This window comes from Planosporangium mesophilum, from assembly GCF_016863255.1.
GTDB classification, from domain to species: domain Bacteria; phylum Actinomycetota; class Actinomycetes; order Mycobacteriales; family Micromonosporaceae; genus Planosporangium; species Planosporangium mesophilum.
Window position 1 is genome coordinate 1 of record NZ_BOON01000034.1, and the last position, 57,671, is coordinate 57,671.

General features: G+C 72.1%; 53 protein-coding genes and 1 tRNA gene (1 of these 54 running past the window's edge). 19 read left to right on the top strand and 35 right to left on the bottom strand.

Going from position 1 to position 57,671, the window contains the following annotated elements; translation table 11 throughout:
• Positions 1-35: 35 nt before the first annotated feature.
• The 3 genes from Pme01_RS18415 to Pme01_RS18425 form a co-directional block, all read right to left on the bottom strand.
• The gene (locus Pme01_RS18415) at positions 36-362 is read right to left on the bottom strand and encodes a hypothetical protein (protein WP_168116300.1); all 327 of its coding nucleotides are present in this window, start codon (positions 360-362) and stop codon (positions 36-38) included.
• Positions 359-1,111 carry a Bax inhibitor-1/YccA family protein gene (locus Pme01_RS18420; RefSeq protein WP_168116299.1) on the bottom strand — a complete coding sequence of 251 codons (753 nt, stop codon included), beginning with the start codon at positions 1,109-1,111 and terminating at the stop codon, positions 359-361. Before Pme01_RS18420 ends, Pme01_RS18415 begins: the two co-directional genes overlap by 4 nt.
• Before the next feature lie 75 nt (positions 1,112-1,186).
• A tRNA-Leu gene (locus Pme01_RS18425) sits at positions 1,187-1,270 on the bottom strand.
• A 286-nt stretch (positions 1,271-1,556) separates the two neighbouring features.
• Between Pme01_RS18425 and Pme01_RS18430 the strand changes: the two genes are divergently transcribed.
• Positions 1,557-3,194 (top strand): hypothetical protein, encoded by a 1,638-nt coding sequence (locus tag Pme01_RS18430; protein ID WP_168116298.1) that lies wholly within the window; start codon positions 1,557-1,559, stop codon positions 3,192-3,194.
• A 10-nt stretch (positions 3,195-3,204) separates the two neighbouring features.
• On the opposite strand, the gene Pme01_RS18435 is transcribed toward Pme01_RS18430, so the two are convergent.
• The 15 genes from Pme01_RS18435 to eno all read right to left on the bottom strand — a co-directional run bounded on the left by Pme01_RS18435 (position 3,205) and on the right by eno (position 16,325).
• Entirely contained in the window at positions 3,205-4,557 is a 1,353-nt protein-coding gene (locus Pme01_RS18435; protein ID WP_168116297.1) for an NAD(P)/FAD-dependent oxidoreductase, read from the bottom strand.
• Between the two features lie 97 nt (positions 4,558-4,654).
• Positions 4,655-5,569 carry a polysaccharide deacetylase family protein gene (locus tag Pme01_RS18440; RefSeq protein ID WP_239088312.1) on the bottom strand — a complete coding sequence of 305 codons (915 nt, stop codon included), beginning with the start codon at positions 5,567-5,569 and terminating at the stop codon, positions 4,655-4,657.
• A 106-nt stretch (positions 5,570-5,675) separates the two neighbouring features.
• Positions 5,676-6,245, bottom strand: coding sequence for a hypothetical protein (locus Pme01_RS18445; RefSeq protein WP_168116296.1), 570 nt, complete (start codon positions 6,243-6,245; stop codon positions 5,676-5,678).
• Positions 6,242-7,543 carry a DUF58 domain-containing protein gene (locus Pme01_RS18450; RefSeq protein ID WP_168116295.1) on the bottom strand — a complete coding sequence of 434 codons (1,302 nt, stop codon included), beginning with the start codon at positions 7,541-7,543 and terminating at the stop codon, positions 6,242-6,244. Before Pme01_RS18450 ends, Pme01_RS18445 begins: the two co-directional genes overlap by 4 nt.
• Before the next feature lie 3 nt (positions 7,544-7,546).
• Positions 7,547-8,581: an AAA family ATPase gene (locus Pme01_RS18455; RefSeq protein WP_239088313.1), complete on the bottom strand. Its 1,035-nt coding sequence runs from the start codon at positions 8,579-8,581 to the stop codon at positions 7,547-7,549.
• Positions 8,582-8,616: 35 nt separating this feature from the next.
• Positions 8,617-9,219: a hypothetical protein gene (locus Pme01_RS18460; protein WP_168116293.1), complete on the bottom strand. Its 603-nt coding sequence runs from the start codon at positions 9,217-9,219 to the stop codon at positions 8,617-8,619.
• On the bottom strand, positions 9,219-9,965 hold the full coding sequence (locus Pme01_RS18465; protein ID WP_168116292.1) for a DUF4129 domain-containing protein: 747 nt from the start codon (positions 9,963-9,965) through the stop codon (positions 9,219-9,221). Before Pme01_RS18465 ends, Pme01_RS18460 begins: the two co-directional genes overlap by 1 nt.
• Before the next feature lie 15 nt (positions 9,966-9,980).
• Entirely contained in the window at positions 9,981-10,718 is a 738-nt protein-coding gene (locus Pme01_RS18470; RefSeq protein WP_168116291.1) for a uracil-DNA glycosylase, read from the bottom strand.
• Positions 10,711-11,394 (bottom strand): dienelactone hydrolase family protein, encoded by a 684-nt coding sequence (locus Pme01_RS18475; RefSeq protein WP_168116290.1) that lies wholly within the window; start codon positions 11,392-11,394, stop codon positions 10,711-10,713. The genes Pme01_RS18470 and Pme01_RS18475 overlap by 8 nt, the downstream gene beginning before the upstream one ends.
• Before the next feature lie 134 nt (positions 11,395-11,528).
• Positions 11,529-12,026: an LppU/SCO3897 family protein gene (locus Pme01_RS18480; protein ID WP_168116289.1), complete on the bottom strand. Its 498-nt coding sequence runs from the start codon at positions 12,024-12,026 to the stop codon at positions 11,529-11,531.
• A 195-nt stretch (positions 12,027-12,221) separates the two neighbouring features.
• Positions 12,222-13,142, bottom strand: a complete 921-nt coding sequence (locus Pme01_RS18485; RefSeq protein ID WP_168116288.1) for a Ppx/GppA phosphatase family protein — start codon at positions 13,140-13,142, stop codon at positions 12,222-12,224.
• 146 nt (positions 13,143-13,288) lie between these two features.
• Complete coding sequence (locus tag Pme01_RS18490) at positions 13,289-13,795, bottom strand: amino-acid N-acetyltransferase (RefSeq protein ID WP_168116287.1); 507 nt, start codon at positions 13,793-13,795, stop codon at positions 13,289-13,291.
• Between the two features lie 10 nt (positions 13,796-13,805).
• Complete coding sequence (locus Pme01_RS18495; RefSeq protein ID WP_168116286.1) at positions 13,806-14,330, bottom strand: DUF501 domain-containing protein; 525 nt, start codon at positions 14,328-14,330, stop codon at positions 13,806-13,808.
• A complete protein-coding gene (locus Pme01_RS18500) occupies positions 14,330-14,971 on the bottom strand; it encodes a septum formation initiator family protein (RefSeq protein ID WP_168116285.1) in 642 nt (213 codons plus the stop codon). Before Pme01_RS18500 ends, Pme01_RS18495 begins: the two co-directional genes overlap by 1 nt.
• Before the next feature lie 70 nt (positions 14,972-15,041).
• On the bottom strand, positions 15,042-16,325 hold the full coding sequence (gene eno / locus Pme01_RS18505; RefSeq protein ID WP_168116284.1) for a phosphopyruvate hydratase: 1,284 nt from the start codon (positions 16,323-16,325) through the stop codon (positions 15,042-15,044).
• Positions 16,326-16,556: 231 nt separating this feature from the next.
• On the opposite strand from eno, the gene Pme01_RS18510 reads away from it, so the two are divergent.
• The gene (locus Pme01_RS18510; RefSeq protein ID WP_168116283.1) at positions 16,557-17,279 is read left to right on the top strand and encodes a hypothetical protein; all 723 of its coding nucleotides are present in this window, start codon (positions 16,557-16,559) and stop codon (positions 17,277-17,279) included.
• A gap of 3 nt (positions 17,280-17,282) precedes the next feature.
• Here the strand turns inward: Pme01_RS18510 and Pme01_RS18515 are convergent, their stop codons facing one another.
• The 6 genes from Pme01_RS18515 to Pme01_RS18540 form a co-directional block, all read right to left on the bottom strand.
• Positions 17,283-18,893, bottom strand: a complete 1,611-nt coding sequence (locus tag Pme01_RS18515) for a DUF885 domain-containing protein (protein WP_168116282.1) — start codon at positions 18,891-18,893, stop codon at positions 17,283-17,285.
• Positions 18,894-18,960: 67 nt separating this feature from the next.
• Positions 18,961-19,923 (bottom strand): nucleoside triphosphate pyrophosphohydrolase, encoded by a 963-nt coding sequence (locus tag Pme01_RS18520; protein ID WP_168116281.1) that lies wholly within the window; start codon positions 19,921-19,923, stop codon positions 18,961-18,963.
• An 11-nt stretch (positions 19,924-19,934) separates the two neighbouring features.
• Positions 19,935-20,696 carry a hypothetical protein gene (locus Pme01_RS18525; protein ID WP_168116280.1) on the bottom strand — a complete coding sequence of 254 codons (762 nt, stop codon included), beginning with the start codon at positions 20,694-20,696 and terminating at the stop codon, positions 19,935-19,937.
• 132 nt (positions 20,697-20,828) lie between these two features.
• On the bottom strand, positions 20,829-24,482 hold the full coding sequence (gene mfd / locus Pme01_RS18530; protein WP_168116279.1) for a transcription-repair coupling factor: 3,654 nt from the start codon (positions 24,480-24,482) through the stop codon (positions 20,829-20,831).
• Between the two features lie 157 nt (positions 24,483-24,639).
• On the bottom strand, positions 24,640-24,786 hold the full coding sequence (locus tag Pme01_RS18535) for a hypothetical protein (RefSeq protein ID WP_168116278.1): 147 nt from the start codon (positions 24,784-24,786) through the stop codon (positions 24,640-24,642).
• A 136-nt stretch (positions 24,787-24,922) separates the two neighbouring features.
• Positions 24,923-25,801, bottom strand: coding sequence for a helix-turn-helix domain-containing protein (locus Pme01_RS18540; RefSeq protein ID WP_168116277.1), 879 nt, complete (start codon positions 25,799-25,801; stop codon positions 24,923-24,925).
• A gap of 456 nt (positions 25,802-26,257) precedes the next feature.
• Here Pme01_RS18540 and ppc point away from each other — a divergent pair, with 456 nt between their 5' ends.
• From ppc to Pme01_RS18585, 9 genes are all read left to right on the top strand, one after another.
• The gene (gene ppc, locus Pme01_RS18545) at positions 26,258-29,041 is read left to right on the top strand and encodes a phosphoenolpyruvate carboxylase (RefSeq protein ID WP_168116336.1); all 2,784 of its coding nucleotides are present in this window, start codon (positions 26,258-26,260) and stop codon (positions 29,039-29,041) included.
• Positions 29,042-29,160: 119 nt separating this feature from the next.
• Entirely contained in the window at positions 29,161-30,687 is a 1,527-nt protein-coding gene (gene cysC / locus Pme01_RS18550) for an adenylyl-sulfate kinase (RefSeq protein WP_168116276.1), read from the top strand.
• A gap of 153 nt (positions 30,688-30,840) precedes the next feature.
• The gene (locus Pme01_RS18555) at positions 30,841-32,658 is read left to right on the top strand and encodes a tyrosine-protein kinase domain-containing protein (RefSeq protein ID WP_168116275.1); all 1,818 of its coding nucleotides are present in this window, start codon (positions 30,841-30,843) and stop codon (positions 32,656-32,658) included.
• On the top strand, positions 32,655-34,064 hold the full coding sequence (locus Pme01_RS18560) for an O-antigen ligase family protein (RefSeq protein WP_205864168.1): 1,410 nt from the start codon (positions 32,655-32,657) through the stop codon (positions 34,062-34,064). Before Pme01_RS18555 ends, Pme01_RS18560 begins: the two co-directional genes overlap by 4 nt.
• Positions 34,061-35,269, top strand: coding sequence for a phosphotransferase (locus Pme01_RS18565; RefSeq protein ID WP_168116274.1), 1,209 nt, complete (start codon positions 34,061-34,063; stop codon positions 35,267-35,269). The genes Pme01_RS18560 and Pme01_RS18565 overlap by 4 nt, the downstream gene beginning before the upstream one ends.
• The gene (locus Pme01_RS18570) at positions 35,266-36,189 is read left to right on the top strand and encodes a sulfotransferase family protein (RefSeq protein ID WP_168116273.1); all 924 of its coding nucleotides are present in this window, start codon (positions 35,266-35,268) and stop codon (positions 36,187-36,189) included. Before Pme01_RS18565 ends, Pme01_RS18570 begins: the two co-directional genes overlap by 4 nt.
• Positions 36,180-37,697, top strand: a complete 1,518-nt coding sequence (locus Pme01_RS18575; RefSeq protein WP_239088314.1) for a lipopolysaccharide biosynthesis protein — start codon at positions 36,180-36,182, stop codon at positions 37,695-37,697. The genes Pme01_RS18570 and Pme01_RS18575 overlap by 10 nt, the downstream gene beginning before the upstream one ends.
• Positions 37,694-38,497: a methyltransferase domain-containing protein gene (locus tag Pme01_RS18580; RefSeq protein ID WP_168116272.1), complete on the top strand. Its 804-nt coding sequence runs from the start codon at positions 37,694-37,696 to the stop codon at positions 38,495-38,497. Before Pme01_RS18575 ends, Pme01_RS18580 begins: the two co-directional genes overlap by 4 nt.
• A complete protein-coding gene (locus Pme01_RS18585) occupies positions 38,494-39,543 on the top strand; it encodes a glycoside hydrolase family 26 protein (protein ID WP_239088315.1) in 1,050 nt (349 codons plus the stop codon). The genes Pme01_RS18580 and Pme01_RS18585 overlap by 4 nt, the downstream gene beginning before the upstream one ends.
• Before the next feature lie 6 nt (positions 39,544-39,549).
• On the opposite strand, the gene Pme01_RS18590 is transcribed toward Pme01_RS18585, so the two are convergent.
• The 3 genes from Pme01_RS18590 to Pme01_RS18600 form a co-directional block, all read right to left on the bottom strand.
• Complete coding sequence (locus Pme01_RS18590) at positions 39,550-40,326, bottom strand: DUF4232 domain-containing protein (protein WP_168116271.1); 777 nt, start codon at positions 40,324-40,326, stop codon at positions 39,550-39,552.
• Positions 40,323-40,799, bottom strand: a complete 477-nt coding sequence (locus tag Pme01_RS18595; protein ID WP_168116270.1) for a SigE family RNA polymerase sigma factor — start codon at positions 40,797-40,799, stop codon at positions 40,323-40,325. Before Pme01_RS18595 ends, Pme01_RS18590 begins: the two co-directional genes overlap by 4 nt.
• A gap of 144 nt (positions 40,800-40,943) precedes the next feature.
• Positions 40,944-41,717: a WecB/TagA/CpsF family glycosyltransferase gene (locus Pme01_RS18600; protein ID WP_168116269.1), complete on the bottom strand. Its 774-nt coding sequence runs from the start codon at positions 41,715-41,717 to the stop codon at positions 40,944-40,946.
• A 57-nt stretch (positions 41,718-41,774) separates the two neighbouring features.
• Here Pme01_RS18600 and Pme01_RS18605 point away from each other — a divergent pair, with 57 nt between their 5' ends.
• A complete protein-coding gene (locus Pme01_RS18605) occupies positions 41,775-42,701 on the top strand; it encodes a sulfotransferase (RefSeq protein WP_168116268.1) in 927 nt (308 codons plus the stop codon).
• Positions 42,698-43,609: a glycosyltransferase family 2 protein gene (locus Pme01_RS18610; RefSeq protein WP_168116267.1), complete on the top strand. Its 912-nt coding sequence runs from the start codon at positions 42,698-42,700 to the stop codon at positions 43,607-43,609. Before Pme01_RS18605 ends, Pme01_RS18610 begins: the two co-directional genes overlap by 4 nt.
• A gap of 396 nt (positions 43,610-44,005) precedes the next feature.
• Here the strand turns inward: Pme01_RS18610 and Pme01_RS18615 are convergent, their stop codons facing one another.
• Positions 44,006-45,223 (bottom strand): NADP-dependent isocitrate dehydrogenase, encoded by a 1,218-nt coding sequence (locus Pme01_RS18615; protein WP_168116266.1) that lies wholly within the window; start codon positions 45,221-45,223, stop codon positions 44,006-44,008.
• A 251-nt stretch (positions 45,224-45,474) separates the two neighbouring features.
• On the opposite strand from Pme01_RS18615, the gene Pme01_RS18620 reads away from it, so the two are divergent.
• Complete coding sequence (locus Pme01_RS18620; protein WP_168116265.1) at positions 45,475-46,428, top strand: serine hydrolase; 954 nt, start codon at positions 45,475-45,477, stop codon at positions 46,426-46,428.
• A gap of 64 nt (positions 46,429-46,492) precedes the next feature.
• Here the strand turns inward: Pme01_RS18620 and purH are convergent, their stop codons facing one another.
• The gene (gene purH / locus Pme01_RS18625) at positions 46,493-48,055 is read right to left on the bottom strand and encodes a bifunctional phosphoribosylaminoimidazolecarboxamide formyltransferase/IMP cyclohydrolase (protein ID WP_239088316.1); all 1,563 of its coding nucleotides are present in this window, start codon (positions 48,053-48,055) and stop codon (positions 46,493-46,495) included.
• Positions 48,052-48,675 (bottom strand): phosphoribosylglycinamide formyltransferase, encoded by a 624-nt coding sequence (purN, locus tag Pme01_RS18630; RefSeq protein WP_239088317.1) that lies wholly within the window; start codon positions 48,673-48,675, stop codon positions 48,052-48,054. Before purN ends, purH begins: the two co-directional genes overlap by 4 nt.
• Before the next feature lie 294 nt (positions 48,676-48,969).
• Between purN and Pme01_RS18635 the strand changes: the two genes are divergently transcribed.
• The 3 genes from Pme01_RS18635 (at position 48,970) to Pme01_RS18645 (ending at position 50,268) form a co-directional block, all read left to right on the top strand.
• Positions 48,970-49,275 (top strand): CD225/dispanin family protein, encoded by a 306-nt coding sequence (locus Pme01_RS18635; protein ID WP_168116262.1) that lies wholly within the window; start codon positions 48,970-48,972, stop codon positions 49,273-49,275.
• Between the two features lie 81 nt (positions 49,276-49,356).
• The gene (locus Pme01_RS18640; RefSeq protein WP_168116261.1) at positions 49,357-49,893 is read left to right on the top strand and encodes a DUF4190 domain-containing protein; all 537 of its coding nucleotides are present in this window, start codon (positions 49,357-49,359) and stop codon (positions 49,891-49,893) included.
• Positions 49,894-50,013: 120 nt separating this feature from the next.
• Positions 50,014-50,268 carry a hypothetical protein gene (locus Pme01_RS18645; protein ID WP_168116260.1) on the top strand — a complete coding sequence of 85 codons (255 nt, stop codon included), beginning with the start codon at positions 50,014-50,016 and terminating at the stop codon, positions 50,266-50,268.
• A gap of 51 nt (positions 50,269-50,319) precedes the next feature.
• Here Pme01_RS18645 and Pme01_RS18650 read toward each other — a convergent pair whose 3' ends face one another.
• From Pme01_RS18650 to icmB, 4 genes are all read right to left on the bottom strand, one after another.
• Entirely contained in the window at positions 50,320-51,690 is a 1,371-nt protein-coding gene (locus tag Pme01_RS18650) for a cell division protein PerM (protein ID WP_168116259.1), read from the bottom strand.
• Positions 51,691-51,771: 81 nt separating this feature from the next.
• Entirely contained in the window at positions 51,772-52,659 is an 888-nt protein-coding gene (gene sucD / locus Pme01_RS18655; protein ID WP_168116258.1) for a succinate--CoA ligase subunit alpha, read from the bottom strand.
• A 7-nt stretch (positions 52,660-52,666) separates the two neighbouring features.
• Entirely contained in the window at positions 52,667-53,845 is a 1,179-nt protein-coding gene (gene sucC / locus Pme01_RS18660; protein WP_168116257.1) for an ADP-forming succinate--CoA ligase subunit beta, read from the bottom strand.
• 432 nt (positions 53,846-54,277) lie between these two features.
• Positions 54,278-54,682, bottom strand: coding sequence for a coenzyme B12-dependent isobutyryl CoA mutase small subunit (gene icmB, locus Pme01_RS18665; protein WP_168116256.1), 405 nt, complete (start codon positions 54,680-54,682; stop codon positions 54,278-54,280).
• 321 nt (positions 54,683-55,003) lie between these two features.
• Between icmB and Pme01_RS18670 the strand changes: the two genes are divergently transcribed.
• Positions 55,004-55,741, top strand: coding sequence for a M23 family metallopeptidase (locus tag Pme01_RS18670; RefSeq protein WP_239088318.1), 738 nt, complete (start codon positions 55,004-55,006; stop codon positions 55,739-55,741).
• 164 nt (positions 55,742-55,905) lie between these two features.
• Positions 55,906-57,138: an RNA-guided endonuclease InsQ/TnpB family protein gene (locus Pme01_RS18675; RefSeq protein ID WP_168116254.1), complete on the top strand. Its 1,233-nt coding sequence runs from the start codon at positions 55,906-55,908 to the stop codon at positions 57,136-57,138.
• A gap of 13 nt (positions 57,139-57,151) precedes the next feature.
• Here Pme01_RS18675 and pcrA read toward each other — a convergent pair whose 3' ends face one another.
• Positions 57,152-57,671, bottom strand: partial view of a DNA helicase PcrA gene (gene pcrA, locus Pme01_RS18680; RefSeq protein WP_168116253.1) — the final stretch only. 1,883 nt of this gene lie beyond the right edge of the window; only the last 520 of its 2,403 coding nucleotides appear in the window; the start codon falls outside the window, past its right edge — the gene reads right to left on this strand; it ends in the stop codon at positions 57,152-57,154.

Here is a 57,671-nt window from a genome sequence, read left to right on the forward strand (position 1 = left end):
GGAGGGAATCCCCGTCCTTTAGGGCGGGGAGAACGTCAATGCTGGTCGATGCTCGTGTTGGTCGTGTTGACGAGTTCCGCCGCGGTCGCGAACGTCTCGTCGTCGGGGTTCGCCACGCGCAGGTCGGCCGCGATCACCCGCAACTGGTCAGGCAGCCCCAGCAGATTCTCCAGGCGCGGTACGGTCCGGCGCGGCAACCGCTCGGCGTCGGCCGCGAGATCGGCGAGGCGCTGGACCAACTCGTGCATCATGTCCGCCCGCGAGCCGGCCCCCGGCGCACCGGGCGCCGCCCAGCGGGGCGGCGTCCAGTGCGACACGTGGTTGAGCAGCCTGTCGACCGCCCGGTCGAACTCAGCGGTCACCGGCGCAGGTAGCCCAGGAGCCGCAGGATCTGCCAGTACAGGAAGATCAGGCCGACGAGCAGGCCGAAGGCGCAGTACCACGAGTACTTCACCGGCAGCCCGTAGCGGACGCTCTGCTCGATCTGGTCGAAGTCGAGGATGAACGTCAGCGCGCCGACGCCGATGCAGACCAGGCTGAAGACGATCGGCAGCCAGCCGACCTTGCCGTCCACGCCGTACTCGATCAGGCCGAGGTTGCCGCCGAACATCGCCACGATCCAGTTGACCAGGCTGAGCACGACCACGCCGATCATGGCGCCGATGACGAACCGGGTGAACTTGGGCGTGGCGCGCAGCACCCGCATCTTGTACAGGACGGCCATGCCGGCGAACACGCCGAGCGTGCCGACGACGGCCTGGACCACGATGCCGCCGTACCTGATCTCGAAGGCCCTGCTGACCATGCCGAGCAGCACGCCCTCGACCACCGCGTAGGCGCCGATGACGAACGGGTTGGTGATGCGGGCGAACGAGATGACCAGCCCCAGCACCAGGCCGGCCAGCATCGAGCCGAAGGCGGCCAGCATCGCGGTCGGGCCGGTGAACAAGTTCCAGCTCACGGCGGCGCTGGCGGCCGTGAGGAGGACCAACCCGACGGTACGGACGACGACGTCGTCGAGGGACATGAAGCGGTCGGTGGCGTAGCCGGAGACGCGCTCCCGCGACGCCGCCTCACCGAGCCGGGTCAGAACCGGATTGGAACTCTCCACTGACGGCCTCCCAGGGCACGAACGATGACGTGTCAAGATTACCGTCGCCGCGCAAGAGCGGCTCGACGAAAAATATGGTGCCCGGGGCGGGGGTCGAACCCGCACGCCTTGCGGCAGCCGCTTTTAAGGCGGCCGTGTCTGCCGTTCCACCACCCGGGCCGGTAGGCGAATGGCTTCACGGTAACGGGTGCGGGACCGAGTGCACATTGGCTTACCGGTCCGGGTTACCGTCGTCCGGGTGACCACCCTGTCGCCACAGGCGGAGGATGCCGGGGGCGCTGACCAGGCGAGCGAAGCCACCGGTCGAGCGGAACCGGCCCAGGCCGTCCCCTCCGTACCGGCCCGCCGCCGAGGCCTTCTGGCCGATCTCGGGATCTGCGCAGCGTTCGTGCTCGCTGCGGTGTCTCTCACCTATGGCCTTCTCGCGCACCCAGAGAAGCGGGCATTGGCCCTCAATCCGGGCGACCAGGCGCTGGTCGAGTGGCTGCTGGCGCTCGGCGCCCGCTTCTGGACCGGCGACCTGCACCTGGTCACCCACCTGCTCAACGCACCGGACGGGATCAACCTGCTCAGCAACGCGTCGATGACCGTACTCGGCGCGCTGCTCGCGCCGATCACGTACGCGTTCGGCGCCCCGGTCAGCTTCGCCGTCGGGCTGGCCGGCAACCTCGCGGCCACCGGGATCGCCTGGTACCTGCTGCTCAGCCGCACCCTGCGACTGCACCGGGGGGCCGCCGCACTGGGCGGGGCGTTCTGCGCGTACACCCCGGGCATGATCTCCCAGGCCAACGCCCACCTGCACATGACCTCGCAGTGGCTGGTACCGGTGATCGTCTGGACCGTGCTGCGGCTCGCCCGTACCCCCGGCGACCTGCCCGCCGGCCGATGGGCGCGCCGGGTGGGCGGCACCGGCCTGCTCCTCGCCGCGGTCGTGACCGTGCAGCTCTTCCTCGGCGAGGAGGTGCTGTTCCTCACGGCGGCGACGCTCGCGCTGTTCTGCCTGGCCTACGTGCTGATCGCGCCGAAGCGCGCCCGGCGTGCGGCCGGACCGCTGCTGGCCGGCCTCGCGGTCGCGGCGGGCGCCGCCCTGGTCGCCCTGGCCCACCCGCTGACGGTGCAGTTCGCCGGGGCGCAGCACGTACCCAACGGCCCGTTCTCCCCCGACTTCTTCGTGGCCGACCTGGCCGGCTTCTGGACGTTCTCGCCGCTGACGTGGTTCGGCTCACCCGAGGCGGAGCGGCTGGTCAGCGGCCCGGCCGAGTACAACACGTTCTTCGGCGTACCGCTGCTGCTGGTCACCGTCGCGGCCACGCTCTGGCTGTGGCGGCGGCCGGCGGTGCTCGCCAGCGCGGCGACGGGGCTGGTGATGGCCGCGCTCGCGCTCGGACCGTACGTCGCCGTCAACGGGGTGCGCACCGGGCAGGGCGGCCCGTACCGGCTGCTCCAGGGGGTGCCGGTGATCGACGGGGCGCTGCCGACCCGGTTCGCCCTGGTCCTGATTCCGGTCATGGCGATCGTGCTGGCAGGGGCGCTCGACCGGGCCCTGCGCGACGGCCGCCGGCAGGTGCGCCTCGCCGTACCGGCGGTGCTGGCCCTGGCCCTGCTGCCGGTCGTACCGAAGCCGCTGCCCACCGCCGAGCGCCCGCCGGTGCCCAGGTTCTTCACCGAGGGCCACTGGCGAGGCTGCGTACGCCCCGGTGGCGTGCTCGTACCGGTACCGCTCCCCAACCCCGCGAAGCCGGACAAGATGCGCTGGCCGGCGGCGACCGACGTCGCCTTCGCCATCCCCGAGGGCTTCTTCATCGGGCCGTACGCGGCGGGCGGCCAGGCCTCCATCGGCATCTACTCGCGACCGACCTCGCAGCTGTTCAACGACGTCGAGAGCACCGGGACGGTACCGGAGATCACGGACAACGACCGGGCCGCGGCGCGCGACGACCTCGCGTACTGGAACGCGTCCTGCCTGGTCCTGGCCGACCGGGACCAGCCGCACGGGGCCGAACTACGCCAGACGCTGGAGGCCCTGTTCGGCCCGGGACAGCACGACGTCGACGTGACCGTCTGGCGGTTCGAGCCCCGGTAGGGGTCGGCCCCTACTTGACGGCCAGCGCGTCCTTGGGCTGCACCGGCGGGGTGACATCGGTGAACGGCTCCCGCGGCTGGTGCAGTTCGCCGAGCGAGACCACCTCCCGCTTGAGGAACAGGGCGAGGGTCCAGTCGACGACCACCCGTACCCGGCGGTTCACGCTCGGGATCCGGCTCATGTGGTACGCCCGGTGCATGAACCACGCCGGGAAGCCGGTGAGCTTGACCCCGTACACCTGGGCGACGCCCTTGTGCAGGCCGAGGCTCGCCACCGAGCCGACGTGCCGGTGCCGGTACTCCTTGGGTTCACTGCCCCGGATGACGGCCAGGATGTTGTCGGCCATCCGGGTGGCCTGGCGTACCGCGTGCTGGGCGCTCGGCGAGCACAGCACGCCCGGCCGGTCGGCGGCGAGGTCGGGTACGGCCGAGCAGTCGCCGCCGCTCCAGGCCCCCGGCACGACCTCGCCCTCGGCGTCGACCACCTGCAGCGTCGGGAGGCAGGTGACCCGCCGCCGGTCGTCGCGCGGCAGGTCGGTGCGGTCGAGCATCGGGTGCGGCTTGACGCCGGCGGTCCACACGATCGTGTCGGCCCTGAAGCTGTCGCCGTCGCTGAGCTTGACCATGCCGCCGACGCAGGACTCCAGCCGGGTGTCGAGCCGGATGTCGAGGCCGCGCTTTTGGAGCTGCTGGACGGTGTACGCGCCCATGTCCGGGTCGACCTCCGGCAGGATCCGGTGGATGGCCTCGACCAGCACCCAGCGCATGTCCGCCGCCTCGAGCTCCGGGTAGTAGCGCAGCGCGTCCCGGGCCATGTCCTCCATCTCGGCCAGGGCCTCGATGCCCGCGTACCCGCCACCGACGAACACGAACGTGAGCGCGCACGCGCGGGTGGCGGGGTCGGCGGTGGTCGCGGCGACGTCGAGCCGCTCCAGGACGTGGTTGCGAAGGAAGATCGCCTCGCCGATGGTCTTGAAGCCGACCGCGTGCTCCCGCAGACCCGGGATGGGCAGGGTCCGTGACACGCTGCCGGGCGCGACGATCACGTGGTCGTAGGAGACCTGGCGCTCCGGCCCGATGATCGGCTGTACGGTCGCGACCTTGTCGGCGTGGTTGATCTCGGTGACCTCGCCGGCCATGATTCGGCAGTTCCTCTTCAGCGCGCGGCGCAGCGTCACCACCGCGTGCCGCGGCGAGATGTTGCCGGCCGCCGCCTCCGGCAGGAACGGCTGGTAGGTCATGTGGGGCTGGGGATCGACCACGATCACCTCGGCCTCACCGCGCTTGACCTTCTTCGACAGTCTCAGCGCGGCGTAGAGCCCGACATGCCCGGCGCCGACGACAAGGATCCGTTTGGCAGCCACGTTCCCATCCTCTCGCCGTGGCGCGCGTACTGCCGCAGGAATTGTCACGCATCACGGGTGACGCGGGGCCTTGCGCCGGGACCCCGCCCACGTGGCGTCACGATGCCCGCCGACCCTCCGGGCGGGCCGGCGGCTGGCTCGTCGGCAGCGCGATGAGGTTGAAATTGGCCTTCAACCAGGGCACCAACGACCGGTACGTGGCGATCGTGTGCGGCTTGCCGGCCTCGTGGGACAGGATGATCCCGCCGCGCCGGGTTTCGCGCTGCACGACCGACGTGATGTGGCTGGTCATGGCGGGCCCGACGCCGTACCTGGCGGTCAGCCAGCACTGGTCGTCGACGCTCCAGTAGATCGACTTCATGCCGAACCGCTCGGCGAAGGCGACCAGCCGGGGCGTGAAGTTCCCGTACGGCGCCCGGAAGTACTCGATCCGGGCGCCGGGCGCCGCGGCGCGGATCGCGGCGTTGGTCGACTCCAGGTCCCACATCAGGTAGCTGTCGTCACGCTGAGCCAGGTTCTGCAGGTGCTGCCACGAGTGGTTGCACAGGGTGTGCCCCTCCGCGGCGATCCGCCGGACCACCTCGGGATGGTCGCGCACCCGGAAGCCGACGACGCAGAACGTCGCCTTCACCCCCTGCTCCCGGAGCAGGTCCAGCAGGTCCATGGTGCTCTTCGGGTCCGGCCCGTCGTCGAAGGTCAGCGCGACGGCGTCCGAGCCCATGGTGGTCATCGATCCACCGGGCCCGTGCCCCTCGGCCCGATCCGGCACGGGTGCCGCGGCGCCGTGCGGGGGCGGGGCGGGCGCCTCCGGCGCCGCGGCGGCCTCCCCTCCCAGCCTGGCGGAGCGCGACCCGTGCGACCCGATCGACGGTGACGAGGTGGAGAACGGCGCCGCGCTCGCCGGCGTCAACGGGTGGGCGCCGGCCGCCCGCACGCCGGGGGACCTGCCGCAGCCGGTCGCGACCAGGACAGCAGCGACCAGAAGCGAGAAGACGACCGAGGCTCGGCGCACGAAGCACCTCCCGGGGGGACGGGCAAGGCAGGGGTCAACATACCGAAGGAGGCACCCGCCGCGCCGCCCCGTAACTGTCGCCAGTTACTCCCGTCCACTGTGGAGGTCAGCGCCGCCGCAGCATCGCCAGCAGCGCCGCCAGCGCCGCCACCAGCAGCACCCCCACGACCGCGGCGCCCAGATAGGCCCGGCCGCCGGCGGCCTGCACCCCCAGCACCGCCGCCACCGCGAAGCCGGCGCTCGCGGCCAGCACCACGACGGTACGGGTGAGCCACCGCAGCAGCACCGACGGCGCGACAATCGTGTCGTAGGGCAGCACCGCGGCCAGCGCCGTCGTGGTGTGCGTCAGGTAAAGCAGGCTCGACAGCGCCACCAACCGGGTCAGGGTCACCGGCTCTCCGTACGCCGTCGTGGCAGCCAGCCAGCCGACGACCGCCAGCAGCAGCACGATCGTGGTGAGCCGGGTACGCGGCGCCAACGCCGCCCCCGCCGCGCCCGCGACCAGCACCACCGCCGCGGCGGGCATCACCAGTACCCCGGCGGGGACGGCGACCAGCAGGGCGGCGGCCGCGAACACGAACGCCCCACCGCGTACCAGCACCGTGCCGGGCGTGATGCGGCGGGTGCGCCGCCGCAACGAATCCAGCCGGTCCGCCACCCCCGGTCGGTGGTTCATCGGAGGAACGCCTTCGGTCCGGTCGCCATCCGCGCGACGTCGCGCAGCACCTGGTCGAGGCTGCCGGCGCCGGCCCAGGCGACCACCGGGACGCCGTGCTCGCGCAGCAGCCCGACCACGTTCTCCCGGCTCATCCGCCACAGTCGGTACGCCAGCGGCCCCCAGCCGGTGTCGGTCGCCGGCCGCAGGTCGGGCGGCAGCGTGTCGACCGCCACGACGAAACGGCCGGAACGGGCCAGCCCCGCGATCATCGCGGCGGAGCGCTGGTCCAGCAGCGGGGTCAGCACGATGACGAGCGCGTTCGCGTTGAGCAGGTGGGCGCCGAACGCCCCGGCGTCCTGCTCGTACGCGCCGCTGGACGGCTTGGCGTCGAGCAGCCATTCGAGCACGGTCAGGTACTGGCGGCGGCCGGTCGCCGGGCGCAGCCGGCGCGGCCGGAACCCGTACTCCAGCATCGCCACCCGGTCGCCGCGGTGCAGGTAGTGCTCGGCGATCCCGGCCGCGGCGCGGACGGTCGTGTCCATCACCGACGCCGCTCCCCCGGTACCGCCGGACTCCCCCGCCTCATGCAGCACGTCCAGCAGCAGGACGACCTCGGCGTCGCGGTCGGAGAGCGTCGACACGACGTGGACCCGCCGGGTCCGCAGCGTCACCCGCCAGTCGATGCGGCGCAGCCGGTCGCCGGGCGCGAACTCCCGCACCCCGGCCAGCTCGCCGCCTTCGCCGGGCCGGCGGGAGTGGTGCTGCCCGATCAGGCCGGCGGCGCGCGGCATCGCCTCGTCGGCGCGGAACGGGTCGGTCATCGGGTAGGCCCTGATCGGCAGCGGCTCGCAATCCAGCCGCAGCGTCACGAGCAACCCGTCGCAGGCCACCCCGTGCACCGCGAGCGGGCCGAGGGCGTGCCGGCCCCAACGCAGGGCGGTGCCCTCGAGTTCGATCTCGGCGAGGCTGCCGGCGTCGGCCGGCGCCGCGTACGGGTGGTCGCCCCGGCGCACCCGCACCCAGCGGGGCAGCGACAGCCGGAACAGGATCAGGTCGAGCCCGACCGGGTCGGGGTTGGCCACACTCACCCGTACCGCGAAGTCGTCGCCCTCGACGATCCTCCCGTCGAACGTGGACAATTCGGGGGCCGGCAGCGAAGTCGGCCGCCGCCGCAACGACAGCGCGGTGCCCAGCGCGAACGGCGCGGCGAGGACGACCAGGTCGTACCGGCCGGTGAGCACGGCGACGAGCACCAGCAGCCCGGTCATCAGGATCGCCCGGCCGAACGCGCGGGTGGGCACCCAGGCGTCGGTCATGGCTCAGCCTCTCGGCGTGTTGTACCGGTACCCGGTATCGCCGCCGGGCGCGGCACCGGCATAGGTCGGTACGGCGCCGCTGGCCGGCGCGGGCGTGGCGGCCACGACCTCGGCCACGATCGTCGCCGGGTCGATGCGGCGCAGCCACATCTCCGGTCGCAGCGTGATGCGGTGGGCCAGCGCCGGGACCGCCACGTACTTGACGTCCTCGGGGATCACGTAGTCGCGGCCGGCGAGAGCGGCCCGGGCCCGCGACAGCAGCAGCAGCGCGAGCGACCCGCGCGGCGACGCGCCCACCAGCACCTGGGGGTGGGCACGGGTCGCGGCGGCCAGGTCGACAACGTACCGGCCGATCGAGTCCTCCACCGCCACGTCCTCCAGCGCGGCCTGCATCGCCAGCAGCGTCCGCGCGTCCACCACGGGGCGCAGCACGGCCTCCTCGCGGCGCCGGTCGATGCGCCGGCGCAGTACCTCCCACTCCTCGTCGCGGTCGGGGTAGCCGAACGACACCCGCAGCAGGAACCGGTCGAGCTGCGCCTCCGGCAGCGGGTACGTGCCCTCGTACTCGATCGGGTTGGCCGTGGCCAGCACGTGGAACGGCGCCTCCAGGCGGTACGTGGTGCCCTCCACGGAGACCTGCTTCTCCTGCATCGCCTCCAGCAGCGCCGCCTGCGTCTTCGGCGGAGTGCGGTTGATCTCGTCGGCGAGCAGCATGTTGGTGAAGACCGGGCCGGGGCGGAACGAGAATTCGTGCGTGCGCTGGTCGTACAGGAACGAGCCGGTCACGTCGGCGGGCAGCAGGTCCGGGGTGAACTGCAGGCGCCGGAACTCGATGCCCAGCACCTGGGCGAACGACCGTGCGGCCAGGGTCTTTCCGAGCCCGGGCAGGTCCTCCAGCAGTACGTGACCCCCGGCGAGGACGCCGGCCAGCACCATCTCCAGCGGCTCCCGCTTGCCGACCACCACGGTGCCGACCGCGTCGAGCACGGCACGGCCCAGCCGGCCCACCTCCTGCGGGGGTAGTGCTGGGACGTTCACTGGGCCTCCTTGTCGGCCGTACTCGCCGGCCCTGTTCACAACTTCTCCACGTCGTCCACCACGGCTGCCAGTTCCCGAGGGTTCGGGATGCGCGTGAGCGGCTCGAACAGGAACGTCCATAGTCGCTCACCCAGCAACTGCCGCGCCCGCCGCGGATCGGTGTCCCTCGTGACACCGTGTCGCTGGCGCAGCCGCTCCTCGGCGATATCCGCCAGCCGGGGGCGTACCACCGACATGAACCGGTGCGGGTCGCGCTCGCTCCACCCCAGCCGGGTGTCCCAGCGCGCCAACGCCAACTCCATCCCGTCTGCCACCCGGGTCGGGTCGATCCGCGCCGGGTCGGACGACCCGGCCGGAGCACCGACGGTCAGCTTCGGGGCCTCGACCGTCCTGATCGCCCGGCGCAGCGCGAGCAGGGCGCAGAACAGCGAGAAGAGCAGAACGTACGGTACCTTGACGCCGGTCGCCGCCAGCACCACGTACGCCGCCCCGGCCGTGATCGCCGCGACCACTACCGTCCAGAACAGTCCGGACGCGAGGGTGCCGGCCGGTTCCGGCCGCGCCGGCCGTGGCGGGCCCTCCGGTTCGGGCTCTCCGCCGAGCAACTCGTCGATGCCGACAACCCGCTCGCGCGCCATCAGCCCACCTCCTGGTGCGCGGGCAGTTCGGCGGTCCCGTCAGCGGTCTGCTCGCTCCGGTCGGCGGTCAGCTCGTCGCGCAGCAGGCCCAGCGAACGTACCGCCGAGGCCCGCATCCGCTCGTCGACTCCGTGGGTGGCGTAGCGCGCCTCCCGGTACACGGCGGCGAACTCGTCGAGGGCCGGCCGGCTGACCCGGTGGGCGCCGAGCAGGCGGGCGACCAGCTCGGTGGAGGTGTCATCCGGGTGGCGGGGCGTACCGGCGGCGGCCGCCGCCTCCTCCAGCCGGACCCAGCAGGCGATGACCGCGCGGCGCGGGTCGGCGTCGGAGTCACTGAGCCGCTCCAGCCCCGCGTCCAGCGCCGCGACCACCTCCTCGGTACCGGCTGCGGCCGCCTGCCGGGCCTCCACCAGCGGCGCGGAGCGCACCCGGACCCGGTCGCGGACCATGTACCAGACCAGCATGCCGACGACGGCGAGGGCGAACGCCAGGCAGAGCCCGGCCACGACCTGGGTGAGCCAGGCGGGAAGCTGATGGGTGGCTGCACCCGGAATCTCGTCGGACGCGACCGGCGCGGCCGTCGCGGCGGCCGCGGCCGTCGCCGCCTCCGGCGGCGGGGTGCGCTCGGCCGGCAGCGGGATCCGCGTCACCTGCGGTGACGACAGCGCTGCCGCCGTCACGCCAGCCACCAGCAGAGCGGCGACGGCGAGCAGCGGCATCCATCGTCCGAGCGCGCGGCGGTTCATCGGGTCCCCGAGTGGCTAGAGCCCGGCGAGGTCCTTCGCGCGGGCGAACACGTCGTCCAGCATCGCGGGCGTGAGCCGGCCCGTAAAGGTGTTCTGTTGGCTGACGTGGTAACAACCGAGAAGCGCGGGCACGCCCGCGGATCCACGCCAGAGCGTACCGTGGCCGAATGCGGGACGCGGCGTAGGCGGCCTCACCCCGTAGACGGAGTTCAGCGCCGGCCAGAACGCCGACCAGGCGAAGCCACCCAGCGCCACCACGACCCGCAGCGTCGGGCGTACCAGCTCCATCTCACGGTGCAGCCACGGCGCGCAGGTGTCGCGCTCGGCCGGCGTGGGCTTGTTGTCGGGCGGCGCGCAGCGGACCGCCGCGAACACCCGGGTGTGCGCCAGCGCCAGCCCGTCGTCGCGGCTGACGCTGGTGGGCTGGTTGGCCAGGCCGGCACGGTGCAGCGCCGCGAACAGCACGTCACCCGAGCGGTCCCCGGTGAAGATCCGGCCGGTACGGTTGCCGCCGTGCGCGGCCGGCGCGAGGCCGAGGATGCCGATCGACGCGTCCGGCGGCCCGAAGCCGGGGACCGGCCTGCCCCAGTACTCCTGGTCGCGGAAGGCGGCGCGCTTGGTGGCCGCGACCTCCTCCCGCCACGCCACCAGGCGGGGACAGGCCCGGCACCCGGAGATCGCGGCGTCAAGCCGGGCGAGGTCCGCGATGCCCGGAGCGAGCTCGGACGGACCGCCTACGCCTGTCTCAGCCAAGCCGGCTGCGCAGGAACTCGAGCGTGCGGGCCCAGGCGAGCGCCGACGCCTCACGGTCGTAGACCTCGGGCCGGTCGTCGTTGAAGAACGCGTGGTGCGTACCCGGGTAGTCGTAGCAGACGACCTCGCCACCGGCCGTCTCGATCGCCCGTACGGCCTGCTGGATGCCGGGCGCCGCACAGGTGCCGTCCTCCTCGGAGGCGTGGATCATCGCGGCCTTGCCGGCGTAGTTGTCCCACTGCGGGCTCATCCGCTCCCACGGGACGGCCGGGTAGAAGCCGACGGCCGCGCCCACGTGCTCGGACAGGGTCGCCGACCAGAGCGCGAGGCTGCCACCCATGCAGAAGCCGACGGCGGCGACCCGGCCGGTGACGTCGGGACGGCCGGCGAGGTACGCCGCGGCTCCAGCGATGTCCTTGGCCGCCTGGTCCATCGCCAGCCCCATCATCAGCTTGCCCGCCTCGTCGGGCTCGCTGGCCTGGAGGCCGTGGTAGAGGTCGGGCGCGAGAGCGACGAAGCCGGCCTCGGCGAACCGGTCGGCCAACTCCTTGATGTGGGTCACGAGCCCCCACCATTCCTGAATGACGATCACCGCCGGCCCGCTGCCGCTGGAGGGCACGGCCAGGTAGCCCTCACTGGTCCCGCCGTTGCTGGGGTAGCTGACCATTTCGCCCACCGGTCGGCCTCCTGTCAGTCAGTCTTCATTGGCTGTAGAGCCAGGGGGGTTGTGGTCGGTAGCCAACCATGGTGCCGGCGGGAACGAAAGCGGTGAGAGACGTGGGGCACACCCTAGTTTCCCGCAGCCGCGAGCTAAGGGCTGGGCCGCGAACCCAGGCACAGTACAAAGCCGCTGGTCCCATTGCGACTCTCCCAGTAGGACGCTTCGGCGTTGGGCCAGGCTGCGCACGCGTTCTCGGTGGCCTCCTGCCGGGTCCTGCCCTCCACCACCCCGACGACCGTCCATCGGACGTCGGCGTGGCCACAGGGGACCCGCTTGAGATCACTGTCACTCTCGCCGGACAGGCAGTCGCCCGGCTTGGCCCGTAGTGATGTCCCGGAGTGGTTGCCCACCGCGACGTTGACCCCGGCGAAGACCACTGCGGCCACGACGACCACCGCCACGGTCCAGCCGAGTACCGGGAGCGCGCGCCGCCAGCGCGGCGGGCGCTGCCCGATCTCCGGCGCGTGCGGGTCGGGCTGGGCCGACGGGTCGGGCTGGGCCGGCGGGTCGGGCTGGGCCGGCGGGTCGGGCTGGGCCGGCGGCCCCGCCTCCGCGCGCGGCTTCGGCAGCATCACCTCATCGGCCACGGCAAATCCTCCAGACCCGGTACACGTCGACCGCAGCGCACGCTATCTGGTGTCAGCACCGCGCGCCATCCGCCTCAACCCCGCCCCACTGGGCGCGGCCGGCGTCGTTGAGCGCGCAGTACCTGCGATGCGGCCCTCTTCGCTGGGGACCACGCAGGCGACACCCGTCCCCTCAGGAGGGACGGTGTGCCCGCCTCACCGGAGGCTGAACGCGATCCCGTCCAGGATGTCGTGCTCGCTGGCGACGACCGCGTCCACACCGGCTCGCTGCATGATGACCTTGAGGATGAGCGCCCCGGCGCCGATGACGTCGGCGCGGCCCGGGTGCATCACCGGGATGGCCAGCCGCTCGTCCCGGGTGGCCGCGAGCAGGGCGGCGGAGATCTTCGCAACGTCGGCATACCCGACGCGGGCGTGGTGGATGCGCTCCGGGTCGTACTCGGTCAGCCCCAGCGCGATCGCGGCCACCGTGGTCACGGAGCCGGCGAGCCCGACGAGCGTACGCGTGTCGCGTCCCCGTACCGCCTCCAGCGCGCGGTCGACGGCGGCGGTGATGTCGGCCTCGGCGCCCGCGATCTGCTCCGGCGTGGGCGGGTCGCCGTGCAGGTGCCGCTCGGTCATCCGGACGCACCCGATGTCCACGCTGAGCGCTCCGTCGACGCTTCCGTCTCCCTGCCCCGTCACGAACTCGGTGGAGCCGCCGCCGATGTCCACCACCAGGTACGGCGCCGGGAGATCCGCCGGCAGGCCGCGTACGGCGCCGGTGAACGACAGCCGCGCCTCCTCGTCGCCGCTGACCACCTCGGGCGCGACGCCCAGCGTCTCGACCACCATGGCCCGGAAGTCACCGGCGTTGGCGGCGTCCCGGGTCGCGCTGGTGGCGACCATGCGGACCCGCTCCGCGCCGAGCTGCTCGATCTGGGCGGCGTAGTCGGCGAGCGCGACCCGGGTGCGCTCGATCGCCTCCGGGGCCAGCCGGCCGGTACGGTCGACGCCCTGGCCCAGCCGGACGATCTCCATTCGCCGTACGACGTCGGTCAGCCCGTCGCCGCCCAGGTCCGCCACCAGTAGCCGGATGGAGTTCGTCCCACAGTCGATCGCGGCAACCCTCGTCACGCCGCCCACCCTACCTGTGCCCGCCGCGCGCTTTGCTCTGCTGCCGGATAGGCAGCAGGCGTAGCGCCGCTACAGGTGGTGCCGGAGCGGGAGCAGAGCAAAGCGCGCGCGGAACAGGCGTACGGCGCCCGGCGCCCGGCGCCCACCTATCGAAGGTGCAGCAGCATCCGCGTGTTGCCGAGCGTGTTCGGCTTGACCCGCTCCAGGTCCAGGAACTCGGCCACGCCCTCGTCGTACGAGCGCAGCAGCTCCTCGTACACCGCCGGCGACACCGGCGTGCCGTCGATCGGCCGGAAGCCGAACGAGCCGAAGAACTCGGTCTGGAACGTCAGCACGAACACCCTCGCCACGCCCAGCTCCCGCGCGACCGTGAGCAGCTCCGACACGATCCGGCCGCCGATCTTCTGGCCCCGGCAGGTCGGGTCGACGGCGACCGTGCGCACCTCGGCGAGGTCCTCCCACATCACGTGCAGGGCGCCGCAGCCGACCACCGCCCCGTCGGACGTACGCTCGGCCACCCAGAACTCGGGTACGTCCTCGTACAGCGCGACGGCCGCCTTGGTCAGCAGGATCCGGTCGTCGGAGTACGTCTCGATCAGGCGCTGGATCCCCCGTACGTCACGGGTACGCGCCCGCCGGATGATGACCTCCACCTACCGAACCCTAGCTCTCGACACAGGGGCCGCCGGCCCACCACTCCGCGGCGAGGGCGAGGGTCTCGTCACCGATGGGGTTGATCCCCGGCCCGACCGCCAGCCGGTGCGCGAGGTGGACGTGCAGGCACTTGACCCGGCCGGGCATGCCGCCCGCGGATACGCCCTCGATCTCCGGTACGTGTCCGACGGACTCGCGCCGGGTCAGGTAGTCCTCGTGCGACGCGCGGTACCGCTCGGCCAGCTCCGGGTCGTCGGCCAGGCGCTGGGTCATCTCCTTCATCACCCCGGCCGACTCCAGCCGGCTGCACTCGGCGACCGCGCGGGGGCAGGTGAGGTAGAACAGCGTCGGGAACGGGGTGCCGTCGGGCAGGCGCGGCGTCGTCTCGACCACGTCCGGCCGGCCGCACGGGCAGCGGTGCGCCACGTACCGGGTACCCCTCGGGACGCGACCCAGCTGAGCCGCGACGACGGCGAGGTCGGCATCGGTGACCGGCTCCCGGGTCGGGGGGCCGACGGTGCTCGGGTCGACCACTAGCTCGCTCCCCGGTCCGCCGCGCGGATGCTGGACCAGAGCTTGCCGTACCAGGGGTCGGCGTTGCCGGCGCCGGGGGCGGGCATGTTGCCCACCGAGTCCGCCTTCGGCCGGTCCTTGTCGATCACCACGAGATTGTTGTCACCCGGCATCCGCATCAGCAGCCGCCCGCGCGCCTGCGCCTTGACGTACTCGTCGTCGTTCCACTTGTCCAGCTCACCGCTGAGGTACTCGATCCGGGCGCGCTGCGCGGCCTGCCTGTTCTCCAACTGGTCGATCTCGTTCTGCTGCGAGAGATAAACCCGCACCGGGTACGCGTACGCCAGCAGCAGCCCGATCAGCAGCATGCACAGCACCGCCGCCCGGCCGGTCAACCGGCGGGGCTGGGGTGCCCGGGTGCGCTTGGCCGCCCCCGCCACCGCGGGGCGCCGGACCGCCGAGGGGCGGTTGCCGGCGCGCGGGGAGTCAGCCGTACCCGCGGCGCGCGAGGCGCCACCCCGGACCGAGCCACGGGCGCCGCCGAACCGCGCGGGCTCAGTACGGCCGCCCGCCCTGGCACCGGTCCGCCGTCCGGCGCTGCGAACGTCCCTGCCACCGCGTGCGCCGGGGCCCTGTCCCCCGGGCGTACGCCGCTGCGGCATGCGCTGCCTCCTCAGTTACGCGATCTGGGACACCTGTGACTTGCACAGGTGTCCAAGATCGTGAATGCCCTCAGCTCTGACGGTACCGCGGGAACGCGCCACGCCCGGCGTACCGCGCCGCGTCGTCCAGCTCGTCCTCGATACGCAGCAGCTGGTTGTACTTGGCGACCCGCTCCGACCGGGCCGGCGCGCCGGTCTTGATCTGGCCGGAACCCACCGCCACCGCGAGGTCGGCGATCGTGGTGTCCTCCGTCTCGCCCGAGCGGTGGCTCATCATCGTGCGGAACGCGCTGCGGTGGGCCAGGTCGACCGCCTCGAACGTCTCCGTCAGCGAGCCGATCTGGTTGACCTTGACGAGGACGGCGTTGGCCGCGCCCTCGGCGATGCCCCGCGCGATGCGCTGCGGGTTCGTCACGAACAGGTCGTCGCCCACGATCTGGATGCGGCTGCCCAGCTCGGTGGTCATCGCGGTCCAACCGGCCCAGTCCTCCTCCGCGAGCGGGTCCTCGATGGACACGATCGGGTACGAGTCGACGAGCCGCGCGTAGTAGGCGATCATCTCGTCGGCCGACTTGGGCGCGCCCTCGAACACGTACGACCCGTCGCGGTACAGCTCGGTTCCGGCCACGTCGAGTGCGAGGACGATGTCGTCGCCGAGGGTGTACCCGGCGGCCTGCACCGCCTCCCCGATCAGGTCGAGCGCGGCGGCGTTCGCCGGCAGGTCGGGTGCGAAGCCGCCCTCGTCACCGAGGCCGGTACCGAGGCCCTTCTTCTTCAGCACCGCCTTGAGCGCGTGGTAGACCTCGGCTCCGTACCGCAGCGCCTCGGAGAAGGTGGACGCGCCGACCGGCGCGATCATGAACTCCTGGATGTCCACGTTGGAGTCCGCGTGCGCGCCGCCGTTGAGGATGTTCATCATCGGTACCGGCAGCACGTGCGCGTTGGGGCCGCCGAGGTACCGGAACAGGCTCAGCTCGGCCGACTCCGCCGCGGCCTTCGCCACCGCGAGCGAGACGCCGAGGATCGCGTTCGCCCCCAGCTCGGACTTGTCCGGGGTACCGTCCAGCTCGATCATGCGCTGGTCGATCGCGCGCTGCTCGCTCGCCTCGTACCCGACCAGCTCGGGCGCGATCCGCTCGGTGACGTTGTCGACGGCCTTCTGGACGCCCTTGCCGCCGTAACGCTTGGGGTCGCCGTCGCGCAGCTCCACCGCCTCGAAGGCGCCGGTGGAGGCGCCGGACGGGACGGCCGCCCGCGCGATGGTGCCGTCGTCGAGCCCGATCTCGACCTCGACGGTCGGGTTACCCCGCGAGTCGAGAATTTCGCGGGCGACGATTCCCTCGATGGTGGCCACTGCTTGCGCTCCTTCGCCTGATCGAGACCGCCGGCGTGACGTCGGACGGTACCCGGGCGCCGCGGCGGTGCGGCACGCGTACCTCGGCAGCCTATCGGCGCCCCCGCGGGCCGCGTCGGCGTACCTGGCGGATCACACCGGATGTGCCGTCGGTCACACTCTCCCGTCAACCCACAACCAAACCGGGACGGGGTTTGCGTTAACTCGCGGTGACCGGCCACGCTATGGGCCATGCCATGCGCGCGTCCCCGGATACCTCTCCGGCACCTCCGTCGACGTGCCGCCACCGCGCTGGTGGCGGTCGCCTTCGGCGCCACCCTCGCCGGCTGCGGTGACGCCCAGCAGGCGATCGGCCGGGCCCACCTGGTCAACGAGATGGCAAGCCGGCTCGACCACGCCAGCGAGCTGACCTACACCGCCGACTACCAACTGGCCGACGGTCAGCGCGCCACGATCGCGCAGGCACAGGATCCCAGGCGTGCGGCGTACACGTACCCCGGCGGCAAGTTCGCCACCACCCGCGACTCGACCGCCGACTGCCGGCTCGAGGCCGGGGGCACGACGTGCACCCTGACCGCGCCGCCCTCCCCCAGTACCGAAACGACGTTCTCCCTGCTCAGCGCGGTGCGCGAGCGCGGCCTGGTGCCGCCCACGCTCGTCGTCGGGCTGCTCACGTCCGCGTCGCTCTCGCCGAACACGGTGATCGAGCAGCACGACACGACGCTCGCCGGGGAGCACGCCACCTGCATCAGCGTCTCGGGCGTGGAGAACTCCGCCGCCTCGCAGTTCGACGCCTGCATCACGTCGGGCGGGGTGCTCGGGTCGTTCAAGGGCCTGGTCGACGGCAAGACGTTGGAGGTCTCGCTGATCCGGTACGTCGCGTCGGTCACCGACGACGCGTTCGACCTGCCGGCCCGGGCCCGGGTCGTCGATCAGCGCCCCAAGGCTCCCTAGCGGCTAAAGGCCCAGCAGCGTACGGAGGTGGCGCGGCGCGGGTGAGCCGTGGGCCAGCATCCGGTCGTGCCAGTCCCGCACCGGCACGTCCGCCGGCCGGGCCCGGCCGAGCGCCGATACCTCGGTGTACCCGACGAAGTACGTCGACAGCTGGGTCGAGGTCAGCAGCGCCCGGCGCCACTTGCCGGCCGCCTCGCCCTCCTCCTGGAAGCCCTCGTCGAGCATCATCGTCATCGCCTCGGCCTCGGTCATGCCCTCGCAGTGCACGAGCTGGTCGAGGATCGCGTTGATGCTCATGCGCAGCTGCATCTTGAGCTGCTGGGCGCGGACCTGCGGGCCGCCGAAGCCGCGGGAGACCATGACCTCCTCGGCGTACACCGCCCAGCCCTCCACGAACGGGCCGGAGAAGCCCAGCGCCCGCGCCCGGGTGGAGCCGCGGAACCGGCGCGAGTGGGCGAGCTGGAGGAAGTGCCCCGGCATCGCCTCGTGCACGCTGAGGTTGCGGATCATGTGGTTGTTGTACTCGCGGTAGAACGACTCCACCCGCTCCGCCGGCCAGCCGGCCGGCGTCGGCGCGATGCAGTAGAACGTCGGCAGGTCACCGGTCTCCAGCGGCCCCGGCGGGTCGCAGTACGCGACCGCGATCCCCCGGGCGAACTCCGGCATCTCCATGATCACGCACGGGTCGTCGATGAGCGTGACCAGCTCGTGCTGGCCGACGAACTCGGTCGCCTCGGCGAGGGTGACCTTGGCCAGGTCGACGATCGTCGTGTTGTCGGGGTGGTCGGCGGCGAGCCGGTCGAGCGCCGCCCGGATGTCGGGCGAGCCGGTCAGCTCGGTCGCGACCTCGCGCAGCTCGGCGGTGGCCCGCTCCAGGTTGGCCCGCGCGCGGGAGAGGATCTCGGACGCCGGCAGCTCGGTGTCGAGCGCGTGCCACAGCCGCGCCTCCCACAGCCGCCGGCCGAGCCGCGGATCCCGTCCGCCGTCGCCGGCCTCCTCGGCGCGGTCACACAGCCAGGTCACGAACTCGCCGAGGGCGGCGATCGCGCGCTGCCGCAGCGGTTCGATCGCCTCGGACAACGCCGGGGCCTGCGCCATCAGGTTCGGCAGCTCACCCTGGATCAGCGCGGTGGTACCGGAGAACTGCCCGACGGCCGTCTCCAGGTGGATGCGCGGGCAGTCGGTGAGCACCTCGCGGGCGGTCGCGAGGGCGTCCGGGATCGCCAACAGCCGGCCCGCGATCGAGGTCAGCCGCTCCTCGGCCGGCGCGAACGGGCGGGCGATCAACCCGTACAGCAGGTGGCCCGGGTTGTGCACGAGCGGGTTCCACTCGTGCTCGCGTACCTCGCTCAGCTCGAACAGCGACCGCTCGACCCTGCCGAGCAGCGCCGCGTGGTCGACCTGCTCCTGCGGGCCCAGGGCGTCGATGTCGACCTGCGACAGCGCCGCCGAGGCGTCCCGCAGCATGTCGACGTCGCCCGCGACCCCCTCGCGCGAGTAGTCGGGCAGCCGGTCGTCGAAGCGGTGGTCGCCGGCGAAGGCAGCCAGCGACGGACTGGTCTCGAGGAGGGCGTCGACGATGTGCTCGGCGAGCGGTACGAAGTCCTGGGACATGCCGAGCAACCTACCCGTGATGCCGGCCGGCTGCCCACCTATCCATGATCACGGAGCGTTGGCGTCGCTATGACGACACGGAGCCTCCGTGATCATCGGGAGGACCTTCGGCCCTCCGGACCGCGTCGGCGTAGTCCAATGCGGCCTGGCGCAGCGCACCCTCGGCGTCCAGCCCCTCGGCGCGCGCCCGCGCCACGAACGCGAGCAGTTCCGCACCGAGATCGCCGCTGGGCAGCGGGACCTCGACGCCGGCGCGCCCGGCCCGGCCGAGCACCTTCGCGGCCAGCGACAGCGCCGGCTGGGCGAGCGCGATGCCGTCCATCGCCGAGCCGCGCTCCTTCTCGGCCTTCTTGATGCGTTCCCAGTTCTCGGTGATCTCGTCGAGGCTGTGCACCGCGGTGTCGGCGAAGACGTGCGGGTTGCGGCGGATCAGCTTCTCGACCAGGTCAGCGGCGACGTCGTCGATGGTGAACGGTTCGTCGGCGTCCTCGCCCAGCCGCGCGTGCAGGATGACCTGGAGCAGGACGTCGCCCATCTCCTCGCGGATGTGGGCCGGCTCGCCGGCGACGATCGCGTCGTACGCCTCGTACGCCTCCTCCAGCAGGTACGGGGCGAGGCTCGCGTGGGTCTGTGCCCGCTTCCACGGATCGCCGCCCGGGGACAGCAGCCGGTCCATCACCGCGACGGCGTCGAGCACCTTGGCGCCCTGCGGATCCCAGGAGCCGTACATCAGCTCCAGCTCCGCCAGGCCCGGCTCGCGGGCGAGCCGCATCCCCAGCTCACGGGCGAGGCGCTGGTCGCCGGCCGGCCCGGCGAGCCACACCACGTCGGGGTCGGCGGCGCCGAGCACCTCGTCGGCGGCCGGCGCCACGATCCGGACCGGTACGCCCGCCGCCCGCAGCGCGTCGGTCTGCTCGCTCTCCTCGCCGGCCAGCACCGGAAGGGAACGGACGATGTCCCACGCCTCAGCGGTCATCAACCCGGCGGGCAGCCGGGGCGACGTGACCAGCAGGACGATGCGGCCCGTCATGGGATCGACCGTCAGCCGTTGCCCGGTACCTGGGGCTGCTCGACGGGGGCCGGGACCACAGCCGGCTTACCGGGGCGGGTGTTCAGCGGGACCACGACGAGTGGGTGGTTCTGCTGGTCGTGCAGCAGAACCAGCTCGGCCGGCGCGTACTTGGGGTTGATCGTGATGTTCGCCTTCTTGACCGCTTCGCTGTACAGGTTGCGCAGGCCCACGTTGGCCCGGAACAGCTGGTCGTTCTGGGGGCCGAGGCCCTCCTTGCGGTAGGTCGCGGCGTCCATGCCCGCCGGTACCAGTCCGGCCGCCTTGGCCCGCTCGTACAGGTCGGCGTAGTCGGCGTCGGTCGGCTTCGCCAACGCGACGTTCTGCTGTACGAGACCCTTGTACCCCTCGTACTCCGCGTATACCCGGATCAACGGCCGGACGGCCTCGACGTCCTGCTGGCTACCGCCGTTGCCACCGGCCCGCAGCGCGTCCTCGATCTGCGCGGTCGCGCCCGCCTCGTCGATCTCCGGCGCCGGCCAGTGCTTTTCGGCCGCCATCCGCTTGCCCAGGTCGCGTACCACCAGCCACTGGGCGATGTTCTTGCGCCCCTCACCGCGGGTGAATCCGGGCACCTTCGCCAGCTGCTCGGACAGCCCGTCGACGTACTTCTCGCTGTACGTCGTGGAGCCGATGTAGACCGCGGCGCCGGGCTGCGACCGGCAGCCGGTGAGCGCAAGGGTTCCCACGAGGGCCAGGGCGGCGAGGGACGCCAGTCGACGAGCACGCTGCATGGTCCACACTCTCTCACGCCGGCCGTGACGGCTTTCACCCAACTCCCCACCCATTCCCGCGATCGCGGGGACCTTTCCGCGCCAGGACACGGGAGGGTCTCCGCGATCACGGGGGAAGCGCGTCACAGCGCGTCAGACCGCGGCGGGCTGCACCACCGCCGGCTCACCGAGCACCGTCTTGAGCAGCTCGGCGGCCCACTCGAGCAGCGCGGTGTCGCGCAGCGGCTCGCCGCCGATCCGCTTGGTCATCGGCCGGGGCAGCGACACCGTGTCGGCGGCGGCCTTGTACACCGAGTCGGGGTAGAACCGCTTGAGCCGCAACTGCTTGGAGTCGGGCAGGCTGAGCGGCCCGAACCGGACGTGCTTGCCCTGCAACGAGACGTCGGTCAGCCCGTACGCGCGCATCAGCAGCCGGAACCGGGCCACCTCGATGAGGTTGGCGACCTGGGCCGGCGGCTCGCCGTACCGGTCGCGCATCTCGGCCACGATCTCGTTCAACGTGGCCGCTTCCCGTACGCCCGCGAGCTTGCGGTACATCTCCAGCCGCAGCCGCTCCACCCCGATGTACTCGTGCGGCAGGTGCGCGTCGACCGGCAGGTCGACCTTGACCTCCACCTCCTCCTCGGGGCGCTCGCCCTTGAAGGCCTGCACCGCCTCGCCGACCATCCGCACGTACAGGTCGAAGCCGACCCCTTCGATGTGGCCCGACTGCTCACCACCGAGCAGGTTGCCGGCGCCCCGGATCTCCAGGTCCTTCATCGCCACGTACATGCCCGCGCCCAGCTCGGTGTGCTGGGCGATGGTGGCCAGCCGCTCGTGGGCGTGCTCGGTCAGCGGCTTCTCCGGCGGGTACAGGAAGTAGGCGTACGCCCGCTCGCGACCACGGCCGACCCGGCCGCGGATCTGGTGCAGCTGGGACAGGCCGAGCAGGTCGGCCCGCTCGACGATCAGGGTGTTGGCGTTGGGGATGTCGATGCCGCTCTCCACGATCGTGGTGGAGACGAGGACGTCGTACTCCTTCTCCCAGAAGCCCACCATGATCTTCTCCAGGGCCTCCTCGCCCATCTGGCCGTGGGCGACCGCGATCCGGGCCTCGGGGACGAGGTCGCGCAGTCGCCGGGCGGCCCGTTCGATCGACTCGACCCGGTTGTGCAGGTAGAACACCTGACCGTCGCGCAGCAGCTCGCGGTGGATCGAGGCGGCGACCTGCCTGTCGTCGTACGCGCCGACGTAGGTCAGCACCGGGTGGCGCTCCTCCGGCGGGGTGGCGATCGTGGACATCTCCCGGATGCCGGTGATCGCCATTTCGAGCGTGCGCGGGATCGGCGTCGCGGACATGGCCAGTACGTCGACCGACGCCCGCAGCGTCTTGAGGTGCTCCTTGTGCTCCACGCCGAAGCGCTGCTCCTCGTCGACGATGATCAGGCCCAGGTTCTTGAACCGGGCGGAGGCCTGGAGCAGCCGGTGGGTGCCGATGACGATGTCGGTCGTGCCGTCGGCCATCCGCTCCAGCGTCTCCTGCGCCTGGCTCGGCGTGACGAAGCGCGACAGCTGCCGGATCTCGACCGGGAACTGCGCCATCCGCTCGGAGAACGTGTTGAAGTGCTGCTGTGCCAGCAGGGTGGTCGGCACCAGGATGGCGACCTGCTTGCCGTCCTGTACGGCCTTGAACGCCGCGCGGACCGCGATCTCGGTCTTGCCGTAGCCGACGTCGCCGCAGATCAACCGGTCCATCGGGACCGGCTTCTCCATGTCGCCCTTGACCTCGTCGATCGCGGCGAGCTGGTCGGCCGTCTCGGTGTACGGGAACGCGTCCTCCAGCTCGCGCTGCCACGGGGTGTCCATCCCGAACGCGTGGCCCTTGGAGTTCTGCCGGGCGGCGTAGAGCTGGATGAGCTGCGCGGCGATCTCGCGAACCGCCTTGCGGGCCCGCGCCTTGGACTTCTGCCAGTCCGCGCCGCCCATCTTGTGCAGCGTGGGCGCCTCGCCGCCGACGTACCGCGAGAGCTGGTCGAGCTGGTCGGTCGGGGCGAACAGCCGGTCGCCGGGCTGGTTCTTCTTCGACGGCGCGTACTCGATCACGAGGTACTCACGCGCGGCGCCGTTGACGGTGCGCTGCACCATCTCCACGTACCGCCCGATGCCGTGCTGCTCGTGCACCACGTAGTCGCCGGTCCGCAGTTCGAGCGGGTCGATCTGGTTGCGCCGGCGGCTGGGCATCTTGCGCATGTCCCTTGTGGACGCGCCACGACCGCCGGAGATGTCGGTACCGGTGACGATGACCAGTCCGCCGGGCTCGTCCACGAAGCCGTTGGTCAGCGAGCCGGTGGTGACCGTGACCAGACCGGTGGCCGGCTCGGCGTCGAGGCCGTCGGTGAGCGTCACGCCGAGGCCGGCGTCGCGCAGCACCTCCACCGCGCGCTGCGCCGGGCCGGCCCCCTCGAAGACGAGCGCGACCCGGGAGCCGTCGGTGGTCCAGCGCTTGAGGTCGTCCACGACCCGGCCGGTCTCACCGTGGTACAGCGGTACCGGCTGCGCCGATACCGTGATCTTGGCGGCGTCGTCGGCCACCCGGACCCCGTGGTCCTCTCCTTCTTCCCACGGCAGCGGCGCCGGCGGGGCCTCGGCCTCGTCCACGCCGAACGGGGAGATCGACCACCACGCCTGCCCCGCCTCCGCGGCCGCGGCCCGTACGTCGGCGAGGGTGCGGAACGCGGCGGCGCCCAGGTCGATCGGGGCCTGGCCACCGACAGCCGCCGCGGCCCAGCTCGCCTGGAGGAACTCCTCGCTGGTACGCACGAGGTCGTGCGCCCGGGTACGGATGCGCTCCGGGTCGCACAGCAGAACGTGGGTCTTCTCGGGCATCACGTTGAGCAGCAGCTCCATCGAGTCGCTGCCGTCAAGCAGCGCCGGACCGAGCGACTCCATGCCCTCCACCGGGATGCCCTCGGCCAGCTTGTCGAGGATCTCGGCCAGCTCGGGGTGCTTCTCCGCGAGCTGCCGCGCGCTCTCCCGCACCTCGGGGGTGAGCAGCAGCTCCCGGCAGGGCGGCGCCCACAGCCGGTCCGCCTTGGCCAGGGTGCGCTGGTCGGCGACGGCGAAGGTGCGGATCTCCTCGACCTCGTCGCCCCAGAACTCCACCCGCAGCGGGTGCTCCTCGGTCGGCGGGAACACGTCGAGGATGCCGCCGCGTACGGCGAACTCGCCGCGCGTGGTGACCAGGTCGGTCCGGGCGTACGCGAGTTCGCTCAGCCGCCGCACGATCTCGTCGAGGTCGGCGGCGCCGCCGGGGTGAAGCTCCACCGGCTCGAGGTCGCCCAGCCCTTTGAGCTGCGGCTGGAGGATGCTGCGGACCGGGGCCACCACGACGCGGACCGGGCCACGGGCCGGGTCCTCCGGGTCCGGGTGGGCCAGCCGGCGCAGTACGGCCAGCCGCCGGCCGACCGTGTCGGAGCGCGGGGAGAGCCGCTCGTGCGGCAGCGTCTCCCACGACGGGTACACGACGACCTGGTCGGCGGGGAGCAGGCAGCCCAGGTCCGAGGCCAGGTCCTCGGCCTCGCGGCTGGTGGCGGTGACTGCGAGCACCGGTCGCCCGGCGCCCAGTTCGACGGCCGCAGCGCCGGCTGCGCTGCCTCCGGCGGCGATGGCGGCGACCACGAACGGGCGCAGCGGCGCCGGCCCGGTGAGCTCCACCGGAAGGTCGGCGTGTCCGGCGCGCGCAAGGTCACGGGCGCGGGCCAGCGCGGGATCGGCGAGGGCGGCACGGAGCAGGCCGGACAGCTTCATGAGTGGTCCTAGGGCGAGGAGGCACGACGAAAACCCCACAACCTGCGCGAGGGTGGGGGGACCTCACCAGCCTAGCTCCCCCGACCGACACCCCTTCCGTGATCACCGAGAGTTCCGGGCGCCGTAACACCCACAACTCTCGGTGATCATGAGGAGGTCAGTCCGGCGGCTCACTGCCGGCGCCCTCGACCGGCGCCTCGGTGGCGTCGGTCTTCTTCAGCGGGTTACGCCCCAGCTCCTGGTGGTCACGGTCGATCTCGTCCTGCTTCTCGGCGCCGCGCGCCGGCTCGTCGCCGGTATTCATGCCCTTCGGGTACCCAGGATCGGGACGGGTCAACCGGCGATCGGCCGCTTCCGGGTGAGCCGGAGGTGGTGGCCGTCGGGGTCGCGCGGGAACGCCATCCCGACTTCACCGGGTGCGCCACCGGACGCCGGTCAGGTCAGTCATCCCCGGTCTCCTTGATGATCGTCCCTATCAGGTCTTCTGATTCCCTGGTATCGAGCGCCAGGGAATCGAGCGCCTGCCACACCTCTTCGAACGCCGCCACCTCCCCCGGCTTGTCAAGGTAATGGGAGCCGGTCAGGTTCTCGCTGTAGACGGTGGTCGGCTCGGGCGGACGATTTCCCACCCGCGGAAACTCCAGGATGGTGAAGTCCGCGGCGGCCGAGGCGGGGTGCGGCCCCACCTCCAACGGCAACACTCTGACGCTGATCCCCGGCTTCTGTGAGACGTCGACGAGGTGGGCCAACTGCCTCTGCATGGCCGCGCGGTCGGCAATCGGCCGGCGCAACACCGCCTCGTCGACGATGGTCCGCAATTCCGGCGCCTTCGGCCGGCGCCGGGCGAGGAGCCTCTGGCGCTCCGAACGGACCGCAACCCTCTGGGCGACCTCCTCCTCGGTGGTACCAAGCCGGGTGCGGAAGACGGCCTCCGCGTACTCCTGGGTCTGGAGCAGGCCGGGGACCAGAACCGCTTGGTACTGCCGCATCCGGCTCGCGGCCGCTTCCAGGCCGAAGTACAGGTGGAGATGCGCGGGCACGGCGTCGCCGCGGGCGTGCCACCAGCCCTTGGCCTTGGACTCCTTGGCCAGGCCGACCAGTACCTCGGTCATCTCGTTCGACACGCCGTACAGCGCGCACATCGCGACGACGTCGTGGCTGCGCACGGCGGTCTGGCCGCCCTCGATGCGGTACATCCGCGCCCGCGACCACTCCAGCTCGTTCGCGGCGGCCTCCAGGGCGACCCCCGCCTCCTCCCGCACCTTCTTCAGGTACCGGCCGAGCTGACGACGGGGAACGGAGGACCCACCGTCGACCACCGCTGGCCCCCTGTCTCAGATTTCGCCGCACGAACGGTCCATTTGAGACAGTCCTAGTGCATGGCATGTAACGGCGTCAATATTCTTGCGCAAATCTCGCTGCGATTCGTTGCATGGAGCGGCAACGGCGAAACACGCTGCCCCGATGGAGCCGTTCGATACGCTCCGCAGCACCGGCCGGTCCGGCGCCTGATCACCACGGCCAAGGGTTAATGTGACCTGGGCGACTGCTACAGCCGATCGGCGGAGCCGGTCACGGCCGGTGACCGCACCGACCAGGAGGAGCGGCAGCCGGCTCCGGGCAGAAATCCGGACCCCGGAGCACAATTGGGCGCGTAATGCCCGACCGGAGTTAGCGATCATGCGACGCGATAACATTTTCTTGAGTCCTGGACAGCGCTGTCCCCGCGTTCCCCTAGCGAAGGAGCCAGCGTGAGCACCGAGCTCGACCGGGACCTGCCGGCCACAGCACCCGAGGGTGGGGACACCCCCCACACCGACGAGGCCGATGCGGCACTGCGCGCCGACATCCGGCGCCTGGGCACCCTGCTGGGCCAGAGCCTCGCCCGCCAGGACGGCCAGGACCTTCTAGATCTTGTCGAAGAGGTACGCGCCCTGGTGCGCTCCGACCCGGCCGCCGCCGCCGAGCGGCTCGCCGGCCTCGACCTGGCCACCGGTACCCAGCTCGCCCGTGCCTTCTCCACCTACTTCCACCTCGCCAACATCACCGAGCAGGTGCACCGGGCCCGCGAACTGCGGCGCATCCGGGTACGCGAGGGCGGCTGGCTGGACCGGGCCGCCAAGCTGATCGCCGACCGGGGCGTCGGCGCGCGCGAGGTCGGCAGCATCGCCGGGCGGCTGGCGGTACGGCCCGTGTTCACCGCGCACCCGACCGAGGCGGCCCGGCGATCGATCCTGACCAAGCTGCGGAAGGTCGCCAACGAGCTGGACGCCGAGGCCACGGCGGCCGCCATCGACGGGTGGCGGGACCCCGCCCTGGTCAACCGGACCGACCGGCGGCTGGCGGAGCTGCTCGACGCGCTGTGGCAGACCGACGAGCTGCGCCTCGAGCGGCCGGAGCCGACCGACGAGGCGCGCAACGCGATCTACTACCTGGCCGAGCTGGCCGCCGACGGGGCGCCCCAGGTCCTCGACGAGCTGTCCGAGATCCTGCGCGACCTGGGGGTGAAGCTGCCGCCGGCGTCGCGGCCGCTCACGTTCGGATCGTGGATCGGCGGCGACCGGGACGGCAACCCGTTCGTCACCCCGGCCGTCACCCGCGACGTGCTGCTCATCCAGCACGAGTACGGCATCCGCGCGGCCGAGCGCGTGGTCGACAACCTGATCGACGGGCTGTCGGTCTCCAAGCGGCTGCGCGGGACCTCGCTGGACCTCGCGGCCAGCCTCGCCGCCGACAACGACGCGCTGCCCGAACTGCCGGCCCGGTTCAAGCGGGTCAACGCCGAGGAGCCGTACCGGCTCAAGCTGCGGTACATCCGGCTCAAACTGGCCAACACGAGGACGCGGCTGATGAGCGACGCGCCGCACGTACCCGGCCGGGACTATCTCGGTACCGATGAGCTCGTCACCGACCTGGAGCTGATCCGGGCGTCCCTGGCCCGCAACGGCGGCCAGCTCGTGGCGGCCGGACAGGTCGCGTCGTCGATCCGGACGATCTCGGCGTTCGGGCTGCAGCTGGCGACCCTGGACGTGCGCGAGCACGCCGACGCCCACCACGCGGTGCTGGCAGAGCTGTACGCGCGGGTCGGTGAGATCGAGTACTCCTCGCTCGACCGCGGCGAGCGGACCGCGCTGCTGGTGGCTGAGATGACCTCGCGCCGTCCGCTCTCCGGCGTACAGACGCCGCTGTCGGACCCGGCGCGCAAGACGTTCGGGGTGTTCACCGCGATCCGCCAGGCGCAGGACCGGTTCGGGCCGGGCGTCGTCGAGTCGTACATCGTCTCCATGACCAAGGGCATCGACGACCTGCTCGCGCCGGTGATCCTGGCCCGCGAGGCCGGCCTGGTGGACCTGACCGACGACCCGGTCCGGGCCCGGATCGGGTTCGTACCGCTGCTGGAGACGACCGGGGAGCTGGACGCCGCCGGTCCGCTGCTGGACGCGCTGCTGTCGCTACCCACGTACCGTTCCGTGGTCCGCGCCCGAGGCGACGTGCAGGAGGTCATGCTCGGCTACTCGGACTCCAACAAGGAGGCCGGGATCACCACCTCGCAGTGGTCGATCCACCGGGCCCAGCGCGCCCTGCGCGACGTCGCGGCCAGACACGGGGTACGGCTGCGGCTCTTCCACGGCCGGGGCGGCACCGTCGGCCGCGGCGGCGGCCCCACCCACGAGGCGATCCTGGCCCAGCCGTACGGCACGCTCGACGGCGCGATCAAGGTGACCGAGCAGGGCGAGGTCATCTCGGACAAGTACACGCTGCCGGCGCTGGCCCGGGAGAACCTGGAGCTGACCCTGGCCGCGGTGCTGCAGAGCGCGCTGCTGCACACCGAGCCCCGCCAGCCCGCCGAGGCGCTCGCGAAGTGGGACTCGACGATGACGACCGTCTCGGACGCGGCGTTCACGGCGTACCGGCGCCTCGTGGAGCAGCCCGACCTGCCGGCGTACTTCTGGGCCTCCACCCCGAGCGAGCTGCTGGGCGCGCTGAACATCGGCTCGCGCCCGTCCAAGCGCCCCGACTCCGGTGCGGGCCTGGAGGGGCTGCGGGCGATCCCGTGGGTCTTCGGCTGGACCCAGTCGCGCCAGATCGTGCCCGGCTGGTACGGCGTCGGCACCGGCCTGGCCGCCGCGCGCGAGGCGGGCCTGTCCGACGTGATCGCCGACATGCACGCCAACTGGCACTTCTTCCGCACGTTCCTGTCCAACGTGGAGATGATGCTCGCCAAGACGGACCTGGAGATCGCGTCGCGGTACGTGGACTCGCTGGTACCGGAGCCGCTGCGGGGAATCTTCGACCAGATCCGCGAGGAGTACGACCGGACCGTCGCCGAGGTGCTCGCCGTGACGGGCGAGTCGGAGCTGCTGGAGAAGCAGTCGGTACTGGGGCGCACGCTGGGGGTACGCGAGACCTACCTGCAGCCGCTGCACCACCTCCAGGTGTCGCTGCTGGCCCGGCACCGGGCCGCCGGGGCCCGCCGGGAGCCGACCGATCAGGCGCTCCAGCGCGCACTGTTGACGACGGTCAACGGCATCGCCGCCGGGATGCGCAACACGGGCTGAGGCGGCACAGCAGGAGCGGGGCAAAACGGGCAGCACTCCGGGCGCCCTCGACCACGGGCCAGCAGGCTGACAGACTGTGGCTTGGTTTTTCCGCGCGAGCACAGGGCGTGTGAGGTGACATGAACAACGGGTGGGTGCTGCCCGACGGAGTGCTGCGTGACGCACCCGCGTACACGCCACGCATGCACGAGCTGGCCGACCTCGAGCTGCTGCTCACCGAGGTGTACACGCCGCTCACCGGCTTTCTCGGCCGGGCCGACCTGATCAGCGTGGCCCGTACCGGGCGACTCACGGACGGCAGGGCCTGGCCGGTGCCGATCACGCTCGACGTCCCGACCGACCTGCTGCGCGACATCGACATCACCAACCCGCTGCGCCGGGTCCTGATGCTCACCGACACCGAGGGCGCCCCGGTCGCCGCGGTCGACGTCACCGAGGTCTGGGCGACCCGGGACGGCATGTGCGGCGTCGCCGGCACGGTGCGCCGCATCGGCGACGGCGGCCACGGCCCGTTCCGGCGGCTGCGCCGCACCCCGGCGGACGTACGGGAGCTCGTGCCGCCCGGCCGGGTGCTCGGCGTGATCGCCGACCGGCCGCTGCACCGTCCCCAGCTCGCCCAGATCGCGCACGCCGCGCGTACCCTCAACGGCCACCTGCTCGTCCTGGTGCCGGTCGCCGCGCCCGGCCCCGACGGGCTCGCCCCCGAGCCGCTGATGCGCTGCATCCTGGCCGCGCGGGACCGGATGCCCCCGGTCACGATCGTCGCCGTCCCGCTGGTGCCGCACGGCGACGAGGTCCGCGACGCGCTGCTGCGGGCGCGGGTGGCGGCCGCGTACGGCGTCACCCACCTGCTCGCCACCGGTACCTCGATGATGTCCGGCGGCCTGCGCGTACTCGTGCCGCGCGAACTGGCCTACGACGGGCGTGACGGGCAGTGGCGCTCGCGCGACGACATCCCGCCGCGCCACCAACGGCCGCAGCTGACCGCGGCGGAGATCGACGACCTGCTCGACCGGGGTGTCGCCCTGCCCGAGTGGCACACCCCACCGGCGGTCGCCAAGGAACTCGCCCGGGCCCGCCCGGCGCGCCGCCACCGCGGGCTCGTCGTGTTCTTCACGGGCCTGTCCGGCTCGGGCAAGTCGACCATCGCCCGGGGCGTCGCGGACGTCCTGAAGGAGACCGGCGAGCGTACGGTCACGCTGCTCGACGGCGACGTGGTACGCCGGCACCTGTCCAAGGGTCTGGGCTTCTCCGCCGCCGACCGCGACACCAACGTGCGCCGCATCGGTTGGGTGGCCGCCGAGGCCGCCCGGCACGGCGGGGTCGCCCTGTGCTGCCCGATCGCGCCGTACGCGGTGTCCCGGGCGGCCGCGCGCCGGTTCGCCACCGAGGCCGGGGCCGACTTCGTCCTGGTCCACGTCGCCACCTCGCTGGAGGAGTGCGAGCGGCGCGACCGCAAGGGCCTGTACGCCAAGGCGCGGGCCGGCGAGATCACCGGGATGACCGGCATCGACGACCCGTACGAGCCGCCGACCGACGCGGACATCGTCATCGACACCACGGGCATGAAGATCGGCGAGGCGGTCACCGTCGTGCTGCGCCACCTCGGCGCGAACGGCTGGATCGACCCCCGCCAGCCCGTCTGACCTCCCCCGATCCGGTAGCTCCGACACCGAGTGTGATCTCGGAGCTACTCGAATCGGGCTGCGCGGAGTTACGTACAGCGGACACGCACGTTAGCCCTACCGGGGGCGCGCGCCCCGCCGCCGTACAACTCACGCCGAGGGAGCCCCCGCCCGATGGATCAGACGCAGCCGGTTGCAGCCGATTTGTCAGATTTCATGGGTCGGGTGTGGCGCCACTCATGGGTCGCGGCGCTGACCGTGCTCGCCGGGGTGGGCGCGGCGTACGGGTACACCCAGACCCAGCCCAGGACCTACGAGTCGGCGACCTCGGTCCTGGTCGAGCCGATCACCGGCCAGGACACCACGGTCGCCGGCGGCCGCACCAGGAGCGACATCAACCTCGACACCGAGGCCCAACTGGTCAGCTCGACGCCGGTCGCCGCCAACGCGGCGAAGCTGATGAAGAGCACGACCCCGCCCGACCAGCTCGCGGGCGCTGTGAGCGTCACGGTCCCGGCGAACACGTCGGTACTGGTCATCACGTACTCGGCGAGCACCCCAAGCCAGGCGCAGGCCGCCTCCCACGCCTTCGGGCAGGCGTACCTGGCCACCCGGCAGGAGAGCGCAACCGCCGAACTGACCAACCAGATGAACAGCGTCAACGGCAAGCTGCGGGAGCTGGGCGGCCAGCTCGCCCGGGTGAACGGGCAGCTCGTCGGGCTGCGCGCGGACAACCCGAACCGACCCAACCTGGTCAGCGAGCGGGACACCCTGATCAGCCAGGTCAACGGACTCAACAACCGGCTCAACCAGCTGTCGACGACGACCGTCAACCCCGGCCGGATCATCCGCGACGCCAACCTGCCGACGCGGCCGAGCAAGCCGAACGTGCTCGTGAACCTGGCCAGCGGCGCCGCCGTCGGGCTGCTGCTCAGCGTCGGGTTCGCGCTGCTGCGCGAGCGCCTGGACCGCCGGGTACGCCGCGCCGCCGACCTGGGCCGCCGCACCGACGTGCAGGTACTGGCGACCCTGCCCAGCGGCGTCAAGCCGGACTTCGACGACGTGTTCGCGCCGTTCGGCGTCGGGGGCCGCGTCTTCCAGCGGCTGCGCAACGAGGTCCTGGCCAGCCTGCCGGCGCAGGGGACCCGGACGATCGTGGTGACCGGCGCCAGCCGGGGCGCCGCCGCCACCCTGGTCGCGGCGAACCTGGCGGCCGCGTTCGCCCGTACCGGCGGCGAGACCGTACTGATCAGCGCCCAGCTACCCGACAGCGTCGGCGAGTCCGTACCGGTCACCGGGCTGTTCGACGTGGCGCCGGTACCCGGCCTGTCGGACCTGCTGACCCACCGCGCCTCGCTGGCCGAGGCCGCCCAGCGCACGCCGCGCACCCCGGCGCTGCGGGTGATCACCACCGGGAGCACCGCGAGCGCCAACGGGCTGCTCCAGTCGCAGTCCCTGCGGGACGCGCTGTCCACGCTGCGCCAGCAGGCGGAGTACGTGGTGATCGAGGCGCCGTCGACCGCGTCCAGCGCCGACGCGCAGAGCCTGGCGAGCCTGGCCGACGCGGCGATCCTCGCCGTGGAGCTACGCCGCACCCGGCACGCCCAGGTCGTCGACGCGACCGAGCAGTTGCGGCGGGTGGGTACGCCGGTGCTCGGCGCCGTGGTCCTGCCGTACCTGGGCCGGCCGGAGCCGGCGACGGCACCGGAGCCCCCGGTCGTCGCGTCGCCCGCGCCGCTGCCGCCCGCGGCGACCGGCGAGAGCGCACCGCGGGAGGCGGGCGACGACGCGAAGACCCAGGTCCTGGACTCCCCCACCGTCATCTTCCGCCGGATCGAGGTGGACGAGGACGACGACGGCGACGTGTTCGCCGACCTCACCGGCGCGGCCGAGCCCCGCAAGGAAGAAACCGTCGGCTCGGCCCGGAAGACCACCGCGACCGGCGTGCTGGCCGCCTTCACCGAGGACGGCCCGCTGGACGGCGGACGGTGACCGTCGTCCACGACCGACCCCTTGATCGTCACGACGCGCCCGACGTCGTGGCCTCCGGGGACACGCGGGACCACGACTTCGGCGACGCTGTGCCGACCAGGGCAACGGCGCTGCCGAGCTGGCCGGTGACGGCGCTGCTCGCGGCGTACCCGATCTGGTGGGCCCTCGGGCTCGGAGTACTGATCTTCCCGCTGCTCGCCGTACCCATGGTGTACCTGCTGGTGCGGCAGCGGCGGCGGGTGACGTTGCCACCCGGCTTCGGGCTCTGGCTGCTGTTCCTCGCGATCGTGGTGATCAGCACCGCCGCGCTCGGGGCGAACCCGGCGGGCACCGTGCCGGGTACGGTCGGCGGCCGCCTGGTCGGCGTCGGGTACCGGTTCGTCAGCTACCTCGCCCTGACCGTGCTGCTGGTGTACCTCGGCAACGTCGACCGGGCCCGGCTCCCCCAGCACAGGCTGGTCCGGCTGCTCGCCTGGCTGTTCGTGGTGACGGTCGCCGGTGGCCTGCTCGGCGTGTTCGCCGGACGGTTCGAGTTCAACTCGGCGATCGAACTGCTGCTGCCGCACCACTGGCGGGAGAACTCGTTCGTACGCTCGCTGGTGCACCCCGCGTCGGCCCAGGTCATGGACCTGCTCGGCGCCGAGAGGCCGCGCCCCGCCGCGCCGTGGGGGTACACCAACACCTGGGGCAACAACGTCTGCCTGCTCGTGGTCTGGTTCGTGGTCTGGGCTCTGGCCGGCCGCAGGAGCCGGCGACTGTTCGGGCTGGCCTGCCTGGCGGTCGCGGTCGTGCCGGTCGTCCACTCCCTCAACCGGGGGCTGTGGATCGGGCTCGGCGTGATCGTCGGGTACGTGGCGCTGCGGCTGGCCCGCCACGGCCGCGTCGCGGCGCTCTGCGCGGTCGGGGTGGCCGCGACGCTGCTGGCCGGCGCGCTGGTGTTCACCCCGCTCGGCGGCATCGTCGACCAGCGGCTGAACAACGGCAGGTCCAACGGGGTACGGATGTACCTCACCGACCGGTCGCTCCAGGGGCTGTCGGAGTCCCCGCTGATCGGGTTCGGCTCCACCCGCAGCACCCAGGGCGGCCGCAACTCGATCACGGTCGGCGAGAGCGCGAACTGCAAGCGCTGCGGCAACTTCACCGTCGGCGGCAACGGGCAGCTGTGGCAGTTGCTCTTCGCACACGGCCTGCTCGGCACCGCGGCCTACCTGGGCTTCCTGCTCTACGGCCTGTGGCGGTTCCGGACGGACACCTCCCCGATCGGCCTGGCCGCCGGCGCCGCGATCGTCAGCACGTTCGCCGCGATGCTCTGGTACAACGCGCTGGTCACCCCGCTGGCGTTCACGTTCTGCGCGTTCGCCCTGCTGTGGCGCAACGCCGAGGTACGGCAGGTGGCCGCCCGATGAGCCCGATGCACACCGCCCCGGCCGCGCTGACCGGCGACGACGAGCAACTGCGGGCGCAGTACCTGGCCGAGGTGCTGTCGGTGCTCTATCCGGACAGCGGTCCGGCGGCCGTCGAGTACCTGGTGGTGCCGAACGCCCGCAAGCCCCGACTGCTGGTACCGGCGGACAGCCGGCGGGTCGCCGCCGCGGCCGTACGCCGGTACGCGGAGCCGACCACAAGAACGGGCCGCCTGGGGCGTACCGCAATCGTGGCGGCGCTGCGGACCGGCGCGTCGGCGCTGCTGCTGCGCGACCGGGTACGGGTCCAGGCCGGCACCGACAGCTTCCCGGCCCATCTCGCCGGGGTCCTCGGCGACGGCCTGGCCCTGTCGGTCCACATCGGACCGGCCCGGGCCAACCGCAAGCCGGTGCTCCAGGTCTTCGACGCCCGGGGCCACACCGTCGCGTTCGTCAAGCTCGGCACGAACCCGCTGACCCGCGGCCTGGTACGGGCCGAGGCCGCCGCCCTCACCACGCTCGGCCACGCCGGGCTGCGGTCGATCACCGTACCGAAGGTGCTGCACACCGGGCAGTGGCACGACCACGAGGTCCTCGTCCTGGAGGCGCTGCCGACATGGCGCAAGCGGGTGCCGCTGACCGCGCCCCGGCTGGTGACCGCGATGACGGAGCTGGCCGGCTGCTGCGGTACCCGGCGCAGCGGGCTGCGCGGCAGCGGGTACGCGAGCCGGCTGCGGACCCGGCTGGAGGCGGTCGCCGACTCCCCCGACGGCCGGCAGTTGGCCGGCGCCGCCGAGCGGGTCCTCGACGCGGCCGGAGAACTGCGGCTGGACTTCGGCGCCTGGCACGGCGACTGGGCGCCGTGGAACATGGCCACCCTCGACGACACGCTGCTGGTCTGGGACTGGGAGCGGTTCACTCCGGGCGTACCGGCGGGCTTCGACGCCCTGCACCACGACCTGCAGCGACGGCTGGCCGCCGGCACGGACGCCCGCGCCGCGGTCGACGCGATGCTCGGACGCGCCGGCGAGCTGTTGCGGCCGTTCGGCGTCCGGGAGGAGCCCGCCGCCGAGGCGATCGCCCTGCTGTACCTGATCGACCTGGCCACCCGGTACGTCGCCGACCGGCAGGCCGAGTCCGGAGCCCGGCTCGGCGTGCTCGGCAGATGGCTGCTGCCCGCCCTTCTCACCCGCGTGGAGGAACTATGAAGTCCGGAAACCTGTCCCTTCAGCGGGGCCGGCAGGCCGCGAGACCGAAGACGTCGTGGCGGTCGAACGTTCCCGCCCCGGTCAAGCGGATCGTCCACATCGGATCACGTACCTACGGGCGGCTCACCGCGGAGCGGCGGGTGCTCCCGTCGTTCCTGCTGAGCGGCGGGCAGCGGTGCGGTACGACCTCGCTGTACCGGGCGCTCTCGCAGCACCCGGCCGTGTGCAAGCCGGTGCTGCACAAGGGCGTGCACTACTTCGACGTCAACTACGACCGGGGTCCGCACTGGTACCGGGCGCACTTCCCGTCGTACCGCCAGGTCGACCGGGTCTTCGAGGAGGTCGGCGTGCCGGCGCAGGCCTTCGAGTCCAGCCCGTACTACCTGTACCACCCGCACGCCGCCGCCCGGATCGCCGCCGACCTGCCGGGCGCCAAGCTGATCGTCCTGGTCCGCGACCCGGTCGAGCGGGCGGCCTCCCAGCACGCCCACGAGGTGGCGCGCGGGTTCGAATGGGAGCCGTCGTTCGAGCGGGCGCTGCTGCTGGAGGCGTCGCGGCTGCAGGGGGTACCGGAGCGGATGCTGTCCGACCCGTACCACTACAGCTTCGCCCACCAGCACCACGCGTACCTCGACCGCGGTGCGTACGCCGACCACCTGGACCGGCTGGCGGCCGAAGTCGGGCGGGAACGCATCCTCGTGGTGGACAGCGAGCGGTTCTTCGCCGACCCGGAGCCGGTGTTCGACGAGGTGATCGACTTCCTCGGCCTGCCGAGGATGGGGTACCCGCTCTTCGACCGCCACAACGCCCGGAGCCGGCAGCCGATGGACCCCGAGCTGCGGGAGCGGCTGACTGCGCACTTCGCGCCGTACGACGCGCGGCTGCGCCAGTGGCTGGGGCGCGATCCGTCGTGGCGCTAGTGGTCACCGCGCCGGCCACGCAGGCGGGGGCCCGACCGGTGCGCGGCGTCGCGCCCGGTGGGCCCATGCGTGGCGTGGCGCGCGGCGGGCTGGCCAACCTCGCCGGCAGCGCCTTCACCGGCGCCGCCGGGCTCGGTACGACCTGGCTGGTCGCGCACGGCCTCGGCGCGCACGGCGCCGGCGGCTTCTTCACCGCCACGGCAGTGTTCGTCGTCGCGACCGGTGTCGCGAAGCTCGGCACCCAGACCAGTCTCGTGTACTGGCCGGCGCGGCTGCGCGCGCTCGGTACGCCCGAACTGGTCGGCCGCTGCCTGCGGATCGGGCTGGTACCGGTCGCGGTCGCCTCGGTGCTCACCGGCGCCGCGCTGTGGCAGGCCGGCGGCCTGGTCGCCGTGCTCGCGCCGGTGCTGCCGGCGGCGGCGCTGTCCGACGCGGTGCTCGCCGCGACCCGCGGGTACCGGTCGATGCGCCCCACCGTCGGGTACGACCGCATCCTGCGGCCGGCCCTACAACTCGCCGGCCTGGGCACGCTGTGGCTGGTCCACGGATCGCCGGAGGCGTTCGCGCTGGCGTGGGCGCTGCCCTACGTACCGACGCTGGCCCTGGGGGTCCGGGCGCTGCGGGCGCTCGCCGGCCACTCCGCCGCGGCGCCGGCGGATCCCGGCGGGTTCACCGCGCGCGCGTTCTGGGAGTTCAGCGCGCCCCGGGCGCTGGCCGGCGTGGCCCAACTGGCGCTGCAGCGCGTCGACGTCGTGCTCGTCGCCGCGCTCGCCGGGCTGCCGGCGGCGGCGCTGTACACCGTCGCCGGCCGGTTCGTCATCGCCGGCCAGTTCGTCAACCAGGCGATCTCGCAGGCGGTACAGCCCCGGCTGGCCGAGAGCCTGGCGACCGGGGACGCCGAGGTGGCGCGGACGCTCTACCAGCGGGCGACGTGCTGGCTGGTGCTCGCCACCTGGCCGCTGTACCTGCTGGTCGCCGGGTACGCGCCGGTCTACCTCGCGCTGTTCGGCGGGCACTACGCCGGCGCCGCGACGATCACCGCCGTCCTGGCGGCCACGATGCTCGTCGCCACCGCCTGCGGCATGGTCGACATGGTCCTCGCCATGGCCGGCCGGACCCGCTGGAACCTGGGCAACGTCGTCGCAGCGCTGGCCGTGACGGTCGTCGCGGACGTCACGCTCATCCCCCGGTACGGCGCGCTGGGCGCGGCGCTCGGGCTCGCCGCCGCCGTGCTCACCAACAACCTGCTGCCGCTGGCCCAGATCGGGTACGCGCTGCGCCTGCACCCGTTCGGCGCCGGTACCCGGGTGGCCGGCCTGCTCGCGGTCGCCTGCTTCGGCGTACCCGCGCTTGTGACCCGCATCGTGGTGGGTGACCGGCCGACGGTCCTCGCCGCGGCCGGCGCCGCCGTCACGGTGGCCGGCGCGGTCGGCTACGTCGGCGCGGCGTACCCGCTGCGCCGCCCGCTCGGGCTGTTGTTCCCGGGCCCCGGAAAGGAGAAATCGTGAGGACCGACTACGCCGAAGTCTTTCTCGACGACGCCGCCGTCGAGCGGTACGAGGAGGTCATGTACGCGCCCGACACGTACTCCTCGGCGGTCAGCGCCCGGCAGCGGACGTACCTGCGTGACCTCGCCCGCCGGGGGTTCCCGCACCGGCGGGCGGTGCAGCACGACTTCGCCTGCGGCACCGGCCGGGCGATCAAGCTGCTGCAGGGGGCGGTACGGGCGGCGCACGGCTACGACACGTCACCGGCGATGCTGGCCCGTGCCCGCGAGGCCGGCCTGTACGCCAGGCTGCACGCCATCGAGGCCGACGGCCCGCTGCCGCGCCCCGCGACGACCGGCGCCCCCGCCCTGGTGACGGTGTTCCGGCTGCTGCTCAACGTGCCGGACGAGGTTCGCGACCGGGCGGTCGAGTTCGCCGCCTCGGTGCTGCCGGATCCGTCGTCCGGCCTGCTCGTCATCGAGAACCACGGCAACCGGCGTTCGCTGCGGCACCTCGGCGCCGGCCGGCACGCCGGCGACCCGTGGTTCGCCGAGCTGTCCCACGACCAGGTGCGGACGCTGCTGGCCCGGCACGGCTTCGAGATCGTCGAACGGCGCGGCTTCGCGATCTTCCCGCCGGGGGCGTACCGCGGTCGCCGGCTGCGCCGCCTCGCCCGGTGGGTGGACGACCTGGCCGCGCGGTCACCGCTGCTGGCCGGGGTCTGCACCGACGTCCTGTACGTGGCCCGCCGCATGCCCCGCCGGTACGCCCCCGACGCGGCGCTCACGCAACTGGACGCGATCTGCGAGGAGGACCGGTGACGCTCAGACGCTTCGGGGTGGTCGGCTGGACGCTGGTCCTCGCCTTCACCGCGCTGATGGTCCTGACCACCTGCGGCCGGCCCACGCCGCAGCAACCGGTACCACCGGCGCCGCCGCCGCTGCCTGACAGCCCGACCGGCAGCCCGGCGGCGATCGCGACGGCCACCGGCCCGTTCGAGTCGGGGCCGGTCACGGCGCCGGCCTCCGGTGCGTACCTGGGCGCGTGGGTACGCCCGGCACAGTTGACCCAGCCGGAGCGGGTGGCGGCGGTGTCCACGCTGGAGCGGCAGCTCGGGCGGAAGCTGGACATCGTCAACACGTACCGCCGCTTCGACCAGGACCTGCTCACCTCCTCCGACCTCACGTTCACCGAGCGCGGGTCGACCATGATGATCAGTTGGGCCGGCGGCGACACCCGGGCCATCACCGCGGGCCAGTACGACCAGGTCATCCGTACCGGCGCGCGGGCCGTGAAGGCGTACGGCAAGCCGCTGCTGCTGCGCTTCCGGTGGGAGATGGACCGGCCGAACATGGCCGCGGCGATGTGGTCGCCGGCCGACTACATCGCCGCGTGGAAGCACGTGCGCTCGATCTTCACGGCCGAGGGCGCCGCCAACGTGTCCTGGGTGTGGTGCCCCACCAACGAGGGGTTCGTCGGTGGGTACGCGCAGCCGTTCTACCCCGGCGACGACCAGGTCGACTGGGTCTGCGTCGACGTGTACGCCGGGACCAGGTTCGCGCCCCTCGGTGAGCTGCTCACGCCCTTTCTGCGCTGGTCGGCGCAGCACCCGACCAAGCCGATCATGATTGGTGAGTTCGGGGTCGCGCGAGCCTGGGGCCCGGCCCAGCGGGCCGCCTGGCTGCGCGACGCCGCCGAAGTGTTCAAGGCGAACCCGCAGATCCGGGCCGCGCTCTACTTCGAGTCCGATCCGGACAACGGCAACGGCACGCCCACCAACGAGTTCCGGGTCTCCGACGACCCGCCCGCGCTGGCCGCCTTCACCGAGCTGGCCCGCGAGCCGTACTTCAACCCGCCGCGTCGCTGACCCGGTTCATTTCGAGCGCTCGGTCCTCATCGGTGACGTCGCGATCTGGCCGTGCTGGCAGACGTCGTCCACACTCGCCTTGACGGTGAGCTGCGTCGTCTCGTCCGGCGGCGTCACGACCAGGCCGACCGCCGCCGGCTGGCACGGAAAGGCCTCGTCGTCGGCGGGGACATGGGCGTAGTGGATCGTCGCCCACGCGGTCTGGCCAGGCGCCAGCGTGATGAGCGTGGGCTCGGCCTGGTCGCGACTGACCTTGGTGGGCAGCCACTTGCCGGACGAGTCCACGAGCGCCATGCCCGGGAAGCCGTAGATCCGGCACGGGTGGGACGCGCGGTTGGTCAGGCCGAGGTCGAGGTAGACCGAGCCGGCGGCCACCCCGCCCGCGGACTCGTCGAGCTGTCCCGCCAGATCACCGGTGTGGCACCGCCGCGGCTGCCCGGAGCCGGTGTCCTCCGCCCTCGCCGCCGGGGCCCCCGGGGTGGCCGGGGTGCCCGACCCGGCTTCGGCCGGGGCCGGCGCGGCCACCGTCGACGGATCCGACGCCGTGTTGCCGGCGCCGACGGAGGCGGGCGGCGGGCCGCCGGACCCGGCGAGCCGCACGCCGAGCCAGGTACCACCCACCGCGAGCAGCGCGATCGTGAAGACTCCCGCCGCCGCGGCGCGCACCCGTCGCCGATGGCGTACCGTCCCGCGCACCGCCTCGGCACCGGCGGGTGCGGCCGAGGCCGAGGCCTCCTCCTCCACCTCGTGGAACAGTCGGCCCAGTTCATCGTCCTGATTCACCGTGACACCTCCTCTGCTAGCTGCGTCATCAACGTGGTACGACCGCGGTGCAGCCACGACCGCACGGTGCTCTCCGCGGCGCCGCACTCCTGCGCCAACTCCGCCGTGGTCAGTCCGGCGAGGTAGTGCAGGATCAAGGCCCGCCGCTGCGCGACCGGTAACCGGGCCAGCGCCGCGACCAGCGCGACCCGGTCGACGCTCGGTCCCTCGGCGTACTCGGGCCGCTGGCCGGCGAGGAATCTGGCCGCCGTCCGCATCCGGCGCCACCGGCTCATCGCCAGGTTCCACGACACCCGTCGCACCCAGGCCAGCGGGTCTTCATACTCGGCTAGCCGCGGCCAGCGCGACCACGCGCGGCAGAACGCCTCCTGCACGATGTCCTGCGCCTCGGCCAGGTCGCCGGTCGAGGCGTACAACTGCGCGGTGAGCGCGCGGACGTGCGCGGCGTAGAACCCGTCGAAGTCCTCGGTCATGGCTGCCTCCCCCGCCGTCCTCCCCGAGAAGAACACGCGTGGGCGGGTCTGTTCGTCGCACCGGGCCGATGCCCGATTTCGCGGTATACGCGACAGATGGACGGAGGACGATCGCCGGTAGCGCCACCGGCGGACTTCCTGGCGCTACCGGCGGCGGACCGCCGCGCGGACGAGCAGGCCCATCGCGTACGGGGCGTCGTGGCGCAGGTACCGCTCCGCCAGCCGGCGGGGCTCGCGGGACAGCCGGTGTGCCCACTCCAGACCGGAGCGCTGCATCCACTCCGGAGCGCGGGCCCGGTCACCGGCCAGGAAGTCGATCGCGCCGCCGCAGCCGAGCAGCCACGCGCCGGGCAGGTCGCCGCGCAGCCGGTCGGCCAGCCGTTCCTGCCTGGGACAGCCCAGTCCGATGTAGACCACGTCCGGCTTGGCCTCGACCAGCTCGCGGCAGACGGCGTCGAGCGTGGCGGGGTCCCGGTCGAACCCGTACCGGGGGCTGGCGTGGCCGGCGATGCGCAGCCCCGGGTACGCCCGGACGAGCGCCTTGGCCGCCCGGTGCGAGCCCTCCAGCCGGCCGAAGAAGGACGGCGCCCCGCCGAGCAGGTACAGCGACCGGCCGTCGGCCGCAAGGCCCGCGGCGATCGACCAGACCAGGCTCGCCCCGGCCACCCGCTCCGGTACCGGCGCGCGGGCCAGCCGGGACGCCCAGACCAGGGGCGCCCCGTCGGCGACCACCAGCTCGGCGGTGGCGAGCTGGCGGCGCAGGTCCTCGTCGCGCCGGGCCAGCCGCAGGATGTCGACGTTCGGCGTGGCGATCAGCCCGCCGCTGCCCCGATCGAGGCTGTCGCGCACGTACGCGACGACCTCGGCCTCGGTACGGCGGTCGATCCCGACGCCGTCGAGTACGACCCGTTGGTCCATCTCGTCTCCACCCCGCGTACCCGTCGTTATACCTACAGAACGAGATAAGGGGTGCAAGTGGTACGCGTTCTTTTCCTGGGTGGCCTCGGTCGTAGCGGCACCACGCTGCTCGAACGCCTGCTGGGTGAGCTTCCCGGCGTCTGTCCGCTCGGCGAGGTCGTACACCTCTGGGACCGCGACATCCGCGACGGCGAGCGGTGTGGCTGCGACAAGCCGTTCCACGACTGCACCTTCTGGCGCGGCGTCGGCGAGGAGGCGTTCGGCGGCTGGCACAACGTGGACGTCGACCGGATCCTCGCGCTGCGCCGATCGGTCGAGCGCACCCGGCACGTCCCGCGACTGGCGGCCGGCGCCGTCACCTGCGACCTCGTCGAGTACGCCAACTACTACGCGCGCCTGTACCGCGCCGCCGCCGAGATGTCCGGCGCCCGGGTGCTCGTCGACTCCTCCAAGCACGCCGCGCTCGCGTACTGCCTGCGCCAGGCGGCCGGCATCGACCTGCGCGTGGTGCACATGGTGCGGGACAGCCGGGGCGTGGCGTACTCCTGGACCAAGCGGGTGAGCCGGCCCGAGGCGGACGGGGCGTGCGAGATGACGCGCTACCGGCCGGGCCGCTCCGCCCTGCTCTGGAACGCCCACAACACCGCCTTCGGCCTGCTGGGCCGCTGCGGGGTACCGGTGCGGCGGGTCCGGTACGAGGAGCTGCTGGCCGACCCGCGCGGCACGGTCCGGGCGGTCGCTTCGTACGCGGGACTCGACGCCGAGGCCCTCGATCTGTCGTTCCTGCGCAGCGATCCGGACGGTACCGAGCACGCGGACCTGCGCTCCCGGCACAGCGCCGCCGGCAACCCGATGCGCTTCACCGTCGGCGCCGTACCGCTGCGGCACGATGAGGCGTGGCGCAACGAACTGCGCCCCCGCCAGCGCCGGCTGGTCGGGGCGCTGACCGCGCCGCTGCTGGGCGCGTACGGGTACCGGTCGTGACCGGTGACTGGCCGTCGGTCGGCGTAGTGATTCCGACCCGCGACCGGCTCCAGCTCCTGCGGCGCGCCGTCGACGCGGTGCTCGCCCAGGACTACCCCGGCCCGCTGCGCGTCGTGGTCGTGTTCGACCAGTCCCCCGTTTCCGAGTTGGACCGGGCGGTCGAGGTGGTGGCGAACTCCCGTACCCCCGGCCTCGCCGGCGCCCGCAACACCGGCATCGCGGCGCTCGACACCGACCTGGTCGCCTTCTGCGACGACGACGACGTGTGGGCGCCGGGCAAGCTGACCCGGCAGGTCGAGGCCCTCACCGCCCGGCCCGGCGCCGAGTTCGCCACCTGCGCGATCGAGGTCGAGTACGGCGGCCGGGTCACCCCCCGACTGGCCGGCGCGTCCCTGGTGGGCGTGGACGACCTGGCGCGCTCGCGGATGGCGATGCTGCACGCGTCGACGTTCCTGGCCCGCCGGCGGTCGCTCGTGGACGTACCCGACGGGATCGGGCCGGTGGCCGAGGACGCGCCGGGCTCCCAGAACGAGGACTGGGACCTGCTGCTGCGGGCTGCCCGGCGGGCGCCGGTCGTGCACGTGGACGAGCCGCTGGTACGGGTGCTGTGGGGTCGGACGTCGCAGTTCGCGTACGAGTACGCCACGAAGGTCTCGTCGCTGCGCTGGATGCTGGACCGCCACCCGGAGATCCGGGCCTGCCGGGCCGGCGCCGCCCGGGTGTACGGGCAGCTGGCCTGCTGGTCCGCCGCGACCGGGAACCGGCGCGACGCCTGGCACTGGACGCGTGCGGCGCTGCGCTCCAACTGGCGCGAACCGCGCGCCGCCATCGCCCTCGCCGCCGTCACCGGCGCGGTACGCGTCGAGCACGTCCTGGGTGTGCTGCACCAGCGCGGCCGGGGAATCTGACGCCGAGGTTCGCGGGCGCCCTCCGCGGCCGGCTCCCCGCGTCCGGCTTCTCGCGCCGCCGCGGCCAGGAACGCCGTCCGGCGGACACGGTCCGGGACAATGGGGCGGGGCCCGGTTCAACCGGGCCCCGCCTGGAAGGGACGGCAGGCGATCACCAGAGCGGAGCGACCCGGACACACCGTGGCGCGAACGCCGTGGCGGGGACCTGCCCGAGTCATCCGTATCGGCCGCGATTTGCATCGCGCCCACGTTGATTTAAACGACGTATCCGGCTATGCGGTGACGCGACCGTTCGCCCGATAAACGTCGGCCGATCTGCCGGGGAGTCCTCAGCAGATCGGCCGATGTATATACCGCTCAAAAAGCGACGAAGCGCCTAGAAGGCACCAGCCGTCGCTAGGCGCCGAGCCTGCGCGCCAGGTTCTCGTCGAGCGCGTTCATGAACTCGTCGGTGGTCAGCCACGGCGCGTCACGCGAGATGAGCAGCGCCAGGTCCTTGGTCATCTGGCCGCCCTCGACGGTGTCGACGATGACCTGCTCCAGGGTGTCGGCGAACTCGGTGACCGCCGGGGTGCCGTCCAGCTTGCCGCGGTGCGCGAGACCCCGGGTCCAGGCGTAGATCGACGCGATCGGGTTGGTCGAGGTCTTCTCGCCCTTCTGCCACTGCCGGTAGTGCCGGGTGACCGTGCCGTGCGCCGCCTCGGCCTCGACGGTGCGGCCGTCGGGGGTCATGAGGACCGAGGTCATCAGGCCCAGCGAGCCGAAGCCCTGCGCGACGGTGTCGGACTGCACGTCACCGTCGTAGTTCTTGGCGGCCCAGACGAAGCCACCCTCCCACTTCAGGGCGGCGGCGACCATGTCGTCGATGAGCCGGTGCTCGTACGTGATGCCGGCGGCCTTGAACTCCTCGGCGAACTCCGCCTCGAACACCTCGGCGAACAGGTCCTTGAAGCGACCGTCGTAGGCCTTGAGGATCGTGTTCTTCGTCGACAGGTAGACCGGGTACTTGCGGGCCAGTCCGTACCGGAACGACGCCCGCGCGAAGTCGCGGATCGAGTCGTCGTAGTTGTACATCGCCATGCCGACGCCGCCGCCGGGGAACTTGGCGACCTCGAACTCCATGGGGGCGCTGCCGTCGTCCGGGGTGAAGGTGACGGTCATCGTGCCGGGGCCGGGCGCCACGAAGTCGGTTGCCTTGTACTGGTCACCGTGCGCGTGCCGGCCGATGATGATCGGCTTGGTCCAGCCGGGGACGAGCCGCGGCACGTTGGACATGATGATCGGCTCGCGGAACACGACGCCGCCGAGGATGTTACGGATCGTGCCGTTGGGCGACCGCCACATCTTCTTGAGGCCGAACTCCTCCACGCGCGCCTCGTCCGGCGTGATGGTGGCGCACTTGACGCCGACGCCGTGGCGCTTGATCGCGTTGGCCGCGTCGATCGTGACCTGGTCATCGGTCTGGTCGCGGTACTGGATCGACAGGTCGTAGTACTCGAGGTTGACGTCGAGGTACGGCAGGATCAGCTGGTCGCGGATCTGCTTCCAGATGATCCGGGTCATCTCGTCGCCGTCGAGCTCGACGACCGGGTTCTCAACCTTGATCTTCGCCATCGGCTGGGGCGCTCCTCTCCGGAAAGCTAGCAGTACGAGCGTACTGGATTCATTGGGCGTCGACGCCCCGGGCGGTCCCATCTCACAGCCGACGGCCCCGGACGTGATGTCCAACGTCCGGGACCGTCGGTACGATCCGGCTCACAGGTTGACGACGTCCCCCGAGGCCACGACTTCGGGAAAATTGTGATGATCATGTCCAACCGCAGGGCCTGTGGCGGGTGCGCTCAACCGGTAGCGTGCCATCCGTCATGCGTACCCGTCTCTGCGTTCTCGCCATCGCCACGCTGCTCGTGCTCGCGGCCTGCGGTCGTGGCGGGATGACGAGCACGCCCACCGGTGACTGGTCGCCGGCGCCGGAGGCCAGCCCGCTGGCCGCCTCGGTCCCGACCGCCCCGGCGGGCGCGGCCGATGCGGCCCCGAGCCCGTCCGCGGCCGCCTGCGGCGACGGCTGGGACTGCGCGCAGCGGGCCCGGTTCGAGGCCACCGCGGCGCACGTCCGCAACCGCGCCGGCCGGATGGGCGTCGTGATGCGTGACCGACAGACCGGCGCCGTCTGGCGTACCGGCGCGACGGGCGACCCGATGTGGACCGGCTCGACCATCAAGCTGGCGATCGCGACGACGCTGCTCGAACGCCATCGCGCCGGCAAGATCCAGCTGACCGACGCCGACCGTCAGGCAATGGCGGACATGCTCAAGAAGTCGTCCAACGACGCGACCGACAGCCTCTGGAACCGGTACGACGGGCCACAGATGCTCGACCGGTTCCGCACCGGGTACGGCATGACCTCGCTGGCCGTGGTGGCCGGGCGGGAGACGTACTGGCGCAACCTGCGCTGCACCGCCGACGACCTGGACCACCTGATGACGTACGTGCTGGGCAACCGCCTGCACGCCGACGACCGCGCGTACCTGGTCAACACGCTGCGCGGGGTGGCCGACAACCAGCACTGGGGCGTGTGGGCGGCGGGACCCCAGCTACGGCCGGGTAACAAGGACGGCTGGGCGGTCAAGCCGGATCCGGGCGGCGAGCACTGGATCACGCACACGGCGGGCTTCGCCGGACCGGCCGAACGGTACGTGGTCGTGGTGACCTACAGTCTGCCGCCCGGCCGCACCCTCGAGGAGGGGGTACAGGCGGTCAGCGACGCCGTGGCGCTGCTGTTCGGCGGCCGTACCCCGGCGAAGGTCTCCCTCCCCTAGCCGCCCGCCCGTGGACCGTTGTGCGGGCCACAGGTCGCACAACGGTCCACGGTCGGGCGAGAACCTAGTGGAAGAAGTGGCGGGTACCGGTCAGGTACATCGTCACGCCGGCCGCCTTCGCGGCGGCGATGACCTCCTCGTCCCGGATCGAGCCGCCGGGCTGCACGATCGCGCGCACGCCGGCCTCGATGAGGATCTGCGGGCCGTCTGCGAACGGGAAGAACGCGTCGCTCGCGGCGACCGAACCGGCCGCACGCTCCCCCGCCCGCGCCACCGCCAGCCGCGCCGAGTCGACCCGGTTGACCTGGCCCATGCCGACCCCGACCGCGGCCCGGTCGGACGCGAGCAGGATCGCGTTGGACTTCACCGAACGGACCGCTCGCCAGGCGAACACGAGGTCGGCCATGGTCGCATCGCCGGCGGCCTCCCCCGAGACCAGCCGCCAGTTGGCCGGGTCGTCGCCGGGCGCGTCGACGCGGTCCGCCATCTGTACCAGCAGTCCGCCGCTGACCTGGCGGAACTCGGCCGGCCAGGGCGCCCATTCCGGTGCACGGAGGATCCGCAGGTTCTTCTTGGCGCTGAGCACCTCGACCGCGCCGTCCTCATAGGAGGGCGCGACGATCACCTCGGTGAAGATCTCGGCTACCTGCTCCGCCATGGCCACGCTCACCGGCACGTTGGTGGCGATCACGCCGCCGAACGCGGAGACCGGGTCGCAGGCGTGCGCCTTGCGGTGCGCCTCGGCGACGTCGGCGCCGACCGCGATCCCACACGGATTGGTGTGCTTGATGATCGCCACGCACGGGTCGGTGAAGTCGTGCACGGCCCGCCAGGCGGCGTCGCCGTCGACGTAGTTGTTGTAGGACATCTCCTTGCCGTGCAACTGCTCGGCCTGGGCCAGGCCGGGCGGCGAGTCGGGGTCGCTGTAGAGCGCGGCCGGCTGGTGCGGGTTCTCGCCGTACCGCAGGACGGCCGAGCGGCGCAACGCCATCCCGGTGAAGGCCGGCCAGCCATCACCGTCGTCCGGGTCCAGCACCGCCGAGGTCCACTGGGCGACCGCCACGTCGTACTCGGCGATGTCGGCGAACGCGCGGGCCGCGAGCCGCCGGCGCTGCGGCAGGGTGAAGCCGCCGGTACCCAGCGCCTCGACGACCGCCGGGTACGCCAGCGGGGTCGTCACCACCGCGACGCTCGCGTGGTTCTTGGCCGCCGCCCGGACCATCGCCGGGCCGCCGATGTCGATCTGCTCGATGCACTCGTCGACGGAGGCGCCGGACGCCACGGTCTCCCGGAACGGGTACAGGTTGCTCACCAGCAGGTCGAACGGCTCGATCCCGAGCTCGGCGAGCTGGGCGACGTGCGCGGGCAGTCGCAGGTCGGCCAGCAGCCCGGCGTGTACCCGCGGGTGCAGGGTCTTCACCCGCCCGTCGAGGCACTCCGGAAAACCGGTCAGCTCCTCGACGCGGGTCACCCGTACGCCGGCCTTCTCGATCTGGGAGGCCGTCGAGCCGGTCGACACGATCTCGACTCCCGCGTCCGACAGCGCGCGGGCCAACTCGTCCAGACCGGTCTTGTCGTAGACGCTGACCAGCGCCCGGCGGATGGGGCGGCGCGACTCTTCACTCACGGGATCGTGACCTTTCTTTCGTTGACCGTCCAACCTTCACGAACCATACGGCCCACACATGTGACCAACTGCCGCCGCTCGGCCTCTTTAATCCGCTCGGTGAGGGACTCCTCGGTGTCGTCGTCGAGTACCGGCACCGCGACCTGGGCGATGATCGGCCCGGTGTCGACCCCGGCGTCGACGAAGTGCAGCGTGGCGCCGGCGACCTTCACGCCGTACTCGAGCGCGTCGCGTGGCCCGTGGATGCCCGGGAAGGCCGGTAGCAGCGCGTTGTGCGTGTTCACGTACCGCCCGCCGAACTCGGCGAGGAACATCGGCCCGACCAGCTTCAGGAATCCGGCGGAGACGACGAGGTCGGGGGCGTACCGCGCGGACGCCTCGGTCAGGGCGGCGTCCCACTGCTCCCGGGTGTCGAAGTCCTTGACGCTGGTGACGAACGTCGGAATGCCCCGCTCGGCGGCGAAGGCGAGGCCGGCGGCGCTGTCCCGGTCGGCACCGACGGCCACCACCTCGGCGCCGTACGCCGGGTCCGCGCAGGCCTCCAGGAGCTCCCGCAGATTGGTACCCGAGCCGGAAATGAGGACGAGCAGGCGAGCCAACCGGGTGGGCTGTTCGGTCACAACTGCTCCCATTCTTCGCCGGGGCTCCAACCGCTGCTGGATCGGGCAGCGTTTCCGCCCGCGACGCGACGATTCGACCCGAAACCTCTTCCCGGCGGCATACCCTAATCGCCGCGATCACGCCCCTGGACGGCGGGCCGAGGACGTTTGGGCCCCGATACGACGAATATCCGTTTGTACGCCTCAACCGGAGTGTCCAGTAGCCGATATGCCCCGGGCAGCGCTGCACAAGGTTGTCCTCGGCCAGTACGCTGCCGATCATTCTCGACCATCTCGATTTACCTGGAGCGAAATATGCAGCCGGGCTACCCCCCGCAGGGTCCGCCGCAGCCACCGCACATCGACAACAACATGACGATGTCGATCGTGTCGATCTTCCTCTTCTGGCCGCTGGCGATCCCCGCGATCATCAACGCTTCCAAGGTCAACACGCTTCTCCAGCAGGGTGACTACGCCGGTGCGCAGAACGCGGCCGCGGAGTCCAAGAAGTGGTCCAAACTGGCGATCATCATCGGGATCGTCTGGTATGCCCTGGTCCTCATCTGCTGCGTCGCGGGCATCGTTCTCGGCGCGTTCAGCTCGAGCAACACCACCTACTAGACCGCTTCCGGGGGCGCCACGCGGGTATGAGCCCTCGCGGCGTCCCCGACCACGAACCGCGTCACTCTAGGAGCGATCGTCATGCAACCTGGCTATCCCGGATCCGGCCAGGACCCGAACGAGCAGCAGCCACCGCAGCAGCCGCAGCAGCCGCAGCAGCCGCAGCAGCCGGACCCGTACGCCCAGCCGCAGTACCCGCCGCCGGGCACCGACCCGTACGGCCAGGCGCAGTACCCGCCACCGCCGCAGCCGGACCCGTACGGGCAGCCGACCTCCGGCGGCGCCTACCCCGGTTACGCGCCCGGGCAGTACCCGAGCTACGGCGGGCCGATGGGGGCGCCGCAGCAGCAGAACAACACCATGGGCCTGCTCGCCATGATCTTCGGGATCGTCTCGCTCCCGGCCGTCCTGTGCTGCGGGATTCTCAGCCTGGCGGCCGGGATCGCCGCCGTCGTGCTCGGCATCATCGGCCTTCGGAAGGCGAACGCGGGCGAGGCGGGCAACCGCGGACAGGCCCTCGCGGGGGTCATCTGCGGCGCCGTCGGCATCGTGCTCTCGATCCTGTCCGTCATCGCGGTCTTCGCCTTCAATCTCTACCAGTTCCCGACCTCCCCCTGAATTGCGGCGACGATCAGGTACCGGTCACGTCAACATGCTTGACCGGTACCCGATCGACGGCCACGATCATCGAGGTCGCGCAGCACCCGGAGTTGCGCGGGTATCTTTCAGGAGGACACATTGACGGCTCCCATGCCGCCCGCGGCCGCGCCCGCTGGTAACGACAAGACCACCCTGTGGGGCGTTCTCGCCATCATCTTCGACTTCTGCTGCGTGCCGCTCGGCATCGTCTTCGCCGTCCTGTCGCTGCTGGAGGCGAAGAAGGCCGGCAAGCAGCCGACGCTGGCCTACGTCGCCTTCGGTATCGCGGCGCTCGGCGTGATCGTGAACATCATCCTGTTCGCCACCGGCAACAGTCCGTTCATGCGGAAGTAGCAAGCGGCAGCACGTCGGATGGGGCGCCCGGTCGGGCGCCCCATCCGCGTTTCAGGCGCCCTTTCGGCGTACCCCGATCAGCATCTTCGTCGCCGACGCGGCGGCCACCGAGCCCGCGGCGACCAGGCCGGCGGCGACCCCCGCCATCGGCCACGCATCCGGGCCGATCTCGGCCAGGTGGCCGCCGCCGAGCGGCCCGGACGACGCGCGCGCGGCGACGGCGAGCGCGATCCCGGCCACCGGCCCGGCCAGCGCCGCCCCCGCCAGCAGCGACGCCCAGCCGACCGCCGGCCGCTCCGGCTCTTCCGTTCCGGCCGCGCCACCGGCGCCCCGGTCACCCGTCACGGCACCCTTCGGGCGCAGCCGCCGCCGGGCCAGCAGCCAACCCGCCGCCATGCCGGCGGCCAGCGGCACCGCGAGCAGCAGACCCGCCCAGCCCGACGCGGGCGTGGTGGGCACGGCGGCGAGCACCGGCAGCGCGGGCACGGTACCCAGCGAGACCCGGGCCGCGCTCACCACCGTTCCGGTGCCGAGCGCGAAGCCCGGCCCGATCAGGTAGCTCGCGGCCCACACCGCGAGGTTGGGGCCGTACAGGACGCAGAGCAGGGTGAGGCCCAACTGTCCGGCGACGCCGGTGTGGTACGCGGCGAGGACCCTGCTGGCCGCGCCACCGGACACCGCCAGCGACATGCCGCCCGCCGCGGCGCCCGCCCCGAGTACCAGCAGCGCCGCGACCAGGCCCGTGCGCATCGCGTCGCGTACCGGCATCGGGGTGCGCCGGAGCAGTCGGGCGCGCGCCCCGCTCTCGACGGCGGCGCCGACCGCTGCTGCCACGAACCCGAAGACGCCCAGCGTCAACCCGGCCGATGCCGCCGGTACGTCCAGGCCGGGCATGTCTGCCAGGGTGGCCATGAGGGCGCCGATCAGCCCGTACACGACCCCCACCGCCACCGCGGCGGACGCCGCCAGGCGCGGCGAGCCGCGGTGGCGGCCGCCGATCGCGCGGGTGGTGTGCACTCCCGCGCGGGCCACCCGCCACACCGCCAGCACGGTGACGGCCAGCGGCGCCAGCCCCACCGGACCGGCACCGGTATGCAGGACGACACCGTGGGCCAGCAGCCAGCCGGCGAGCCCGACCTTCAGCACCTGACCGAACGACCCGCCCCCACCCGACACCAGATGTGCCAGCGAGGCCACGATGAGGACGGGCCCCAGCGAAACCAGCGCCGCCCATCCCGTCGTGACCGAGGCCGCCAGCGCCAGCGGGGCGCGCCTGGCGGGACGGCCGCGCACGGGTCCCCGGGGCGCCGCACCCGTCGGCGCGCCCCGCGGCGCCGAGGCTGCCGGCGCACCGCGGACGCCGTCGACCGGCGGGGCGGTCCCCGCCGGCGCGTCGGTCGCTTCCTCAGGGGTGGTAGGCATCGGGGTCCACTCTCCCAAAAACGTGAGCGGCCGGTCATCCCGACCGGCCGCTCAACACTTTCGTGATGTCGCGAGAGCGCCTCAGCGCCCGCTCATCACCTCACGCATCAGGCGCGCGGTCTCGCTCGGGGTCTTCCCGACGCGGACGCCGGCGGCCTCCAGGGCCACCTTCTTGGCGTCGGCCGTACCCGACGAGCCGGAGATGATCGCGCCGGCGTGCCCCATCGTCTTTCCGGGCGGGGCGGTGAAGCCGGCGATGTACCCGACGACCGGCTTGGTCACGTTGGCCTTGATGAACTCCGCGGCCCGCTCCTCGGCGTCGCCGCCGATCTCGCCGATCATCACGATCGCCTCGGTCTCCGGGTCGTCCTGGAAGGCCGCGAGCGCGTCGATGTGCGTGGTGCCGATGACCGGGTCGCCACCGATGCCCACACCGGTGGAGAAGCCGAAGTCACGCAGCTCGTACATCATCTGGTAGGTCAGCGTGCCGGACTTGCTGACCAGGCCGATCCGGCCGGGGCCGGTGATGTCGGCCGGGATGATGCCGGCGTTGGACTGACCGGGGCTGATGATGCCGGGGCAGTTCGGGCCGATGATGCGGGTCCGGTTGCCGGTGGCGCAGGCGTGCGCCCAGACCTCGGCGGTGTCGTGCACCGGGACGCCCTCGGTGATGACGACGGCGAGCCCGATACCGGCGTCGATGGCCTCGAGCGCCGCACCCTTGGTGCCGGCCGGCGGCACGAACAGCACGGACACGTCCGCGCCGGTCTCGGCCATGGCCTCGGCCACGTTCGCGAAGACCGGAACCTTGGCGCCGTCGAAGTCGACCTGCGTACCGGCCTTGCGCGGGTTGGTACCGCCGACGATGTTGGTGCCCGCGGCGAGCATGCGCCGGGTGTGCTTGGAGCCCTCGGAGCCGGTCATGCCCTGAACGATGACCTTGGAGTCCTTGGTGAGCCAGATAGCCATGTTCAGGTCACTTCCCCGCCGCGGCCAGTTCGGCCGCTCGCTTTGCCGCGCCGTCCATCGTGTCGACCCGCTCGATGAGCGGGTTGTTCGCCGAGTCGAGGATGCGTCGACCCTCCTCGGCGTTGTTGCCGTCCAACCGTACGACCAGCGGCTTCGTCACCTGCTCGCCGCGCTCGCCCAGCAGCGCCAGCGCCTGCACGATGCCGTTGGCGACCGCGTCGCAGGCGGTGATGCCGCCGAAGACGTTGACGAAGACGCTCTTCACGGCCGGGTCGGACAGCACGATCTCCAGGCCGTTCGCCATCACCTGGGCGCTCGCGCCACCGCCGATGTCGAGGAAGTTGGCCGGGCGGACCCCGCCGAACTCCTCACCGGCGTACGCGACGACGTCGAGGGTCGACATGACCAGACCGGCACCGTTACCGATGATGCCGACCTGCCCCTCGAGCTTGACGTAGTTGAGGTTCTTGGCCTTGGCCGCCTGCTCCAGCGGGTCGACCGCGGACTTGTCCTCGTACTCGGCGTGCTCGGGGTGCCGGAAGCCGGCGTTCTCGTCGAGCGTCACCTTCGCGTCGAGCAGCAGCACCTTGCCGCCGGAGACCTTCGCCAGGGGGTTGACCTCCACCAGCGTGGCGTCCTCGGCGACGAACGCCTGCCACAGCTTGACCGCGATCTCGGTGACCTGGTCGGCGACGTCGGCCGGGAAGCCGGCCTTCGTCACGATCTCGCGGGCGGTCGCGGAGTCGACGCCCTTGACAGCGTCGATCGGCATCTTGACGACCTTCTCCGGGTCCGTCTCGGCGACCTGCTCGATCTCCATGCCGCCGGCGGTGCTGGCGATGCACAGAAAGGTCCGGTTGGCGCGGTCGAGCAGGTACGAGAAGTAGTACTCCTCCTCGATCGCCGCCGTGGTGGTCACCATGACCTTGTGGACCGTGTGTCCCTTGATGTCCATGCCGAGGATGCGCTCGGCGTGCCCGCGCAGCTCCTCGGCGTTCTCGGCGAGCTTGACACCGCCCGCCTTACCCCGGCCACCGACCTTGACCTGGGCCTTCACAACCGCGCGCACACCGAGTCGCTCGGCGATGGCTGCGGCCTCATCCGGAGTGGTAGCGACGTCGCCGTCCAGCACCGGCAGCCCATGCCGGGCGAACAGCTCGCGCCCCTGGTACTCGTACAGGTCCACAACTACCTCTTCTGGTGATCTCTTCGACTGTTCTGGCTCGGCGCGTCTGACGCCACGCCGCGACCCAGATCAGTCGCCGGCCGGGTGAGGCCGCCTTCGGCGCAGCCTAGCGAGCGCGGTGCAGTCGTCGTCGCGGTGGGTACGCCCTGTGCTCGATCGCACACCGCCGCGGTGGTCGGCGACCTGCGGATCACTTGCCCCCGAATGCGCCGAATCGCGCCGAGTGACGGCGCGCGAAAAACACCGCGACCCGGCGTAACCGTCCGGCCGGCACTTCGTTGAGTGTGATGTCGGCGCACTAATCGGGCAAATTACCCGAGCAGCGGCGGCGAAGACGGCCGATGCCCTGTCGGTCAAGGGGTGGCGGCGGGGTGTCGTGCATGAGGGGCCGGGCGTCTGAGGGGTACGCCCGGCCCCTCCTTTATTTCCGGTCTACGCGACCGCCGTGGCCACGTTCGCGCGTACCCAGTCCACGATGGACCGGGTGGTGGCGCCCGGCGTGAAGATCTTCGCGACGCCCAGCTTCTCCAGCTCGGGGATGTCGGCCTCGGGGATGATCCCGCCGCCGAAGACCACGATGTCGTCCGCACCGCGCTCACCAAGCAACTCGATCAACTTGCGGAACAGCGTCATGTGCGCACCGGAGAGCACCGACAGCCCGACGGCGTCGGCGTCCTCCTGGATCGCGGTCTCGACGATCTGCTCCGGGGTCTGGTGCAGGCCGGTGTAGATGACCTCCATACCGGCGTCACGCAGCGCCCGGGCGACGACCTTCGCCCCACGGTCGTGGCCATCGAGGCCCGGTTTGGCAACAACAACCCGAATGCGTGAGCTCATCGTGGGCGCGTCCTTCCGGTTTCAGTCGCACTGCGTGGCCCCGCGCGCGACGGGGCGCCAATGCCCCGGGCGAAACGTACCGCGAGCGGGGTGCCGACCGGAATGCGGCACGGATCACGTCGGCCCCGATGAGAGCCACACCACACCAGCGGTGATTTCTGTTGACACGCCTTGCGCGCGTCGGCTTGTACAGCCGTACCCGGTTGGTTACGTTGGCGCGAGTTCTCATCCGTTTGGCCCGTTGACAACCACCGGATCGGGCAGCCGTGCGGCACGCGACGGCAAGGCCCGGTCCCGCTTCTGCGACGCCGGAGGATGTACGTGGATCACCAGAACTCGGGTGGGCGCTACCGCGGCCGCCGACGCGTGCCACCGCCACCATTGGGCAGATACACCGCCGCAGTCACCACGGTCGTCGTCGGCGCCGGCGTGGTGGCGTTGGGCACCGGCCCCACCGTGCCGACGCTGAAGGCCCAGAACGCGCGCGACGCGTACGACGCCACCAACCCGCCGGGCACCGCCGGCCTCGTCGCGCCGCCGCCCTCGCACCCGGCCACCGAGCGGGCCGGCCGCCACAACAACCGGGTGACGTCGACCGCCGTCAGCCAGCAACCGGGCCAGGACCTCTGGGAGCTACCGGTACGGGGCAACTACGTGCTCTCGTCGCTGTTCGGGCCCCGGTGGGGTGTCCTGCACCCGGGCGTCGACCTGGCCGTACCGCCGGGCACACCGATCTACGCGGCGAACGCGGGCGTCGTCGTCCTGAGCCGTTGGAACGGCGGCTACGGCAACAACGTGATGATCCGCCACGACGACGGCGTCGTCTCCGTGTACGGCCACGCCTCCCGGCTGATGTGCGCCGAGGGCGCCCGGGTCAGGGCCGGCGACGTCATCGCGCTCAGCGGCAACACCGGCTACTCGACCGGCCCGCACCTGCACTTCGAACTGCGTCGTGACGACAAGCCCTTCGACGCCGTACCGTTCATGCGCCAGCACGGCGTCGACCTGGCCGAGCACGTCGAGGTGGTCAACGGCGGCGTCATCGGCCCGCTGGGCTGACGGCTACCGGGATCGTCCGTAGTGCTCCGGCCTTCAGGCCGGGGGTGAAGCGGACTGTCCTGCGTAGCGGGACAGGGAAAGCCGATCCGCCGCCAAGGCGGATGGGCGTCGGGACTTCCGGGTGCGTGAGTGTCTTGTCGTACGCCTGTGGCACGGTTTGCGGTGTGCGGTTGCGTTACAACTTCCGCGTCTACCCGACGCCGGGCCAGCAGCAGGCGCTGGCGCGGGCGTTCGGGTGTGCCCGGGTAGTGTTCAACGACGGGCTGCGCGCGAGACAGACCGCGCGGGACAACGGCCTGCCGTACGTGCCGGACGCCGAACTGTCCAGGCAGGTCATCACGGCGGCGAAGGCGACGCCGCAGCGGGCGTGGCTGGGCGAGGTCTCCTCGGTCGTCTTACAGCAGGCATTGGCCGACCTCAACGTGGCGTACCGCAACTTCTTCGCCTCGATCACCGGCAAACGCAAGGGCCGCAGGGTCGCCCCGCCCCGGTTCCGGTCGCGCAAGGACAACCGGCAGACCATCCGGTTCACCAGGAACAGCCGGTTCGTGGCGCTCGACAACGGCCGGCTGCGCCTGCCGAAGATCGGCGACGTGGAGGTGCGCTGGTCCCGGCAACTCCCCTCGGACCCGTCGTCGGTGACGATCATCCGGGACGCGGCCGGGCGGTACTTCGCCTCGTTCGTCGTGCAGACCACCGACGAACCGCTACCCGAGACCGACTCCGAGGTTGGTATCGACCTGGGGCTGACCCATTTCGCTGTCCTCTCGGACGGCACGAAGGTCGCGGCGCCGAAGTTCCTGCGGCGCGCCGCCCGCAAACTGCGCCGGTTGCAGCAAGACTTGGCCCGCAAGCAGCGGGGTAGCAACAACCGCAAGAAGGCCGTCGTGAAGGTCGCCCGCGCGCATGCGAAGGTGGCCGACACCCGACGGGACTGGCAGCACAAGCTCTCGACGGCGATCATCCGCGACAACCAAGCGGTGTATGTCGAGGACCTGTGCGTGGCTGGTCTGGGCCGCACCCGGCTCGCCAAGTCCGTGCACGACGCCGGTTGGGCGTCGTTTGTCGGGATGTTGGAGTACAAGGCCGCCCGGTACGGGCGCACCTTCGCAAAGATCGACCGGTTCACGCCCACGTCACAGACGTGCTCGGCGTGCGGCCGCCTCGACGGACCCAAGCCGCTGAACGTCCGGTCGTGGACCTGCCCCTGCGGGACCGAGCACGACCGAGACGTCAACGCGGCCATCAACGTGTTGGCCCAGGGACGCTGGGACAACTCAAACGACCGTGGAGCGCACGTAAGACCGGCACTCGTGCCGGCGGCGCGCAGGGAAGCGGTAATCCACCCGGGCGCCGCGCGTTCCGCACGCAGCGCGGAGAGAATCTCCGTCCTTTAGGGCGGAGAGAACGTCAAAGCTTCTCGATCGGGGCGTGCCGCAGCACGATCCACATCACCTGGTCGCCGAAGTCCACCTGGGCCTGTGCCCGCGCCCCGTAGCCCTCGACCGCGGTCACCCGGCCCATGCCGTACCGCTGGTGGTTGATCCGGTCGCCGGCCACGAGCGCGGGCACGTCCGCCTTCGCCAGCTCGCTGGCGGTCGACAGCTTCGAGGCGTCCAGGCCCAGCTTTTGCGCCAACTGGGCGGCCTTGGGGGTACCGCCCACGAAGTGGCTGTTGCGCTCGCGGGTGGGCGCGGACGCCCGGCCGCCGACGCCGCCGCCGCCCGACCAGCTCGTGTACGACGCGTCGGTGCGCTCCCAGCGCACCAGGTCCTCGGGCAGCTCCTCCAGGAAGCGCGACGCCGGGTTGTACTGCGGCTGGCCCCACGCCGAGCGGGTGACCGCGCGGGACAGGTAGAGCCGCTTGCGGGCGCGGGTGATGCCCACGTACGCCAACCGCCGCTCCTCCTCCAGCTCCTTCTTGTCACCG

What these genes read in the sequence shown, in the direction of transcription:
- Pme01_RS18445 (WP_168116296.1), bottom strand. Translation starts at nt 6,245, where the DNA reads ATGAACCACCGACCGGGGGTGGCGGACCGGCTGGATTCGTTGCGGCGG.
- Pme01_RS18450 (WP_168116295.1), bottom strand. Translation starts at nt 7,543, where the DNA reads ATGACCGACGCCTGGGTGCCCACCCGCGCGTTCGGCCGGGCGATCCTG.
- Pme01_RS18460 (WP_168116293.1), bottom strand. Translation starts at nt 9,219, where the DNA reads ATGGCGCGCGAGCGGGTTGTCGGCATCGACGAGTTGCTCGGCGGAGAG.
- Pme01_RS18465 (WP_168116292.1), bottom strand. Translation starts at nt 9,965, where the DNA reads ATGAACCGCCGCGCGCTCGGACGATGGATGCCGCTGCTCGCCGTCGCC.
- Pme01_RS18500 (WP_168116285.1), bottom strand. Translation starts at nt 14,971, where the DNA reads ATGCCGCAGCGGCGTACGCCCGGGGGACAGGGCCCCGGCGCACGCGGT.
- Pme01_RS18510 (WP_168116283.1), top strand. Translation starts at nt 16,557, where the DNA reads ATGCCATGCGCGCGTCCCCGGATACCTCTCCGGCACCTCCGTCGACGT.
- Pme01_RS18515 (WP_168116282.1), bottom strand. Translation starts at nt 18,893, where the DNA reads ATGTCCCAGGACTTCGTACCGCTCGCCGAGCACATCGTCGACGCCCTC.
- Pme01_RS18520 (WP_168116281.1), bottom strand. Translation starts at nt 19,923, where the DNA reads ATGACGGGCCGCATCGTCCTGCTGGTCACGTCGCCCCGGCTGCCCGCC.
- Pme01_RS18525 (WP_168116280.1), bottom strand. Translation starts at nt 20,696, where the DNA reads ATGCAGCGTGCTCGTCGACTGGCGTCCCTCGCCGCCCTGGCCCTCGTG.
- mfd (WP_168116279.1), bottom strand. Translation starts at nt 24,482, where the DNA reads ATGAAGCTGTCCGGCCTGCTCCGTGCCGCCCTCGCCGATCCCGCGCTG.
- Pme01_RS18535 (WP_168116278.1), bottom strand. Translation starts at nt 24,786, where the DNA reads ATGAATACCGGCGACGAGCCGGCGCGCGGCGCCGAGAAGCAGGACGAG.
- cysC (WP_168116276.1), top strand. Translation starts at nt 29,161, where the DNA reads ATGAACAACGGGTGGGTGCTGCCCGACGGAGTGCTGCGTGACGCACCC.
- Pme01_RS18555 (WP_168116275.1), top strand. Translation starts at nt 30,841, where the DNA reads ATGGATCAGACGCAGCCGGTTGCAGCCGATTTGTCAGATTTCATGGGT.
- Pme01_RS18565 (WP_168116274.1), top strand. Translation starts at nt 34,061, where the DNA reads ATGAGCCCGATGCACACCGCCCCGGCCGCGCTGACCGGCGACGACGAG.
- Pme01_RS18570 (WP_168116273.1), top strand. Translation starts at nt 35,266, where the DNA reads ATGAAGTCCGGAAACCTGTCCCTTCAGCGGGGCCGGCAGGCCGCGAGA.
- Pme01_RS18595 (WP_168116270.1), bottom strand. Translation starts at nt 40,799, where the DNA reads ATGACCGAGGACTTCGACGGGTTCTACGCCGCGCACGTCCGCGCGCTC.
- Pme01_RS18600 (WP_168116269.1), bottom strand. Translation starts at nt 41,717, where the DNA reads ATGGACCAACGGGTCGTACTCGACGGCGTCGGGATCGACCGCCGTACC.
- Pme01_RS18615 (WP_168116266.1), bottom strand. Translation starts at nt 45,223, where the DNA reads ATGGCGAAGATCAAGGTTGAGAACCCGGTCGTCGAGCTCGACGGCGAC.
- Pme01_RS18620 (WP_168116265.1), top strand. Translation starts at nt 45,475, where the DNA reads ATGCGTACCCGTCTCTGCGTTCTCGCCATCGCCACGCTGCTCGTGCTC.
- Pme01_RS18635 (WP_168116262.1), top strand. Translation starts at nt 48,970, where the DNA reads ATGCAGCCGGGCTACCCCCCGCAGGGTCCGCCGCAGCCACCGCACATC.
- Pme01_RS18640 (WP_168116261.1), top strand. Translation starts at nt 49,357, where the DNA reads ATGCAACCTGGCTATCCCGGATCCGGCCAGGACCCGAACGAGCAGCAG.
- Pme01_RS18650 (WP_168116259.1), bottom strand. Translation starts at nt 51,690, where the DNA reads ATGCCTACCACCCCTGAGGAAGCGACCGACGCGCCGGCGGGGACCGCC.
- sucD (WP_168116258.1), bottom strand. Translation starts at nt 52,659, where the DNA reads ATGGCTATCTGGCTCACCAAGGACTCCAAGGTCATCGTTCAGGGCATG.
- icmB (WP_168116256.1), bottom strand. Translation starts at nt 54,682, where the DNA reads ATGAGCTCACGCATTCGGGTTGTTGTTGCCAAACCGGGCCTCGATGGC.